The 57,671-nt window shown below is 64.2% G+C and carries 48 protein-coding genes, 1 tRNA gene, 1 other RNA gene and 1 pseudogene (1 of these 51 running past the window's edge); 31 read left to right on the top strand and 20 right to left on the bottom strand.

The features are described 5' to 3' along the window. Positions 1-151 precede the first annotated feature (151 nt). From NKH90_RS09825 to NKH90_RS09875, 11 genes and pseudogenes are all read right to left on the bottom strand, one after another. Positions 152-964, bottom strand: coding sequence for an enoyl-CoA hydratase family protein (locus NKH90_RS09825; RefSeq protein ID WP_023676833.1), 813 nt, complete (start codon positions 962-964; stop codon positions 152-154). Next, positions 961-1,431 carry a MarR family winged helix-turn-helix transcriptional regulator gene (locus NKH90_RS09830; protein WP_023676834.1) on the bottom strand — a complete coding sequence of 157 codons (471 nt, stop codon included), beginning with the start codon at positions 1,429-1,431 and terminating at the stop codon, positions 961-963. The genes NKH90_RS09825 and NKH90_RS09830 overlap by 4 nt, the downstream gene beginning before the upstream one ends. Beyond that, complete coding sequence (locus NKH90_RS09835; protein WP_352470008.1) at positions 1,425-2,198, bottom strand: SDR family NAD(P)-dependent oxidoreductase; 774 nt, start codon at positions 2,196-2,198, stop codon at positions 1,425-1,427. Before NKH90_RS09835 ends, NKH90_RS09830 begins: the two co-directional genes overlap by 7 nt. Further along, a complete protein-coding gene (locus NKH90_RS09840) occupies positions 2,195-4,489 on the bottom strand; it encodes a bifunctional salicylyl-CoA 5-hydroxylase/oxidoreductase (RefSeq protein ID WP_352681315.1) in 2,295 nt (764 codons plus the stop codon). The genes NKH90_RS09835 and NKH90_RS09840 overlap by 4 nt, the downstream gene beginning before the upstream one ends. Before the next feature lie 143 nt (positions 4,490-4,632). Continuing rightward, positions 4,633-5,232, bottom strand: a pseudogene (locus tag NKH90_RS09845) (VOC family protein). A gap of 80 nt (positions 5,233-5,312) precedes the next feature. After that, on the bottom strand, positions 5,313-6,143 hold the full coding sequence (locus tag NKH90_RS09850; protein WP_352819172.1) for an ATP-binding cassette domain-containing protein: 831 nt from the start codon (positions 6,141-6,143) through the stop codon (positions 5,313-5,315). Further along, positions 6,136-7,026 (bottom strand): ABC transporter ATP-binding protein, encoded by an 891-nt coding sequence (locus NKH90_RS09855; protein WP_352819174.1) that lies wholly within the window; start codon positions 7,024-7,026, stop codon positions 6,136-6,138. The genes NKH90_RS09850 and NKH90_RS09855 overlap by 8 nt, the downstream gene beginning before the upstream one ends. Continuing rightward, on the bottom strand, positions 7,023-7,871 hold the full coding sequence (locus NKH90_RS09860) for an ABC transporter permease (RefSeq protein WP_352681309.1): 849 nt from the start codon (positions 7,869-7,871) through the stop codon (positions 7,023-7,025). Before NKH90_RS09860 ends, NKH90_RS09855 begins: the two co-directional genes overlap by 4 nt. Beyond that, positions 7,864-8,871 (bottom strand): ABC transporter permease, encoded by a 1,008-nt coding sequence (locus tag NKH90_RS09865; protein ID WP_352819177.1) that lies wholly within the window; start codon positions 8,869-8,871, stop codon positions 7,864-7,866. The genes NKH90_RS09860 and NKH90_RS09865 overlap by 8 nt, the downstream gene beginning before the upstream one ends. A gap of 70 nt (positions 8,872-8,941) precedes the next feature. After that, a complete protein-coding gene (locus tag NKH90_RS09870) occupies positions 8,942-10,468 on the bottom strand; it encodes an ABC transporter substrate-binding protein (RefSeq protein WP_352819179.1) in 1,527 nt (508 codons plus the stop codon). Between the two features lie 107 nt (positions 10,469-10,575). Next, positions 10,576-12,150 carry a phytoene desaturase family protein gene (locus tag NKH90_RS09875; protein WP_352819181.1) on the bottom strand — a complete coding sequence of 525 codons (1,575 nt, stop codon included), beginning with the start codon at positions 12,148-12,150 and terminating at the stop codon, positions 10,576-10,578. A 117-nt stretch (positions 12,151-12,267) separates the two neighbouring features. On the opposite strand from NKH90_RS09875, the gene NKH90_RS09880 reads away from it, so the two are divergent. The 8 genes from NKH90_RS09880 (at position 12,268) to NKH90_RS09915 (ending at position 23,639) form a co-directional block, all read left to right on the top strand. Beyond that, positions 12,268-13,059 carry a cyclase family protein gene (locus tag NKH90_RS09880; RefSeq protein WP_352540480.1) on the top strand — a complete coding sequence of 264 codons (792 nt, stop codon included), beginning with the start codon at positions 12,268-12,270 and terminating at the stop codon, positions 13,057-13,059. A 131-nt stretch (positions 13,060-13,190) separates the two neighbouring features. Continuing rightward, a complete protein-coding gene (locus tag NKH90_RS09885) occupies positions 13,191-14,762 on the top strand; it encodes a phytoene desaturase family protein (RefSeq protein ID WP_352813730.1) in 1,572 nt (523 codons plus the stop codon). Then, the gene (locus NKH90_RS09890; RefSeq protein ID WP_352819183.1) at positions 14,762-15,241 is read left to right on the top strand and encodes a MarR family winged helix-turn-helix transcriptional regulator; all 480 of its coding nucleotides are present in this window, start codon (positions 14,762-14,764) and stop codon (positions 15,239-15,241) included. Before NKH90_RS09885 ends, NKH90_RS09890 begins: the two co-directional genes overlap by 1 nt. A gap of 42 nt (positions 15,242-15,283) precedes the next feature. Beyond that, positions 15,284-17,437 carry a thiamine pyrophosphate-dependent enzyme gene (locus NKH90_RS09895; RefSeq protein ID WP_352613854.1) on the top strand — a complete coding sequence of 718 codons (2,154 nt, stop codon included), beginning with the start codon at positions 15,284-15,286 and terminating at the stop codon, positions 17,435-17,437. Further along, positions 17,430-19,019: an indolepyruvate oxidoreductase subunit beta family protein gene (locus tag NKH90_RS09900; RefSeq protein WP_352819185.1), complete on the top strand. Its 1,590-nt coding sequence runs from the start codon at positions 17,430-17,432 to the stop codon at positions 19,017-19,019. Before NKH90_RS09895 ends, NKH90_RS09900 begins: the two co-directional genes overlap by 8 nt. Before the next feature lie 259 nt (positions 19,020-19,278). Beyond that, complete coding sequence (locus NKH90_RS09905; RefSeq protein WP_352819186.1) at positions 19,279-21,963, top strand: ATP-binding protein; 2,685 nt, start codon at positions 19,279-19,281, stop codon at positions 21,961-21,963. Between the two features lie 319 nt (positions 21,964-22,282). Then, positions 22,283-22,909: a hypothetical protein gene (locus NKH90_RS09910; protein WP_352819187.1), complete on the top strand. Its 627-nt coding sequence runs from the start codon at positions 22,283-22,285 to the stop codon at positions 22,907-22,909. A gap of 109 nt (positions 22,910-23,018) precedes the next feature. Next, positions 23,019-23,639 carry a LysE family translocator gene (locus NKH90_RS09915; RefSeq protein WP_352767109.1) on the top strand — a complete coding sequence of 207 codons (621 nt, stop codon included), beginning with the start codon at positions 23,019-23,021 and terminating at the stop codon, positions 23,637-23,639. A 35-nt stretch (positions 23,640-23,674) separates the two neighbouring features. Here the strand turns inward: NKH90_RS09915 and NKH90_RS09920 are convergent. After that, positions 23,675-23,750: transfer RNA gene (locus NKH90_RS09920), tRNA-Thr, on the bottom strand. A 341-nt stretch (positions 23,751-24,091) separates the two neighbouring features. Between NKH90_RS09920 and NKH90_RS09925 the strand changes: the two genes are divergently transcribed. After that, the gene (locus NKH90_RS09925) at positions 24,092-25,243 is read left to right on the top strand and encodes a hypothetical protein (RefSeq protein WP_352819193.1); all 1,152 of its coding nucleotides are present in this window, start codon (positions 24,092-24,094) and stop codon (positions 25,241-25,243) included. 99 nt (positions 25,244-25,342) lie between these two features. Here NKH90_RS09925 and NKH90_RS09930 read toward each other — a convergent pair whose 3' ends face one another. Continuing rightward, the gene (locus NKH90_RS09930; RefSeq protein ID WP_352819195.1) at positions 25,343-26,944 is read right to left on the bottom strand and encodes a cisplatin damage response ATP-dependent DNA ligase; all 1,602 of its coding nucleotides are present in this window, start codon (positions 26,942-26,944) and stop codon (positions 25,343-25,345) included. A gap of 70 nt (positions 26,945-27,014) precedes the next feature. Further along, the gene (locus NKH90_RS09935; RefSeq protein WP_352819197.1) at positions 27,015-28,025 is read right to left on the bottom strand and encodes a ligase-associated DNA damage response exonuclease; all 1,011 of its coding nucleotides are present in this window, start codon (positions 28,023-28,025) and stop codon (positions 27,015-27,017) included. Positions 28,026-28,132: 107 nt separating this feature from the next. Between NKH90_RS09935 and NKH90_RS09940 the strand changes: the two genes are divergently transcribed. After that, positions 28,133-29,077 carry a methyltransferase domain-containing protein gene (locus NKH90_RS09940; RefSeq protein WP_352819199.1) on the top strand — a complete coding sequence of 315 codons (945 nt, stop codon included), beginning with the start codon at positions 28,133-28,135 and terminating at the stop codon, positions 29,075-29,077. A gap of 55 nt (positions 29,078-29,132) precedes the next feature. Continuing rightward, positions 29,133-29,489, top strand: coding sequence for a hypothetical protein (locus NKH90_RS09945; protein WP_352770717.1), 357 nt, complete (start codon positions 29,133-29,135; stop codon positions 29,487-29,489). Positions 29,490-29,496: 7 nt separating this feature from the next. Here the strand turns inward: NKH90_RS09945 and NKH90_RS09950 are convergent, their stop codons facing one another. After that, the gene (locus NKH90_RS09950) at positions 29,497-30,360 is read right to left on the bottom strand and encodes a prephenate dehydratase (protein ID WP_023717847.1); all 864 of its coding nucleotides are present in this window, start codon (positions 30,358-30,360) and stop codon (positions 29,497-29,499) included. 33 nt (positions 30,361-30,393) lie between these two features. After that, positions 30,394-31,122, bottom strand: a complete 729-nt coding sequence (locus NKH90_RS09955; RefSeq protein ID WP_352819201.1) for a 3-deoxy-manno-octulosonate cytidylyltransferase — start codon at positions 31,120-31,122, stop codon at positions 30,394-30,396. Between the two features lie 192 nt (positions 31,123-31,314). Between NKH90_RS09955 and NKH90_RS09960 the strand changes: the two genes are divergently transcribed. The 7 genes from NKH90_RS09960 to NKH90_RS09990 all read left to right on the top strand — a co-directional run bounded on the left by NKH90_RS09960 (position 31,315) and on the right by NKH90_RS09990 (position 40,821). Beyond that, positions 31,315-31,968, top strand: a complete 654-nt coding sequence (locus NKH90_RS09960) for a c-type cytochrome (RefSeq protein ID WP_352540486.1) — start codon at positions 31,315-31,317, stop codon at positions 31,966-31,968. A 172-nt stretch (positions 31,969-32,140) separates the two neighbouring features. Next, positions 32,141-34,024, top strand: coding sequence for an extracellular solute-binding protein (locus tag NKH90_RS09965; RefSeq protein WP_352819203.1), 1,884 nt, complete (start codon positions 32,141-32,143; stop codon positions 34,022-34,024). Further along, entirely contained in the window at positions 34,024-35,892 is a 1,869-nt protein-coding gene (locus tag NKH90_RS09970; protein ID WP_352819205.1) for an extracellular solute-binding protein, read from the top strand. The genes NKH90_RS09965 and NKH90_RS09970 overlap by 1 nt, the downstream gene beginning before the upstream one ends. A gap of 30 nt (positions 35,893-35,922) precedes the next feature. After that, positions 35,923-37,017, top strand: a complete 1,095-nt coding sequence (locus NKH90_RS09975; protein ID WP_352448571.1) for a microcin C ABC transporter permease YejB — start codon at positions 35,923-35,925, stop codon at positions 37,015-37,017. After that, positions 37,017-38,156 (top strand): ABC transporter permease, encoded by a 1,140-nt coding sequence (locus NKH90_RS09980; RefSeq protein ID WP_352819207.1) that lies wholly within the window; start codon positions 37,017-37,019, stop codon positions 38,154-38,156. Before NKH90_RS09975 ends, NKH90_RS09980 begins: the two co-directional genes overlap by 1 nt. Next, positions 38,153-39,784 (top strand): ABC transporter ATP-binding protein, encoded by a 1,632-nt coding sequence (locus NKH90_RS09985; protein WP_352819209.1) that lies wholly within the window; start codon positions 38,153-38,155, stop codon positions 39,782-39,784. Before NKH90_RS09980 ends, NKH90_RS09985 begins: the two co-directional genes overlap by 4 nt. Before the next feature lie 95 nt (positions 39,785-39,879). Then, positions 39,880-40,821, top strand: a complete 942-nt coding sequence (locus NKH90_RS09990; protein ID WP_352470041.1) for a 2-hydroxyacid dehydrogenase — start codon at positions 39,880-39,882, stop codon at positions 40,819-40,821. Between the two features lie 17 nt (positions 40,822-40,838). Here the strand turns inward: NKH90_RS09990 and NKH90_RS09995 are convergent, their stop codons facing one another. The 3 genes from NKH90_RS09995 to NKH90_RS10005 are packed head-to-tail and all read right to left on the bottom strand — an operon-like array spanning position 40,839 to position 42,566. After that, complete coding sequence (locus tag NKH90_RS09995) at positions 40,839-41,141, bottom strand: Dabb family protein (protein WP_292662251.1); 303 nt, start codon at positions 41,139-41,141, stop codon at positions 40,839-40,841. 25 nt (positions 41,142-41,166) lie between these two features. After that, the gene (gene nudC, locus NKH90_RS10000; protein WP_352470042.1) at positions 41,167-42,108 is read right to left on the bottom strand and encodes an NAD(+) diphosphatase; all 942 of its coding nucleotides are present in this window, start codon (positions 42,106-42,108) and stop codon (positions 41,167-41,169) included. 38 nt (positions 42,109-42,146) lie between these two features. Next, entirely contained in the window at positions 42,147-42,566 is a 420-nt protein-coding gene (locus NKH90_RS10005; protein WP_023676868.1) for an HIT family protein, read from the bottom strand. A gap of 359 nt (positions 42,567-42,925) precedes the next feature. On the opposite strand from NKH90_RS10005, the gene ffs reads away from it, so the two are divergent. The 12 genes from ffs (at position 42,926) to NKH90_RS10065 (ending at position 55,938) form a co-directional block, all read left to right on the top strand. Beyond that, an RNA gene (gene ffs, locus NKH90_RS10010) (signal recognition particle sRNA small type) lies at positions 42,926-43,022 on the top strand. 104 nt (positions 43,023-43,126) lie between these two features. Then, positions 43,127-44,965, top strand: a complete 1,839-nt coding sequence (locus NKH90_RS10015) for a DNA polymerase III subunit gamma/tau (RefSeq protein ID WP_352470043.1) — start codon at positions 43,127-43,129, stop codon at positions 44,963-44,965. A 31-nt stretch (positions 44,966-44,996) separates the two neighbouring features. Beyond that, the gene (locus tag NKH90_RS10020) at positions 44,997-45,320 is read left to right on the top strand and encodes a YbaB/EbfC family nucleoid-associated protein (protein WP_352470044.1); all 324 of its coding nucleotides are present in this window, start codon (positions 44,997-44,999) and stop codon (positions 45,318-45,320) included. Between the two features lie 289 nt (positions 45,321-45,609). Then, a complete protein-coding gene (locus NKH90_RS10025) occupies positions 45,610-46,548 on the top strand; it encodes a cell wall hydrolase (RefSeq protein ID WP_352470045.1) in 939 nt (312 codons plus the stop codon). A gap of 241 nt (positions 46,549-46,789) precedes the next feature. Next, positions 46,790-47,395: a recombination mediator RecR gene (gene recR / locus NKH90_RS10030; protein WP_023676872.1), complete on the top strand. Its 606-nt coding sequence runs from the start codon at positions 46,790-46,792 to the stop codon at positions 47,393-47,395. A 178-nt stretch (positions 47,396-47,573) separates the two neighbouring features. Further along, positions 47,574-48,839, top strand: a complete 1,266-nt coding sequence (locus NKH90_RS10035; protein ID WP_352819213.1) for a lytic murein transglycosylase — start codon at positions 47,574-47,576, stop codon at positions 48,837-48,839. Between the two features lie 201 nt (positions 48,840-49,040). Further along, positions 49,041-50,684, top strand: coding sequence for an ABC transporter substrate-binding protein (locus tag NKH90_RS10040; protein WP_352770749.1), 1,644 nt, complete (start codon positions 49,041-49,043; stop codon positions 50,682-50,684). Between the two features lie 31 nt (positions 50,685-50,715). Then, positions 50,716-51,783, top strand: a complete 1,068-nt coding sequence (locus NKH90_RS10045) for an ABC transporter permease (protein ID WP_352448583.1) — start codon at positions 50,716-50,718, stop codon at positions 51,781-51,783. A 13-nt stretch (positions 51,784-51,796) separates the two neighbouring features. Next, positions 51,797-52,717, top strand: coding sequence for a nickel transporter permease (gene nikC, locus NKH90_RS10050; protein WP_352448584.1), 921 nt, complete (start codon positions 51,797-51,799; stop codon positions 52,715-52,717). Between the two features lie 10 nt (positions 52,718-52,727). Then, positions 52,728-53,561 carry an ABC transporter ATP-binding protein gene (locus tag NKH90_RS10055; protein WP_254816190.1) on the top strand — a complete coding sequence of 278 codons (834 nt, stop codon included), beginning with the start codon at positions 52,728-52,730 and terminating at the stop codon, positions 53,559-53,561. Further along, positions 53,558-54,307 carry an ABC transporter ATP-binding protein gene (locus tag NKH90_RS10060; protein ID WP_352542927.1) on the top strand — a complete coding sequence of 250 codons (750 nt, stop codon included), beginning with the start codon at positions 53,558-53,560 and terminating at the stop codon, positions 54,305-54,307. The genes NKH90_RS10055 and NKH90_RS10060 overlap by 4 nt, the downstream gene beginning before the upstream one ends. 353 nt (positions 54,308-54,660) lie before the next feature. Then, the gene (locus NKH90_RS10065) at positions 54,661-55,938 is read left to right on the top strand and encodes a 4-aminobutyrate--2-oxoglutarate transaminase (RefSeq protein ID WP_352819214.1); all 1,278 of its coding nucleotides are present in this window, start codon (positions 54,661-54,663) and stop codon (positions 55,936-55,938) included. Positions 55,939-55,947: 9 nt separating this feature from the next. Here NKH90_RS10065 and NKH90_RS10070 read toward each other — a convergent pair whose 3' ends face one another. Then, a complete protein-coding gene (locus NKH90_RS10070; RefSeq protein ID WP_352770755.1) occupies positions 55,948-57,201 on the bottom strand; it encodes an NAD(P)/FAD-dependent oxidoreductase in 1,254 nt (417 codons plus the stop codon). Positions 57,202-57,627: 426 nt separating this feature from the next. Between NKH90_RS10070 and NKH90_RS10075 the strand changes: the two genes are divergently transcribed. Further along, on the top strand, positions 57,628-57,671 hold the 5' portion of the coding sequence (locus NKH90_RS10075; protein WP_352819329.1) for an imelysin family protein. Its footprint extends 1,246 nt past the window's final position; 44 of the gene's 1,290 nt are visible here — the first part of the coding sequence; the start codon lies at positions 57,628-57,630; the stop codon falls past the right edge of the window.

Consider the following 57,671-nt stretch of genomic DNA (forward strand, 5'->3'; position numbering starts at 1 on the left):
ATCCCGAACCTCCCGGCGCAAAGCGCGCCAAACTGTTCGCGATGTCCTCGCACACCTGTTCGCGATGTCTCCGGTCCAAACACCCTCTTGAGGGGGAGATGGCCGGCAGGCCAGAGGGGGGTGCTGTCCCGCCAGCGTGGAAGCGATCATCTCAATTTCCCTCGAACACCGGCTTCTCCTTAGCCACGAAAGCCGTGTACGCCCGCTCGAAATCGCGGGTCTGCATGCAGATCGCCTGCGCCTGTGCTTCCGCTTCGATCGCCTGGTCGAGACCCATCGACCATTCCTGGTTCAGCTGCGTCTTGGTCATGCCATGGGCGAAGGTCGGGCCGGAAACGATGCGCGCGGCCATGTCGAGCGCGTCGGCCTCAAGCGTTGCGGTATCGACCAGCCGGTTGTAGAAGCCCCAGCGCTCGCCTTCCTCGGCACTCATCGTGCGGCCGGTATAGAGCAGCTCGGCGGCGCGGCCCTGGCCAATGATGCGCGGCAGGATCGCGCAGGCGCCCATGTCGCAGCCGGCAAGGCCTACGCGGGTGAACAGGAATGCTGTCTTGGCCTGGGGCGTGGCGATGCGGATATCGGAGGCCATGGCGATAATCGCGCCGGCGCCGACCGCCACGCCATCGACCGCCGCAATAATCGGCTTGCCGCAATTCAGCATCGCCTTGACGAAATCGCCCGTCATGCGGGTGAAGGCGAGCAGCGCCTTCATGTCCATCTTGACCAGTGGGCCGATGATTTCGTGGACATCGCCGCCCGAGCAGAAATTGCCGCCATTGGGCAGGACCACCACAGCATCGACATCATCGGCGTAGACAAGGTCGCGAAATATGTCGCGCAATTCGGCATAGCTGTCGAAGGTCAGCGGGTTCTTGCGCTCCGGTCGATCGAGCCGGATCTTTGCGATCTTGCCTTCGACCTGCCAGAGGAAATGCTTCGGCTTGCGGCCGGCCAGCTTCGTCATTCCCGTCCCTCCCAATTGCTGCGGAAGGAGGTCAGCATGCCGGTCAGCCGGCGCGCCTCATCCTCGCTCACATTGCCCAGCAACTCGCCGACCCATTTCTCATGCGCGGCGGCGATCACGGCGAAAATCTTCGATCCCTCTTCTGTCAGCCGCACCATCGAGGTGCGGCGGTCGCCATTGCGTCGGGCCCGCATCACCAACCCTTCCGAGACCAGCCGGTCGATGATGCCGGTGACATTGCCGTTGGACACCAGCAGGAAGCGCGAAAGATCGCTCATCAGCATGCCCTCCGGCGCGCGGTAGAGCGCGGCCATCACGTCGAAGCGTGGCAGCGTTGTGTTGAACTCTTGCCGCAGTCGTTCGCGCAGCTCGGCCTCGATGGTGCGCGAGGCGCGCAGCAGGCGTATCCACAGCCGCAGGCGGTCCTTGCCGGGTCCGGACGGGGCGGGCAGGGGACCGGCTACCATGTCTCACCTCCGGAGATCGAAATCGTCTGCCCGGTAATCGACCGGGCGGCGTCGCCACACAGATAAAGTACCGCGGCCGCAATTTCTTCCGGCTGGATGAAGCGGCCTTGCGGGTTGGTCGCGGCTAGGCTCGTCCGTGCCTGCTCGGACGAACGGCCGGTCGTTTGGACGATGCGTTGGACGGTGCTCTCCAGCATCTCGGTTTCGACAAACCCTGGGCACACGGCATTCACTGTTATGCCGGACTTGGCGGTCTCGACGGCGAGTGCCCGCATCAGGCCGACGACGCCATGCTTGGCGGCAACGTAAGCTGCGACATAGGGATAGCCTTTCAGTCCGGCGGTGGAAGCGACGAAGATGATACGGCCAGTCTTGCGCACTGCCATGCCGGCCAACGCCGGCTTCACCGTCAGGAACGCACCGGTCAAGTTGACGTCGAGCGTGCGCTGCCAGTCTGCCAGCGAGGTCCGCTGCGCCGGGGCACTGCCGGACATGCCGGCATTGGCAACGACGATGTCGAACGCTCCGCGTGCCGCTTCCGCGGCCTCGTAGAGCGACGCCATCGACGTCTCGTCGGTGACGTCGGCGGCAATGGCGAAGATGGACTTGTTCTCCGCGGCGACCTCGGCAAGCGGCTCCACGCGCCGGCCGCAGATGGTCACGTCAACGCCCGCGCCGGCCAGCGCCAGCGCGATCGCGCGGCCGACGCCGGAGCCGCCGCCGGTGACCAGCGCATGACGCCGCGAAATCGTCACCGCGGCACTCATACTTTCAACCCCGCTGCCGCTTCGCGTTCGGCCACCCGGTAGAGCTGGTCGCGGCCGGGCAGATAGGGATCCGGCCATTTGACGCCGCGATCGCCAAGCGTGACAGCTGCGTGCAGCGTCCAATACGGATCGGCAAGATGCGGCCTAGCCAGCGCGACGAGATCGGCGCGGCCCGCCATCAGGATCGAGTTGACGTGGTCCGGCTCATAGATATTGCCGACCGCCATCGTCGCCATGCCGACCTCGTTGCGGATGCGATCGGAAAACGGCGTCTGGAACATGCGGCCATAGACCGGTCTTGCCACGGCCGACGTCTGGCCGGCCGATACGTCGCAGATGTCTACGCCGGCCTCATGCAGCAGCCGCGCGATCTCTACGGCATCGGCCGGCGTCACGCCTTCGATGCCCAGCCAGTCATTGGCGGAGATGCGCATCGAGATCGGCTTCTCGGCCGGCCACGCGGCGCGCACCGCATGAAAGATTTCCAAGGGGTAGCGCATGCGGTTTTCCAGCGAGCCGCCATAGGAGTCGGTGCGCCGGTTGGTCAAGGGCGTGATGAAGGAGGACAGGAGATAGCCGTGCGCGGCGTGGATTTCGAGCATGTCGAAGCCGCAGCGCGCCGCCATCTCGGCCGAAGCGACAAACTGGCCGCGCACCATATCCATGTCGGCGCGGTCCATCGCCTTCGGCACCTGGTTTTCCCGCGACCACGGCACGGAAGACGCTGCCATGACGGGCCAATTGCCTGAGGGCAGCGGCACGTCGGTTCCCTGCCAGCCGAGCCTGGTCGACCCCTTTGCACCGGAATGGCCGATCTGGGCGCAGATCTTGGCCTCGGTTTCGGCATGGACGAACTCGACCAGCCGCTTCCAGGCGACCTCATGCTCGGGCGCATAGAAACCGGGGCAGCCAGGCGTGATGCGGCCCTCCGCGCTGACGCACGTCATCTCGATGTAGAGGAGACCGGCGCCGCCCTTGGCCCGTTCGGCGTAATGGGCGAAATGCCAATCGGTCGGACAGCCGTCGACCGCCTTGTACTGCGCCATCGGCGAGACGACGACGCGGTTCTGCAGCGCCATGCCGCGCAGCCGGAACGGCGCGAACATCGGCGCGCGACGCAGATTGTTGCCCCCGGCGCCGGCCTGGCGCTGGAACCACTCCTCGGCGCCGGCCAGCCATTCGGCATCGCGCAGCCGCAAATTTTCGTGACTGATGCGTTGCGAACGCGTCAGCAGCGAATAGTTGAACTGCACCGGATCGAGGCCGAGATAGCGCTCGACCTCCTCGAACCATTCGAGCGAATTGCGCGCCGCCGACTGCAGCTTCAGCACTTCGGTGCGGCGGGCGTCCTCATATTTGCTAAAGGCGGCCTCGAGGTCTGGCTCGGACTCGACATAGTCGGCCAGCGCCACCGCGCTTTCCAGCGCCAGCTTGGTGCCGGAACCGATCGAGAAATGCGCGCTCGCCGCCGCGTCGCCCATCAGCGCCAGGTTCTTGTAGGACCAGCGTTCGCACAAGACGCGCGGGAAATTGATCCACGCCGAGCCGCGGATATGATTGGCGTTGGTCATCAGCGCGTGGCCGCCGAGATGACGGGCAAAGATGCGCTCGCAGACGGCAATCGATTCCTGCTGCGACATCGCGCCGAAGCCGAAGCGCTGCCAGGTCTGCTCGCTGCATTCGACGATGAAGGTCGCGGTATCGCTGTCGAACTGGTAGGCATGCGCCCACACCCAGCCATGCTCGGTCTTTTCGAAGATGAAGGTGAAGGCGTCGTCGAATTTCTGGTGGGTGCCGAGCCAGACGAACTTGCATCTACGAATGTCGATATCGGGCTTGAACACGTCGACGAAGGTGCTCCGCGCTTTCGAGTTCAACCCGTCGGCGGCGACAACCAGGTCGTGCGTCTCCATATATGGCTTGGGATCGGCGATGTCGGTTTCGAAGACCAGCTTGACGCCGAGTTCGCGCGCGCGCCGCTGCAGCAATGTGAGCAGCCGCTTGCGGCCAATGCCGCAAAAGCCGTGACCGGTCGAGACCGTGCGCACGCCGTCATGGATGACGGCGATATCGTCCCAATAGGCGAAATGCTTGCGGATCCAGACGGCGCTGACCGGGTCGTTTTTGGTCAGGTTCTCCAGCGTTTCGGCCGACAGCACGACGCCCCAGCCAAACGTGTCATCGGCACGGTTGCGCTCGAACACCGTGACCTCATGCGCGGCATCCCTGAGCTTCAGCGAGATTGCAAAGTAGAGCCCGGCTGGTCCGCCGCCGAGAACCGCAACTTTCATCGTGCGATCTCCTCTTCGCTTCTGTTTGTCGAGTTTACGCCTGAGGCGGATTAATTCAAGCTTGAAGTTTCAGGATTGAAACAATCCGCCCCAGAAACCCAGCTTGCCGGCAGTCGGCTTGCGCAGGCCAGGGACGCCCCGGGCTATTTTTCCGGGTTCTTCGGGCTCCACAGCACTGTCTCCGCATCTTTTTCATAGGCCATGCCATTGGGATAGCTGATCGCTTCCAACTGCAAGCCTCAGGGCGCCTGGAAGTAGAGGATGGTTTGGCCGGCGGCCGGGCCTTCGGTAACCGGCAGCGGCCCCATCCGCGTCTTGACGCCCTTGCCGTCAAGATAGGCGTTTGCGGCGGCGATGTCGTCGACATAGAAGGCGATATGGAAGCCGCCTATGTCGCTGTTGCGAGGCGTCAAGTCCTTCTGGTCCGGCGCGGTGTATTTGAACAGCTCGATGTTCGACCCGTGTCCGCAGCGGACCAGGGTGATCTCCTCAATCACCGCCTTGGGATCGACGCCCAGCAGATCCTGCATGAATGTGCCCTTGTCGTCGGCGAACGGGCCGAACGACATCGCCTTCTTGCAGCCAACCACCTCGGTGAAGAAATCGACCGCCTGCTCCATGTCGGGGACGGTGACGCCGGTGTGGTCGTGGCCTCGCATGCCGGGTATCGAATCAGCCGAGGCTGCTCCCATCGAGCCGACTAGAGCGGCCGCAAGCATCGTGTTTCTGATTGCGTATTTCATTCCAGTTCTCCTCCGTTTCGCGAGCTGACTTGTCGGCGCACGTCCGAGGCCCGCTCTTCGGCGTGCGAATAGGAATGTGTTCATGCCAGCGCCTTTGCGGCGGGAAGCAGCCAGGCGTCATCGATCTCGGGCAGCGGAATGGCGGCGAGCAGGTCGCGCGTGTAAGCCTGCTGCGGCTGCTCGAACAAAGTATCCGTCGCACTGGCTTCGACGATCGCGCCTTCGCGCATGACGATCACTTGCCGGCAGAGCCGCCGGATCACCGACAGGTCATGGCTGATGAAGGCAACGGTCAGGCCCATCTCCGCTGCAAGCTTTTCCAGCAGCGTCAGGATCTGCGCCTGGGTCGACACGTCGAGGCCGGAGACGATCTCGTCGGCCAGCACGAATTTCGGCGACAGCGCCAGCGCTCGGGCAATGCCGACGCGCTGGCGCTGGCCGCCCGACAATTCATGACGATAGCGGCTGGCGAAGCCTTGCGGCAGGCCGACGCGCTGCAACGCCTCCGCGACACGATCCCTGAGATTGTCGCCAAGCCCGTTCTGCTTGAGCGGTGCTGCGATGATGCTGAAGATGGTGCGGCGCGGGTTGAGCGACGACATCGGATCCTGGAAGATCATCTGCAGATTGCGGCGCAGCGGCCGGAGCTCGGCCTCAGGCAGGTGTGTGATGTCGCGGCCGTCGAAGATGACCTTGCCGGCGCTCGGCTCCAGAAGCCGCACTAAGGCGCGGCCAAGCGTCGATTTGCCGGAGCCGGATTCGCCGACGATGCCGGTCACCGATCCCTTTGGCAGGTCGAAATCCAGCCATTTCAGGATCTCGGCCAAGGGCGCGCGGCCGATCAGCGGCTTGCGCGTCATGTCGGGCAGCGCGACCTTCAGCCCACGCACGGAAAACAGCGGCTCAGCCATGCGGGCGCCTCCAGGCCTGATCGGCGGCGGCGATCTCCGAAGCAAGCCCGGCCAGCACCGCCTCGTCCACCGGCTTCAGCGAGGCGAAGGGGTCCGTGTAGCGTGGCGTCGCGGCCATCAGAGCTCGTGTGTAGGGGTGCTGCGGGGCGGCGAAGAGAGCGGCCGTTTCGGCCTCCTCGACCACCTTGCCGGCATAGAGCACCGACACCTTCTGGCTGATCTTGGCGACGACGCCGAGATCATGGGTGACGAACAGGATTGCCGTGCCGTGCTCGCGCTGCAGCTGCGCGATCAGCCGCAGGATCTGCTTCTGCACGGTCACGTCGAGCGCCGTGGTCGGCTCGTCGGCGACGATCAGCCTTGGTTCGGCCGCAAACGCCGCGGCGATCAGCACGCGCTGGCGCATGCCGCCGGACAGCTCGTGCGGATAGCATTTGAGGACACGCTCGGGGTCGCGGATCTGCACCTCGTCCAGCAATTGGCGAATGCGTGTATCGGCCTTCTCACCGCTCCAGCCGAGGATGCGCACCAGCCGGTCGGTCATCTGCGGGCCGATTCGCCGTGACGGGTTGAGCGCGGTCAGCGGGTCTTGCGGGATCAGCGCGGTGCGCGCGCCGATCAGCGTGCGCCTTGCCTTTGGCTGCAGCTTGCCGAGGTCCTCGCCCTCGAGCAACATATCGCCTTCGACGATGCGCACGCTCGAGGGCAGCACGCCAAGCACCGCCTTGCCGATCATCGTCTTGCCGGCGCCGCTCTCGCCGACCAGCGCGCGCACCTCGCCGGGCTCGACGGCGAGCGACACCGAGCGCAGCACGCGCGAGCCATTAGGCAGCACCGCGCTAAGGCTGCGTATGTCAAGGCAGGGTTTCGCCAGCGCGTTCATCGCAGCACCGGATCGAAACGTGCCCTGAGACCTTCGCCGAACTGGCTGAACGACAGCACCGTCAGGATCAGCGTGACCAGCGGGAACACCAGCACCCACCAGGCCTGATGGATCGACAGACGGCCCTCGGCGATGATGCCGCCCCAGGTTGGGTCGTCGGTCGAGATCGACAGATTGACGAAGGACAGGATCGCCTCGACGATGACGGCAATGCCCATCTCCAGCGACAGCAGCGCGACGATCGACGGCACCACATTGGGCAGCACTTCGCGCAGCATGATGCCGATGCGGCCGTAGCCGGCGATGCGGGCGTTCTCGACATAGTCCATGCGCGACTGGCCCAACGTCTCGGCGCGGATCACCCGGCAGAAGCGCGTCCAGTCGATGACGGCGATGGCGATGATGACCGAGCTCAAGCCGGTGCCGAGCACGGCGACCAGAAGGATGGCAAACAGCACAGGCGGAAACGCCATCCAGACATCGACGATACGCGAGATGATGCGGTCGGCCCAGCCGCCGAAATAGCCGGCGATCAGGCCGAGCGTCGAGCCGACCAGGCAGGCGGCAAGGGCTGCCGCGAAGGCGACGATGAAGGCGATGCGGGCACCGAAAATCAGCCGTGACAGAAGATCGCGGCCGAGGCTGTCGGTGCCGAGCCAGTAGCCGGGCTCAGCACCGCTCAGCCAGAACGGCGGCAGCCGCTCCAGCATCAAATCCTGCGCCAGTGGGTCCTGCGGCGCGACCAACGGCGCAAAAATCGCGGCCAGCAGCGCAATCAGCAGCCAGCCCCCGGCCAGCCACAGGCGTGCCCGCGAGCCATGTCTTGAAATGCGGGCCTCATCCATGGCGCAGCCTCGGATTAAGCAGCGCATACATCATGTCCACGCTGAGGTTGATCAGCACGAACAACAGCGCGAAGACCAGCACGATGCCCTGGATCAGCGGCAGGTCGCGGTTGATGACGGCATCGATCGCCATGTTGCCGAGACCCTCATAGGAAAACAGTCGTTCGACGATGACCGTGCCGCCGATGAGGAAGGTGAACTGCACGCCGACCAGCGTCAGCGTCGGCAGGGCCGCGTTCTTGAGCGCCTCGCGCAGGATGACCTGCGTTTCCGAAAAGCCCTTTACCCGCGCCAGCACGACGTAGTCGAGGTCGAGCACTTCCTTCAGCGACTGTTTCAGCAGCTGCGAGATGATCGCGGCCAGTGGCAGCGCCAGCGCAATCGCCGGCATCAGCATGTGTGCCAGCAGGTCCCTGGTCAGGTCGAAGCGCAGCCGTACGATGCTTTCGAACAGATAGAATTGCGTGGCGAAGGGCAGGTCGAGCTGCGGCGAGACCCGGCCAGAAATGTCGAAGATGGGCACCAGCACGCCAAACAGCAGGATCAGCACCAGGCCCCACAGGAAATCGGGAATCGAGAGTGCCGCACCGCTGGCAATGTCGATGCCGGCTTCGACCGCGGTGCCGCGTTCGCGCGCGCCGAGGATCGCCGTCGTGCCGCCGATCGCCAGTGCCATTACAAGCGCGACGATGGCGAGTTCCAGCGTCGCCGGGAGGCGATTGAAGACCAGCCCAAGCACGTCCTGCCGCAGTGAGATCGACGTGCCGAAATCGCCCCTGACGACACCGGCCAGCCAGATGAAGAATTGCTGGACGATGGTCTTGTCCAGCCCGTAAAGCGCGCGCAACCGCGCGATGTCGGCATCGGTCGCGCCGGGCGGCAGCATCATCGCGATCGGGTCGCCCGGCGCGACACGGATGACGATGAAGACGACGATCGCCACGCCGAACAGCGTGATCGCCATGGTCAGAAGACGGATCAGGAATCTTTGCAGCAGCATGGTCGCCTGTATGCCTGGCGGAAAAGGCGCGCCGTGGTTGCAGACGGCGCGCGTTAGTCCTGGGCTGATCTCAGGCCGGGCTCATCAGCGCCGGCAACAGCGCGCCGGACACATGCTGCACCACATTGACGCCCTTGGCATGCACGATCGGCTGCGCATACTGGATCAGCGGCAGCACATAGGCCTGTTCGGCGATATATTTGTCGACGGCCTTCCAGCCGGCAATGCGCTTGGCCTCGTCCTTCTCGCCCCATAGCGGGTTGATCATGTCGATCAGGTCCTGGCTGTCCCACACCGAATGCGGGCTCGGGCCATACATGGCAAAGCCGGTCGACGTGGTGGGATCGCCGATGGCATTGCCCCAATTGTAGAAGGCCGCCGGCGCCAGCTTGTCGGCGGCGCGCAGCTCGTAGTGCTTGGCGATCTCGTAGACCTCGATCGTCGCCTCGATGCCGACCTTGCGCCACATGCCGACGATCGCCTGGATCATCTCGTAATCCTTGGGCTTGAAGCCCTTCGTCGTCTGTATCGTGAACTTGACCGGCTTTTCCGGCGAATAGCCGGAGGCGGCCAGCAGTTCCTTGGCCTTGTCCGGATTGTGCTCCACCTTGATCGACGCATCGTAGGCCGCGTATTCCGGCGTCTCCAGCGTATCGATGGGCTGGCCGTAACCGCGCAGCAGCCGGTCGACCAAAAGCTTTTTGTCGACCGCCATCACCGCCGCCTGGCGCACGTTCTTGTCCAGCATCACGTCGATGTCGTTGAAGAAGATCATGCCGATGTCGGAAACGTTCTTGCATGAGCCGGCAAGTCCATCCTTGGCGATCAGGCGGTCATATTCCTCATAGGGGACCTCGAGGGTCACCTGCGAGGAACCGGACTCGATCTCGGCGACGCGGCTCGCCGCATCGGTAACGAACTTGATGGTTACGTTCTCGAAGGCCGGCTTGCTGCCCCAGTAGTTCGGGTTGGCCTTGAGCCGCAGGAAGGCGTTGCGCTCGAATTTGTCGACCATGTAGGGCCCGGTGCCGATCGGGGCTTTCTCAAAACCCTCGGCGCCGACCTTTTCGTAATAGGCCTTCGGCATGATGTAGCCGGTCAGGAACGACATCCACTTGAAATACACCGGGTCGAATTGCACGACGTCGCCGGTGATCTTGTCGCCGTCGATCTTGAAGTTGTTGACGTTCTTCCAGACGAACTGGATCGGGTTGCCGGTTTTTTCATCGCCCGCCCGCTGCAGCGACCAGACCACGTCTTCGGCCGTGAATGGCGAGCCGTCATGCCAGGTGACGCCCTCGCGCACCGTCATCATGATCTTGCTGCGACCCTCGTTCCAGCCCCATTCGGTGAGCAGGCCGGGCGCGAAAGAAAGATCCGGCTTCTGCGGGATGAACTGGTCGAACACCGACTGGTACACACCCTGGATGGTCGGGTTGACCGCTGAAGGCCCGGTGGTCGGGTCCCAGGACGGCAAATTGACATTGTAAGCGATGGTCAGTTCGCCGGCAGCCCTGGCGATTTGCGGCAGGCCGAGCGCCGTGGCGCCAAGTGCGGCCGCGCCATATCCGAGCAATTCTCGTCTGTTGATTGTCATGGTCGTTCCCCTGTTGCTTTTATGCGCGGTGTCGTTGTCAATCGGTGGGTTCAGGCTCCTTGGGCAACCGCGCCTTGTCCTCCTTCACCCTAGATGAAAAATGGAGCCTACCTCCCGCCAAGTTGTTGCGCGAGCATGAAGCCCGACGCCGCCCCGGTGCCGGCGCCGGGCCATGTTGCCGCCCCGGTCAGGTGCAGATTGCCGACCGGCGTGTTCCAGCCAGCGTAACCGCGCGCCGGCCGGAACAGGAAATTCTGCGCCAGATGATGGCTGCCGCAGATCTGGTCGCCGCCGACAAGGTTCGGGTTCTCGCGTTCGAGGTCGATGGGCGAGAACACGGCGCGGCCGAGGATCTTCCGACGAAGGCCGGGCGCATAGCGCTCGATAATGTCGAGGACGCGCTCGGCGTAGTGCTCCCTAGCCTCGTCCCAGTGAGCCACCGCGATCGTGCCCGCCGCATCGCCTGCAATCTCGGCTGGCAGCATGCGCACCTGCACCCAAAGTACGTGCTTGCCGTCCGGCGCGCGCGAGGGATCGACGGCCGTCGGCTGGCCGACGACCAGCACCGGTTCGTCCGGCAGCACCCCTGACATCGCCTGCTGATAGGTCCAGGACATGGCATCGAGCGACGGCGACAGATGCACATAGGCGAACTGCCGAAGCTCGGCACCGGCGCGCCAGTCCGGCAGGTCGTCGAGCGCCAGATGGATCATCAACGTCCCCGGCGCGTGGCGGAATTTTTTCACGGCCGTGTCGAAGCCGGTGTCGCCGGATCCGTTAGGCAACAGTTTCCCGGTCAGCGCCTTGGGCGCGACACCGGCGATGACGGCCTTGGTGGCGGTGTGGGTCTCGCCGGAAGTGAGCCGCACGCCGGTCGCTTTGCCGGCCGAAACCGTGATCTCGGCGACATCAGCCCCAGTGACGATCTTGCCGCCGGCGGCCGTGAGCATGCCCGACAAAGCGCGGATAATCGTGTCGGCGCCGCCTCTGCCGAGCACCATGCCGAAGCACTGGTTGGCCATGGATTCGAGGTAAGGGAACACCGCGCCGCCGGCGATGTCAGGCGCGAAATCGAGATGCATGCCCCAGGTGGCCAGCGTCGCCCTGACATGCGGTGACTCGAAAGTATCCTCGAGCCAGGCGCGGGGTGACGAAAGCAGCAACCGACCTGTATCGAGCGCGCCGGCAAAACCCTTCTTGCGCCAGAGGTTCCAGGCGGTGCCGGCGAGCGCACGGCCGCTCATCGGCGAGCCCAGCAGCCGGAACAGATGCTCGGCCTCCGCCGGGAATGCCGCAACCAGACGGCGCCATGTCTGTGCGTCGGCGTCGGAAAAAGCGGCCATGCGCGAGGCGGTCACTTCCAGGTCGCTGCTGACGCCGAACCAGCGACCGTCGGGGAAGGCGCTGGCAAAACAGTCGGCCACCGGCACGAATTCCAGCCCGTGGGTTTTCAATTCATTTGCATATTTCTTGTGAAAGGCCGGGCCGGCGAACAGGCTGAGATTCATCGCGCCGAAATCGTGCCGGAAGCCCGGAAGCGTCAATTCGCGCGTCTGAACGGCGCCGCCGATCGTTGCATTACGCTCGAAAACTGCGGTTTTCCAGCCTTTGAGCGCCAGATGCGCGGCGCATGCCAGACTGTTGTGGCCTGCCCCGACAAATATGGCGTCGAACTCGCTCACGCCCCGTCCCATTTCCTTTATGCTTAAAGATAATTGCAGATGCATATGTTTTCGTCTAGTAGGATATTAAGGGCCGCGAGAGCCTTCAGCACCATCGAGAAAGAGGGAACAGAGACCATGGACACACAACAACTTTTAGGCGAAGTCGCCGGCCAGCTGCTTTCAGGCGCCATTCAGGTGGTCGACCTGACGGCGCCGCTCGGGCCCGACACACCGCTGATCAAGCTGCCGCCGGAACTGGCGGTCGACACGCCGAAGATCGAGATCCACGCCATCTCCGCCTATGACAAGAACGGTCCGTGGTGGGCGTGGAACTGGCTCAAGCTCGGGGAGCATTCGGGCACGCATTTCGACGCGCCCAACCACTGGATCACCGGCAAGGATTATCCGGACGGCGCCACCGACACCATTCCGGCGCAGAACTTCGTCGGACCCGTCAACGTCATCGACTGTTCCAAGCAAGCGGCAGCCGATCACGATTTCCTGCTCACCGTCGATCACATCAAGGCATGGGAAGCCGAACATGGCGCTATCAACCCCGGCGAGTGGGTGGTGATGCGCACCGACTGGTATAAGCGCAACGGCTCGGAAGCCGAGTTCCTCAACGCCAATGAGACCGGACCGCACACGCCTGGCCCGACCGCCGAAGCCATCCAGTATCTGATTAGCAAGGACATCAAGGGCTGGGGCAGCGAGACGATCGGCACGGATGCTGGAAAAGCAGGGGGAATGGAGCCGCCGTTCCCGGCGCATAGCCTGATGCACAAGGCTAACCGCTACGGTCTCGCCAGCCTTTGCAACCTCGACCGGCTGCCGCCGAAAGGCGCGATCCTGATCGCGGCGCCGCTCAAGATCGAGCACGGCACCGGCAGCCCGATCCGCGCGTTGGCGTTGGTGCCAAGGCAATAGGGTAGCTGCGGTCTTCGGGAGAAGATCATGTGCGGAAGTGGCACTGTGGTGACGGAGTGGGAGCGGCAGCCTTGCAAAGCTGCGGCTCTACGGCGCCGTAGAGCGCCAATCTCTGCTAGGAGCACGCATCGATGAGCGCTCCCGATCACATCGTCGTCGGCAGCGGCATCAACGCGCTGGTCTGCTCGGCGATGCTTGGCGGCAAGGGGGCGAAGGTGCTGGTGCTCGAGCGCAACGACCGCATCGGCGGCTGCATGCGCACCGAAGAAATCACCGCGCCCGGCTTCATCCACGACGTGATGGCGACGACCTTTGTCCTGTTCATCACCTCGCCGGCCTATGCGGCGCTGGGCAAGGATCTGGCGCGGCACGGCCTGGAGTTTTGCAACACCTCCACGCCGACCGGTGTGCTGCGCCCGGACGGCAGCCATGCCGTCCTGCGCACCGATCGTACCGCCAATGTAGCGGCGATCAATGCGCTTGCCGCGGGCGACGGCGACCGGCACGCAAACGATGTCGGCGAGATCGAGCGCAACGCCGGTCTGCTGTTCGGACTGCTCGGTGGCAGCCTGTGGTCCTACCCGACGGCCAGGCTGCTGGCGGGTGAAGCCTGGCGGCGCGGCCCGCGTGGCCTTGCCGCCTTTCTCGGCAGCGCGCTGGTGCCGGCGCGCGGTTGGCTGGAAAGCACCTATCAGTCGGAAACCATGCGCGCGCTGTGGGCGCCCTGGGTGCTGCATGCCGGCCTCGGGCCTGAGGACGCGTTCTCCGGCCAGATCGCCAAGGTCATCGCCTTCGCGCTTGAGGCGGCCGGCGCGCCGATCGTCAAGGGCGGTGCCAGGAATCTGCTGGCCGCCTTCGAGGCCCTGATCAGGGAACGTGGCGGCGAAATCCGCACCGGCGCCGACGTCGCGGCTATTGTCCAAAGCGGAGGCCGCGCCGCCGGCGTGCGGCTGGCTTCGGGCGAAACGATCAACGTGAACAAGAGCGTCATCTGCTCGGTCACGCCGACCCAGCTCTACGAGCGGCTGCTCGGCGACGCGGCGCCGAAAGCAGACGTCGAGGCAGCGCAAAAATACCGCTACGGCAAGGGCAATTTCCAGATCCACTATGCCTTGGACAAGCCGCCGGCATGGCGCGGCGAGGGCCTGGACAAGGTCGCGCTGCTGCATCTGACGCCGGGGCTCGACGGCGTCTCGAAGGCCTGCAACGAAGCCGTGCGCGGCATGCTGCCGGAGGTGCCGACCATGTGCATCGGCCAGCCGCACGCGCTCGACCCATCGCGCTGCCCGGACGGCAAGGCGGTCCTGTGGCTGCAACTGCCCGAGGCGCCACGGCATATCAAGGGCGATGCCGCCGGCAAACTGCAAACACCGGCAGACGGTCGCTGGACCGAGGCGCTGCGCGAAGCCTATGCCGACCGTGCCGAAGCGATCCTTGCCAGCCATATCGATGGGTTCAAGGACAGCGTCATCGCACGCCGCGCCTGTTCGCCGGCCGACCTGGAAGCGATGAACATCAATCTGGTCGGCGGCGACCCCTATGGCGGTTCCTCGGCTATCGACCAGTCGTTTCTGTGGCGGCCGTTCAAGACGAGCCGCAATCACGCCACCGGGGTCAGGGGTCTCTACCACATCGGTGCCTCGACCCATCCGGGTGCTGGCTTGGGCGGCGGCTCCGGCTTTCTCCTGGCGGGGAGGCTGTGATGGAACAGAAGGTTGAAAAGCGCCAGCGCATCTCGACTTTGGGCCAGATCGGCCTGCAGCAATTCGCGCCCTATCTGATGAACCGTATCATGGGCCGCTACAACGCCACCTTGCGTGACAATTTCCGCAAGCAGGGTCTGACCATTCCGCAGGTGCGCACGCTGGCTGTGTTGTCGGTCACCGATGGCGTCACCGTCAACGATCTCTCGGTCTATACCGTCATCGAGCAGTCGACCTTGAGCCGCACGCTCGACACGCTGGAGGCGCAAGGGTTTGTGCGGCGCGAGCAGGGGGTCACCGACAGCCGTATCCGCCATGTGTTCCTGACCGACGATGGCCGCGCCGAGTTCGCGCGCGCCTGGCCGGCCATGCACGACGCTTTCGAGGCAATGTTCGACGATGTCGACGATGCCGAATACGCGGCGCTGATCGCGACATTGCAGAAGATGCTGAAGAACATTCGCAAGCACGACATCTGATCTTACGCGCCGCCATCGGGGCGGTAACGGAAGGAGCCCAAAATGGCCGAACGGTCTTTTGCCAAGGAAGTCGAAAAGCTCAGGCTCGGCGCCGGCGAGGAGTTTTCCGGCGAAGGCATTCTCGCCATCACCAAGGCGCTGCTGCAATGCGGCGTAGGCTATGTCGGCGGCTATCAGGGCGCGCCGATCAGCCATTTGATGGACGTGCTGGCCGACGCGCAGGATATCCTGGGCGAGCTCGGCGTGCATTTCGAGGCGAGCGCCTCGGAGGCGACCGCCACCGCTATGCTTGCGGCATCCGTGCATTATCCTATCCGCGGCGCGGCGACCTTCAAGTCGACGGTCGGCACCAATGTCGCCTCCGACGCGCTCGCCAATCTCGCTTCCGGCGGCGTCACCGGCGGTGCATTGATTATCGTCGGCGAGGATTACGGCGAAGGCTCCTCGATCATGCAGGAGCGCAGCCACGCCTTTGCCATGAAGAGCCAGGTCTGGCTGCTCGACCCGCGACCGAACCTGCCGTCGATCGTCAAGGCGGTGGAGGACGGCTTCGAGCTGTCCGAGGTTTCCAACACGCCGGTCATGCTGCAGGTCCGTATTCGCTGCTGCCATGTCCACGGCCATTTCATCGCCAAGGACAACAAGCGCCCGGCAATGACTGTGGCCGATGCGCTCGAGGCGCCGCGCCGCGACACCGGCCGCATCGTGCTGCCGCCCGCGTCGTTCCTGCACGAGAAGGAAAAGGTGCAGAAACGCTGGCCGGCGGCGGTGGATTTCATCCGCACCAACAAGATCAACGAGTTCTTCGGCCCGGAGCACGGCTCGGTCGGCATCGTCATGCAGGGCGGCATGTACAATTCGGTCATCCGGGCGCTGCAGCGGCTCGGCCTCGCCGACACTTATGGCGATACCGACGTGCCGCTCTATGTGCTCAACGCCGTCTATCCCTTGGTCGACGACGAATTCCTGTCCTTCTGCGAAGGCAAGGACGCCGTCCTCGTCGTCGAGGAAGGCCAGCCCAACTACATCGAGCAGGCCTTTGCCGCGATGCTGCACAAGGCCGGCCGCGGCACCAGGCTCGTCGGCAAGGAGCATCTGCCGATGGCCGGCGAATATACCGGCCAGGTGATGCTCGACGGCATCGGATCGTTCCTGCGCGCCACCATCCCGCATCTGCTGCCAAGCGAGGTCCGCGCGCCGAACAAGATCGGCGACGGGCTCGACACCGCCGACCTGATCAACGTCGTCCCGGGCCGGCCGCCCGGCTTCTGCGTCGGCTGCCCGGAGCGGCCGATCTTCGCCGCCACCAAGCTGGTCGAGCAGGAGCTGGGCAAGCACCACATCGCCTCCGACATTGGCTGCCATCTGTTCTCGATCATGCCGCCTTTCGAGCTAGGTGCCACTACCATGGGCTACGGGCTGGGGCCGGCCTCGGCTTCGGCGTTCAATTCGCCCGATGCCAAGCGCCGCTCGATCTCCTTCGTCGGCGACGGCGGCTTCTGGCACAACGGCCTGACCTCCTCGGTCGGCAATGCCGTGTTCAACAAGAATGACGGCGTCATCGTCATCGTCGACAATTTCTATTCGGCCGCGACCGGAGGGCAGGACATCCTGTCGTCCCGCGCCGGCAACAAGACCAAGTCGACCAAGCACCCGATCACCGAGGCGGTGAAGGGCATGGGCGTCAAATGGCTGCGCCACATCGACCGCACCTACGACGTAACCAGAATGCAAGACACGCTGCGCGAGGCGCTGACGACGGACGAGAAGGGCCCGAAAGTCATTGTCGCGTCGTCCGAATGCATGCTCAACCGGCAGCGCCGCGAAAAGCCGCTGGTCGACAAGGCGATCAAGGGCGGGACGCGCATAGTCAAGCCGAAATTCGGTGTCGACGAAGATATCTGCACCGGCGACCATGCCTGCATGCGGCTGTCCGGCTGTCCGTCGCTTTCGGTGAAGTCGCTCGACGATCCGTTGCGCGACGATCCGGTGGCGCATATCGACCAAAGCTGCGTCGGTTGCGGCAATTGCGGCGAGGTCGCCGATGCGGCGGTGCTCTGCCCGTCCTTCTACCGCGCCGATGTCGTCCACAATCCGAGCCGCTGGGACCGTTTCCTTGAAGCCGCGCGTCGCGCCATGATCGGTCTCTTGCAGCGGCGCCGTGAAAACCGGCGCCTGACATTCGCCGATGCTTGACGCCGTGCCCTCATCGCGCTCGAAAGCCGGCGCCCCCGAAGACGAGCGCGTCATCAAGCTTGCCGTGCTGGCGGTCGGCGGCCAGGGCGGCGGCGTGCTGGCCGACTGGATCACCGACGTCGCCGAGCGCAACGGCTACGTCGCGCAATCGACCTCGGTCGCCGGCGTCGCCCAGCGCACCGGCGCCACCATCTATTATGTCGAAATGTGCCGCGACACCGGCCGCCTGCCGGTCTTCGCGCTGTCGCCGTCGCAGGGCGACGTCGACATCCTGATTGCGGCCGAACTGATGGAGGCCGGCCGCGCCATCATCCGCGGCTTCGTCACGCCCGAGCGCACGACGCTGATCGCCTCGTCGCACCGCATCGCCGCGGTCTCGGAGAAGATCGAGCCCGGCGACGGCCGCGCCTCGTCCTCGAAGGTGCATGCCACGGCGGAAGCCGCGGCCAAGCGCTTCATCGCCTTCGATATGGAGAGGATCGCCGCCGACAATGGCTCGATGATCTCGGCCAGCCTGCTCGGCGCGCTGGCCGGCTCCGACGCCTTGCCGTTTACACGCGAGAGCTACGAGCAGGCGATCGGCGCCGGCGGCCGCGGCGTCAAGGCCAGCCTAGCCGCCTTCGGCGCCGCCTACGATCGGGCGCGCGGCATCGCGAGTGCGCCTTCGGGCGACAAGACTGCAGGGCCGGCGGCCGCCGAAACCGGCTTAGCCGCGACGACAAAAGTCAGCGGTCCGGAAAGCCTGTTAAAAGGCTGGCAATCGCTGGCCGCCCGGGTCGATGCTTTGCCGGCTCCGGTCCGCGACATGGCGCTTCGCGGCCTGAAAAAAGTGGTTGACTATCAGGACGTTGCTTATGGCGGCGAGTATCTCGATAGGCTCGACCGGGCCGTCGCTCTGGACAATGCCGAACACGCCTACGCGCTGTCGATCGCCGCCGCCAAGCATCTGGCCAACGCCATGTGCTACGACGACATGATCCGCGTCGCCGACCTGAAGACGCGCTCGAGCCGCGACCGACGCGTACGCCGCGAGGTCGGCGTCAGGGACGGCTCGGTCCTGCAGGTGACCGAATATTTCCATCCGCGCATCGAGGAATTCTGCGGCACGCTGCCGGCCGGGCTCGGCAGCTACATCGAAAGCCGGCCGAAGCTCGCCGCCTTCCTCGACCGCCGCATCAACCGCGGCCGCCACATCCGCACCGACAGTTTCGCCGGCTTCGCCGCTTTGTGGTTCATCGCCGGCTTGCGCCGCTGGCGTCGCCGGCTGCTGCGCCACAAGGCCGAGACCGCGCATATCGAGCGCTGGTATGCGCTGGCGCTGGGCCAAGTCGGCCAGGACTACGCGCTTGGCACGGAGATCCTCAACTGCCGCCGGCTGATCAAGGGCTACAGCGACACCCACGCCCGCGCCCAGTCGAAATTCGACCGGGTGCTGTCGGCGCTCGACCAGCTCAAGGGCCGCCCGGACGCCGCAGACTGGATCCGGCGCCTGCGCGAAGCGGCGCTGAAGGACGAGAAGGGCGACATGCTCGACGGCGCGCTGAAGACTGTGGCGTCGCTGGGCGACAATCCGGTGAAGTGAGCGGCCTTTTTCGAGGCTCGGGGCAGTGGTTGCTTCGCAGAACTACAGTCCGCTTCGCCTGGGCTGTCAACGCCCGCCGTGGCGGGGTCTGCCTGTTCTGTGGCCTTCGTGCCTACGGCAGCGGCAAACATATCTGCTCCAGGACAAATGACGCCCGGTTCCGAGCGGCTATTTGCCAAACATTCCCGGCCATGTGAAACGACTGTGTTGCACTCATTGCCTGCTGTTGTACCTTCAATATTCTGGAGGCGCGGGCTTGATGCTGCTTGAGCGAGAGGACCCACTTGGAGCTTTGTTGGCCGCGGCCGAGAGAGCTGCTGCCGGACATGGCGGGACCGTGCTGGTGCACGGCGAGGCGGGCCTGGGCAAGACCTCTCTGCTGCGCGAATTCGCGGAAAACGCCGACCGGGACTGCCGGGTGCTGTGGGGCTGGTGCGAGGCGCTCTTCACGCCGCGCCCATTGGGCCCTCTCCAGGACATGGCGCACTTGCTCGACCCGCGCGTGGCGGCGCTGCTTGAGGAGACCGCTGCGCCGGAGCGGCTTTTCCCGGCATTGCTGAATGCGCTGCAGCGCGCCAAGGGCACGACCGTGCTCATCTTCGAGGACATGCATTGGGCGGACAATGCGACGCTCGACCTCGTAAGATATCTCGGGCGCCGCGTCTCCCTGCTCCGCACCATGCTGGTGCTGAGCATGCGCAGAGAGGATTTGAACGCCGATCACCCGCTGACCCACGTGCTCGGCGATCTTCCCGCCGCCTCGGTACGCCGCGTGACGCTTAGACCGCTGTCTCCCCAGGCGGTGACAATGCTGGCCGAACAGGCCGGCCGCTCCGCCGATGGGCTTTATCGCATTACCGAGGGCAATCCCTTCTTCGTTACCGAGCTCCTGTCCAGCAGCGAGACCGAATCGGCGCGTGTGCCCGATTCCATACGCGACGCGGTGTGGTCGCGCCTGTCGCGCCTGACGCCTGGAGAGCGCGACGTCCTGGAGGTCATGAGCATCATGCCGGGCAGCGTTGAGCCGTGGCTGATCCGGGCCCTTCTCGGGGCCGAGGCCGAAGTGCTCGTCGATCGATGTGTCGTGCGCGGATTGCTGCGGCGGGACGACCAGGGCGCGCTGACATTTCGTCACGAGCTTGCCAGGGAAGCGACGCTCGACCGGCTCTCCCCCTCTGTGCAACGCTCGCTCCATGCGAAGGTCGAAGCGGCACTCTCGGAAGTTCCGGCCTCGCAGGCAAGCGCTCTGCTTTCGCGCCGCGTGCACCACGCCGGCGGCGCCGACAATGGCGAACGCGTGCTCGAACTTGCGCCGCTCGCCGCCAGCCAAGCCGCGCGCCTGGGGGCGCATCGGGAGGCGGCCTCGCATCTGGCGACCGCACTCAGATATGTCGACCAGGCCCCGCCGGAGCTGGCCGCGCAGCTCCATGAGGACTGGGCATACGAGGCCGGGTTGGCGCTGCTTGTCTATGACGCCATCATCGAGGCCCGGCATCGCGCCATCGCTATCTGGCGGCAGCTGGGCCGGATCGACAAGGTAGGCCTTAATCTACGCTGGCTGTCGCGGCTGCACTGGCGGCGCGGCGAAGGCCCGCAGGCGGAGGAATATGCGGACCAGGCCGTGCGTGAGGTGGAGAGCCTGCCGCCCGGTCCCGAGGTGGCAATGGCCTACAGCACGCGCTCGCAGCTCCACATGCTGCACTATCGTTTCGATGAGGCGATCGAATGGGGCGAGCGCGCGATCAGTCTGGCCGATCGGCTGGGCGAGGTCGAGACGCGTGTTCACGCCCTCAACAATGTCGGAACCGCGCTCATGTTTGCCAACCGCCCCGGCGGCGTTGAGCGGCTGGAGGAAAGCCTTGCCCTGGCGCTCGAGCACGGGCTCCACGACCATGCGGCGCGGGCCTATACGAACTTTGCGGAATGCGCGGTGGTGGCCAAGGACTTCGAGCTGGCGGAGCGGCTGCTGGCCGAAGGCATCGCATTCTGCACCAGGCACGACCTCGATTCGGCGGCGCAATACCTGCTCGGCCGGCAGGCGCAGCTTTGCATGGAACAGGGCCGGTTTCGCGAGGCCGCAACCATCGCTCAGGGCGTCATGAATGTGGAACGCCTGCCGATGGTGATGCACTTGCCGGCGCTCACCGTGCTTGGCACGGTCCGCGTAAGGCTGGGCGAGACCGACGGCGTCGACCTTTTGCAGCGCGCGCTTGTGGAGGGCCAGACGACCGGCGAGCCGCAGCGTATCGTCCCGGTTCGCCTGGCGCTGGCGGAGGCGGCCTGGCTTGCCGAGGATGTCGGCGCCAGCCACGCGCAGCTTACCGAGCTGGCGGCCATGAACCTCGACAATTTCCGCCCCCGGGACCTTGGCGAATTGTCGGTCTGGTGGCGTCGATGCGGAATGCCCGGGTCGCTGCCGGCGCAATCGGCGCCGATTCCCTCGCCCTGGTCCGCCGAGCTTCTCGGCGATCCGCAGGCCGCCGCGGCGGAGTGGACGCGTTTGTCGCTGCCCTATGAGGCAGCGCTTTCCCTCATGCAGGTTCGTGGGGCGGATGCGGGGGCGGCGCTCGCTCGCGCCGTGGCGATGCTCGACCAGATCGACGCGCCCGCGGCCGCGGCGCTCGCGCGCAAGCTTGCGCAGCGTCAGGGCCTGTCAGGCCTGCTGCCGAAGGTGCAGCGCGGACCCTATGCGGCAGCTCGCCGCCATCCACTCGGCCTGACACGGCACGAGCAGAAGGTGCTCGCCCTGATCGCCCAGGGCATCAGCAACAAGGAGGTCGCGCGACATCTGTCGCGCTCGCCCCGCACGATCGAGCATCACGTCTCCTCGCTGCTCGGCAAGCTCAATGCCGCAAACCGCATGGAAATCCTCCTGCGCCTGCGCGGCGAGCCGTGGCTGCTGACGGGCACCCATCCGCTGGAACCGCACCAGACTGGATCATGATTCCAGCCGATTCTGTCGAGATGGAACAGGCTCTGGGTAGTTCCCGCAGCAAAATTTCCGCGAAAACTGGGAAATCGACCGCCTAAAAATGGGTGGCGGTACCGATTTGCACGCCCGCCGCTCCGCGTAGGCTTCTGCTCGCAGCGTGGATGGACCTCCCAACACCACGACGCCTTCACGATCCGGGGGAGAAGGCGGGCAACGGCGGCGGAACGGGGGCCGCCGCCGGCGTCCTTCGCTGGGGCGGATCGTACCAGGAGCAGGGGTGATGTCGGCAAGCGAAAAAGCGGATGCCCAGCGGCGCTGGCCAGGACAACGATTGGCACAAGCGGTCGCGGTGCGGCTTTCAGGACCCGGAGGCTGTTATATTGCCGGCAATATGCTGGGCCTCGGCATGGCCATGTTCATGCAGATTCGGCTGGCGCTAACCGAGGCGAGCAGCACTTTCGCCGCGCCTCCAATTTTCGGCCACGACCTCGCCGGCGGCTGGAACTCACTGGCGCTGCTGGTGGCGAGCGCCATCTTCTTGCGCAGCGGTGAGGAGTATCATCGCGCCCTCAGCAACGGACATCTCGACCAGTCGGCAATACAGCGCGCAGATTTTCTGTCCGGCACAGGGTCATTGGTGCTCGGGTCAAGTCTGCTGCTCGTCGGCAATCCAATCCTGGTCGTGACATCGGGGTTGCTCCATGCCGTGGGCAAGTTCGGCAGCGCCTTCAGGCTCGGCGCGCATGGCGCGGTGCTCTTCGGCCTCAAAATGCCGGAGCTCTTCCGCCTTTCGGTACTGCTCAGCCGCTTTCCGGCAATTATCGTCACCGCGACCGAAGTCGCCCGCGTCATTGCTGACGCTCGCACCGATCAGATCCAGGCTATCGCAATCCCTGCGACGCTTCTCGTCTGTTACCTGCTTTGGGCACGCGGGGATATTCTTCTATTTGGAAAGTAAATCTGAAAACATCTAAGCATTTTCGCGTCGCATGGTGAGAAACAGGGAGTGGGAGCGCGACGGTGATTCTTCTCTAATCTGTAACCGGCGCAGCAAACGGGAGACTGGCATGTCAAGTTCGCTTATTCTGTCGACGGCGATGCTGCAATTCCTGGCGGCATATACGGTGATCATGATCACGCCAGGCCCTATTGGCCTCGCGACCGGCAGCCTTGCCTCCTTGCACGGCTTTGGCAGGACGATCCCGCTGGTGGCCGGGATCGGCGCCGGCACCGCCGTGCTGGCGGTCCTGGTGGCGTTTGGCGCCGTTCATCTTTCCGGGTCGCTGTCGGTGCCGGCGGTCAAGATCGCCGGTGCGGCCGTCCTTGGCTGGATGGCCCTGCGCATCGCCAGAACGGCGCCGCCGGCCATCGGCGAAGCGCCTCGGCAGGCCGGATTGTTTGCCGGAGGGTTTCTCATCAGCATTCTCTCGCCTGAAACCGCCACTTTCTTCGCCGTCGCCTTCATGGGGCTGATGCTGCCGATCCGGACCTCGAACGAGATGCTGATGGTCGCGGCCATCGTCGCCATCATCGACATAGGCTGGTACGGATTCCTGGCCGTAGCGCTTTCGCGTCCGCTCGTGCGCGCTGCCGCGGTGCGGCATCATCGCGTCATCTGTCGGGCGGCGGGGATCGTGCTGGCAATGCTCGCCCTCGTCTCGGCGGCGTCAGCTTTTCCACTCGGCTGAGCGCTGGTTGAAGCAGGCGCGCGGGATAGGCCGTTTGGTGCCGCTTAGGTGACTCGAACACCTGACCCCATCATTACGAATGATGTGCTCTACCAACTGAGCTAAAGCGGCCCGGGAAGCCGAGCTTCCAAGATGGGCTGCGTGATAGACGCAACCGGCCGCGAATTCAAGATGGCAGTCGCGATTTCAGGACGAGGCAATTGGTGCCGCCTCCGGCCGGGCGCAAGGGCAGCCGCCGCGCGGATCTGCCGTTGGCCGCGTGATGCCGTCCCGTCCGCCACGTTGGCCGTGACGGGAAAATCAGCGAAAAATGTTGATTCCTTTACCGAAAACCGCCGAAATGAGCTTTGTGCCCCTCGGCAAGGCAGAATGCGGCCGCTCGCTTGTTGATTGATTGGTCGCCTGCGGCTAACGATCATGGCAATGTGAGTGAAATTGCAGAGGGAATTCGCTTGGACGCGATCGAAAAAGCGATCCGCAATGCCTTCGAGAAAGGCAATGCCGACGACCGGGCGTTTCGCGAGCGGGTCTATCGATCGGCTTTCGCGGCACTCGACCGTGCCCTGCAGGCCAATCCAAACGTCACGGTGGAAGTCGCCATCAAGCGGCGCAAGGCGGTCCAGGCGAAGATCACCGAAATCGAATCGGAATTCCTGCCGGCGGTTGCCGACGTCGCCGCGCCGACCGACAGTTTGGAGGCAGCACCGGAGGTGGAGCCCCCGGCCGAAGCTGAAGCCGCGCCGTCGCCCGATGTCGTCGTTGACGGTCCGGCGCAGCCGCCCGAATCCGATGCCCCCCGGTCGCGCGTCCTGCCGGTCGTTCCCGACATCATGCCCGATGCGCCTGTTGCCGAGGCGCCGGTGATCGACATGGGGGCCTCGGTTCCGACCGAAGCCGACGTCGAAACCGACGAGGCGGAAGTGACGCCCGACCGCGACGACCGGCGGGCGAGGCGGCGGCGCCTGCCTTTGACCGCGATCTTCTTCGGTGTGACGCTGCTCGCAGCCGCCGGCATCGGCCTTTATTTCGCCAACCAGACCGGCGTCTTCAAATCGGCGACCGAGCTCGACACAGCGCCACCGGAAGCGCCGCCAACGGTCGATGGCGAAGATTTCACGCCGGACGACACCGCTTCGCCGCCGAAGCAGGGCGAGCAGGACGAGGCGCGCGACTGGATCAACGTCTTTTCGCCGGGTGACCCGACGCAGGTCAATGCACCGTCGGACACCAAGGCCGACGTCATCCAGGACGAAAGCGGTTCCTTCCTGCGCATCCGCTCGGGGGCATCCGGCTCGGCCATCAGCTTCGACGTCGGACAAGGCGTGCTGGAAAAACTGGCCGGTAAGCATGCCACATTCGACATCATCGCGCGCTCCGAGGAGGGCCAGGAGACGCAGATTTCCGTCGATTGCAATTTCGGCGAACTCGGCGACTGCGGCCGCAAGCGCTATGCCGTCGGTCGCGAGCGCAATGAATATCTGTTCGACGTGCGCTTTCCCAACAAGCGTCCGGGCGCTGCCGGCACCATCGCCATTAATTCCGACTTCGACAAGCAGGGCAAGTCGGTCGACATCTACGAGATCCGCGTTTCTGTCGTTCCCTAAAGCACGTCGCGTTCCGGCCTCATGCGACGCGCTTCAGGTTCTTGTTTTGATGCATGTCGTTACCGCAAAACCGCTGCACTCTTTTTTGCGCGACATGCATTAACTATCGAGCAGCGCCTGCAGCGTCTCGATGCGGTCGGCTTCGGCCGCCGGCTTGTCCCAGCGCAGCCGCGAAATGCGCGGAAAGCGCATGGCGACGCCGGATTTGTGCCGCGTCGAGCGGTTGAGCCCTTCGAATGCTACCTCAAGCACCAGCCCGTTCCTGCGGTCGGCACGCACCGAGCGGACCGGGCCAAAGCGCTCGATCGTATTGTCGCGGACATATTTGTCGATCTGCCTCAGTTCCTCGTCGGTGAAGCCGAAATAGGCTTTTCCCACCGGCACCAGCTCCTCCGATCCTTCCGGCCCGGACCAGACGCCGAATGTGTAGTCGGAATAGAAGCTCGAGCGCTTGCCATGGCCACGCTGGGCATACATCAGCACCGCGTCGACCGTGTGCGGATCGCGCTTCCATTTGAACCACGGGCCCTTCGGCCGACCGGCCACATAGGGCGAATCCCAGCGCTTCAGCATGACGCCTTCGATGACCGGATGCAGCGGCTTGCGGCGCAATTCCTCGAGTGCCTGCCAGTTGGTGAATTCGACCAGCGGCGACAGATCGAAGCGGCTCGGATCGAGCGTCCTGACGAAGGCCTCGAGACGGCCGCGCCGTTCGCGGAAGGGAAGTCCGCGCAAATCCTCGTCACCAATCTGCAGCGCATCGTAGCACCGCATGAAGGCGGGGTATTGCTGCTGGATCTTGGGCGACACGCTCTTGCGGTTCAGCCGTTGCTGCAGGTCCGAGAACGTGCCCGTCGCCTGCCTGGGGTCTCCGACCAGAAGCTCGCCGTCGAGGGCGCCTGAAAAATCCATCGCCTCGGCAAGATCCGGAAAGGCGCCGGAGACGTCGTCACCGGTGCGCGAATAGAGCCGGCGAATGCCGCCTTCGCAAGCCGCCTGGACGCGGATGCCGTCCCATTTCCATTCGGCCGCGTAGTCGGCCGGGTCGAGCCTTTCGAGGTCGCCGTCGCCGACGGCATTCGACAGCATCACCGGCCTGAACAGCGCCAGCGCCGTTTTCCTGGGTTTTTCCGCTTTACCCTCCAGCCAGGCGAACAGCCCGATATAGGGCGGCGTCAGCCCGTGCCAGAGTTCCTCGATCTCGGCGATATCGACCTTGCCGAAATCGGCCAGTGCCTGCTTGGCAAGCCGCGCCGAGACGCCGATGCGCAGGCCGCCGGTGACCAGCTTTATGATGGCAAAGCGCGCCGACGTGCTGGCGCTGTCGAGCAGCCGGGCCAGCACTTGCGGCCCGTCGGAGCGGCTCGCCGCCTGCAGCTTGGCCACCACCTCGGCCAGCGTGGGCGCGTGGTTCGCAATATCGAGAGGCGATTGCGGCCAGACCAGCGACACGGTCTCGGCCAGGTCGCCGACATAGTCGTAGGAATAGCCGAACAGCACCGGATCCATGCGCTCGATCACCAGCGTGCGCAGCATTGCCGGCTTGACCGCGGCGATGGAAAGATCGCCAGTAATGGCCGCCAGCGCCAGCCCGCGGTCCGGATCCTCGACGCTGCGGAAATAGTCGGTCAACAGCGTCAGCTTGCCGTTGCGCGACGGCGTCAGCACCAGCCGGTCGAGAAGCTCGGCGAAGCGGTTCATGAGCGGAGCGCCAATGGGAAAGGCTTGCGACAGAGCGCCGTACCGGCGATTGCTGGATCCAAAAACACCATCAATCGCCCTCGTCCTCATAACCAACCAGATGCAGCGGCCTGGCGGCGATGCCTTCGAGTTCGCACCAGCGCACCAGCGCCTCCTCGCGGCCATGCGTTACCCAGATTTCTTCGGCGCCGGTCTCCTTGATCGTCGCCGTCAGCTCGTCCCAGTCGGAGTGATCGGAGATGATCAGCGGCAGCTCGACGCCGCCCTGCTTGGCGCGCTGGCGGATGCGCATCCAGCCTGAGGCGAAGCACGACATCGGATCGGGAAAACGCCGCGCCCAGCGATCGGCGAAGGCGGATGGCGGGCCGACGACGATGGCGCCGGCAAATTCGCTTTTTTGGTCGGTCTCGACGGTCGCCGGTTCCAATGTGCCGAGATCGATGCCCTGGCTCTGGTAATATCCGCTGAGCTTGGCCAGCGCGCCGTGGATGTAGATCGGCTTTTCGTAGCCGGCATCGCGCAGCAGCCGCATGACGCGCTGCGCCTTGCCCAGCGCATAAGCGCCGACCAGATGCGTTCGCTCGGGAAACTGCTCGGTCGATTTCAGCAACCGGGCGATCTCTTCGCTATCGGGCGGATGCCGAAACACCGGCAGGCCGAACGTCGCCTCGGTGATGAAGACGTCGCATTTGAGCGGCTCGAACGGCTCGCAGGTCGCGTCCTTCTGGCGTTTATAGTCGCCGGACGCGACGATGCACGTGCCCTGGTGCGCGACCTTGATCTGCGCCGAGCCAAGCACATGGCCAGCCGGGTGAAAGCTGACGGTGACGCCGCCAAGCGCAATCGTCTCGCCGAGCACGGCGGCTTGCGTCGTTCCGGCAAAACTGTCGCCGTGGCGCAGCCCCATGATGTCGAGCGTCTGCTGCGTCGCCATCACCGAGCGGTGGCCGGAGCGGGCATGGTCGGAATGGCCATGTGTGATCAGCGCCCGGTTGACCGGCCGCACCGGGTCGATGAAGAAATCGCTGGGCGGGCAATACAGCCCTTCCGGCCGGGGATGAAGCAGGTCGCTGGCGCGCATGGCCCCAAGATAGGCGCTAATTCCGGCGCGGGAAGCCTGTTGTAAGTCACTGCTGACTCCAGCATAGAGCGCAAGCCGGCTGCAAACACCCGGCGGAACCCGATCGCATGAAACCGCTCCAGACCTCGTCCGGCGATTTGACCGCCGACCGCCGCGCCGACTATGCCGAAATGCTCTATGCATCCGGCGATCATGCGGCAGCGGCGGAATTGCTGCTCGGCGCGCTCGAACTGGCGCCGCAATGGCCAGCCGGCTGGTTCCGCCTCGGCGAGATGCAGGAAGCGGCGGGCGCGCGCGATCGTGCCGCGCAGGCCTGGACGACGGCACTGCGGCTGGACCCGGCGGACAGGCTTGGCGCGGTGCTCAAGCTGCAATTGATCGGTATGGCGGCGGCGGCACAGGCGCCGCCCAGCGCCTTCGTCGAGACGCTGTACGACCACTATGCCGGGAGTTTCGAGGGTGAACTGGTCGACACGCTCGGCTACCGTCTGCCCGAATGCCTCGACCGCGCCATCCGGGCAGCACGGCCGGGCCGGTTTTCGCTGGTGCTCGATCTCGGCTGCGGCACCGGCCTCATGGGCCAGAAGCTGCGGCCGATCGCCGACCGGCTGGAGGGTTACGACATCTCGGCCGGCATGCTGAGGCAGGCGATCGCCAAAGGCGTCTACGATCTGCTCGTCAAGACGGATCTGCAGGACTTTTGCTATTCTGGCCCGAAAGCCGATCTGGTGACGGCGGCCGATGTGTTCATCTATGTCGGCGCACTCGAAAAGGTGGTGAACAAGATTGCCGGAATGCTTGCCGGCGGCGGTCTGTTTGCGTTCTCCGTCGAGACGCTCCCGGGCGGAGAATCGTCTGACAGCGCCGGCTTCGCCCTGCAGCCGTCGCGCCGCTACGCGCATTCGCAAGGCTATGTAGAGCGGGTTCTGGATGCCGACGGCTTTTCGATCCTGTCGCTGCAGGCAACGATCATCCGGCAGGATCGCCGCCAACCGGTCGAAGGGCTGGCCGTAGTGGCAAGCTCGCTTTCCGGCAGCGTAAAATCTGGCTAAGACTTCTGCCGCTGCGCATGAGAAGCCGCAGCTGCGAAAGACAAGGAGCACGTTCATGCGCTGGAACATGACGGTCTTGGCATCTTGCCTGGCGATGGCCGGCTGCGTCGGCAATTCGATGTCCGAACGGCAGGACGAAAACGTCCAGTCCTCGCTGCTATATGACAAGGTGCCTTGCGATCAATTGCTGGCGCAACGAAACGGCCTGGCGCAGCAATATCATCTGCCGGTGGACGCCAAGCCGTCGTTCTCCAACCCGGCGACGGGCTTTGGCCCGTTCACGCCGGACATGCGCTCGAAAGCCAAGCGCGAAGCCGACCAGGCAAGCGGCAAGATCGACGCCATGAACCGGTCGATCAGCCGGCGCGAATGCGGCAAGCCGGCCAAACGGAACAAGCTCGGCCTGACCTGACCGGATCTTAATCCGCCACCTTCCACTGCTCGCGCGAGGCGCTGGCGGGATAGACGCCGAGGATGCGCATTTCGCGCGAGAAAAAGCGCAACTCGTCAAGTGCCAGCTTCACCAGCGGATCGTCGGGATGGCCCTCTATGTCGGCGTAGAACAGCGTCGCCGTAAACGCGCCGAGCTGGTAGCTTTCCAGCTTGGTCATGTTGATGCCGTTGGTGGCGAAGCCGCCCATCGCCTTGTAGAGCGCCGCCGGCACATTGCGGACGCGGAAGATGAAGGTCGTCATCATCCTGGCGTCGGCCGAGGGACGTTCAGCCCATTGCTTGTTCTTGGTCAGCACGACGAAGCGGGTGACGTTGCTGTCGGTGTCCTCGACATTCTCCTCGATGATGTCGAGCCCGTAGAGCGTTGAGGCCAGCGCCGGCGCCAGCGCCGCCATGGTGCGGTCCTTCATCGCGGCGACCATCTTGGCGGCGCCCGCGGTGTCGCCGGCCACCGTCGCCTTCCAGCCGTTCTTGCGGATGTATTTGCGGCATTGGCCGAGCGCGTGGATGTGGCTGTGCACGGTCCTGATCTCGTCGCGCCTGACGCCGGGCAGCACCATCAGCTGGAAGTGGATCGGCAGAAAGTATTCGCCGATGATGTGCAGCTTCGATTCCGGCAAGAGGTGATGGATGTCGGCGACGCGGCCGGCAATGGTGTTCTCGATCGGGATCATGGCCAGATCGGCCTTGCCGGTCTCGACGGCGTTGAAGGCGTCCTCGAAGGTCGGGCACGGCAACGGCTCCATTGACGGGAACATGTTGCGGCAGGCGGTGTCGGAATTGGCGCCCGGCTCGCCCTGGAAGGATATTTTGTTGGTCTTTTCAGGCATGCGCGGAGTCTCGGGAATTGGCGGAAGAATTTCTTAGTTGGAAAGGTGCGCCCTGGCGCGTTCGAGATCGTCCGGTGTATCGACGCCAAGCGGCACCGACTGCACGATCTCCGCATCGATGCGCATGCCGGCCTCCAGCGCCCGCAACTGCTCCAGCCGCTCGCGGCGCTCCAGCGGCGACGGCCTTAGCGCAACGAAGCGTTCGAGCGCGGCGCGGCGATAGGCATAGAGGCCGATATGATGGTAGAGCGGGCCTTCGCCCCAAGGGGCGGTGGCGCGGGTGAAATAGAGCGCCCTGAGCCGCGTCGTCGAGAGTGGCGAGCCGACCAGCTTGACGACGTTCGGATTGGTCTTTTCCTCGTCGCGTACGATCTCGACGCAGAGCGTGGCGATATCCACCGCTGCGTTCTCGAAAGGCTTCAGCGCGGCGCCGATAACAAGGGGGTCGATGGTCGGCAGATCGCCCTGCACATTGACGATGGTCTCGACGCTGTTGCCAGGGTCGAGGATGGTCAGCGCTTCGAAGATGCGGTCGGAACCGGTTTCGTGGTCCGCCCGCGTCATCACCGCCTCGAAACCATGCGCGTGCACCGCCTCCGCAACGCCTTGCGTGTCGGTGGCGACGACGACCCGGCCGAGCCCCGCCTCGGCAGCACGGCGGGCGACGTGGACGATCATCGGAGTGCCGGCAATGTCGGCCAGCGGCTTGCCCGGCAGGCGCGTCGAGGCCATGCGGGCCGGGATCAGGATGAGCGTGGACATGAGGCGGGCAGGGGCTCGAAAAAGAGGGGGACAAAAGTGGCAAAAGGTCTCACTGGCAGCGCCCTTATAGGTGTTGCAACGCCGGAGCAAAAGACCTAGTTTCCGCGCGATTTGACCGCCTCGCAGGGTGGTTCACGATACCGACGGACGGAGTGGACGGATCGGTCCGCCGGAAAAGGGAGCCTGGGGCGTATGGATTCCAACGAAGTCAACAAGCTGCTCGCCGGCTTTCTCGGCACGGTGTTCATCGTCTTTTCCGTTGGCATCGTGTCCGACGCGCTGTTTGCCTCGCCGGCGCCGGAAAAGCCCGGCTTCGCCATCGAGGCGACCGAGCCCGCCGAAGGCGGCCCGGCCGCTCCCGCCGCGGCCGTGAAGCCGATCGCCGAGCTGCTGACCACTGCCAACGCCGAAGCGGGCGCCGCCATCTTCAAGAAATGCCAGGCTTGCCACTCCGGCGAAAAGGGTGGCCCCAACAAGGTTGGGCCCGATCTCTGGGACATCGTCGACCGTCCGGTCGCCGAGCATGAGGGCTTTGCCTATTCGGCCGGCATGAAGGAGTTCTCCAAGGGCGGCAGCGAGAAGTGGACCTACGACAATCTCAACCACTTCATCACCTCGCCGAAGAAGTTCGTGAAGGGCACGGCGATGGGCTTCGCCGGCCTGCCCAAGGATGAGGACCGCGCCAACGTCATCGCCTATCTGCGCACGCTGTCGGACAATCCGAAGCCGCTGCCGGCGCCCGGCGCCTCGGCCGAAAACGCCCCCGCCAAGCCGGCCGAAGGTGCAGCCCCTGCCAAGCCGGCAGAAGGCGCGGCGCCAGCCGCCCCGGCGGCACCCGCAAAATAACAAAACTGTAATGACATTATCCTTGAAAAAGCCGGGTTCAGCCCGGCTTTTTCGTTAGGAAAAACGCATATGCGACGACAAAGCCGCTCGGTTGCGGTTTTCAGCGCCGCCAAATGATCTAGATTGGGCCAGACGCTATCGTGACGGCGCTATATCGCGAAGAGGAGAACGCATGACGGTTGGCCGAGCGCGGACGCTTCTGAAATCAGTGCTGATGCTGGCTGCTTTTGCCGGCGGCCTGCAGGCGGCCTTCGCGGACGAATGGCGCACGACCTCGTCGCTGATCGGCGAATCCAAATACGGCGACAATTTCCAGCACTACGACTACGTCAATCCGGATGCGCCGAAGGGTGGCACGCTGAATTCGGTGGTGCTCGGCACGTTCGACAGCTTCAATCCCTACATCGTGCAGGGTTCGCCGGCCGCCGGCTTCGCGGCCTTCGGCGGCGGCCTGCTCTACGACACGCTGATGGAGCAGGCGACCGACGAGGGCAGCACCAGCCACCCGCTGATCGCCGATGCCTACAAATATCCGGCCGACTATTCCTCGGCGACCTACCGGCTCGACCCGCGGGCCAAATGGCATGACGGGCAGCCGATCACCACCGAGGACGTGATCTGGTCGTTCCAGGTGCTGAAGGCCAACAGCCCGATGTACAGCCGCTATTTCGAAAACGTCACCGACGCCGTCGCGGTGTCCGACCGCGAGGTCGAATTCCACTTCAGCCATAGGGGCAACCGGGAGCTGCCCAAGATCATCGGCGATCTCGTTGTGCTGCCCAAGCACTGGTGGGAAGGCACCGACGCTAACGGCAAGAAACGCGACGTCACCAAATCGACATTGGAGCCGCCGCTGGGGTCGGCCGCCTACAAGATCGCCAGCTTCAAGCCGGGTTCGGAAATCGTCTGGCAGCGTGTGCCCGACTACTGGGGCGCCAAACTGCCGGTAAAGATCGGTCGCGAGAATTTCGACAGGCAGCATTTCAGCTACTTTCTCGACGACAATGCCGCCTGGCAGGCCTTTACCAAGGGCGGCCTTGAAGACATCAAGCAGGAAAATAGTTCGAGGCGCTGGAACACATTCTATGATTTTCCGGCGGTCAAGGCCGGCGACGTCATCAAGAAGGAATTCAAGACCGCATCGCCCGAACCGATGCAGGCCTTCATGCTCAACACCAGGCGCCCGCTGTTTAGGGATCGTCTGGTACGCGCCGCGCTGATGTATCCGCTCGACTTCGAGACGATGAACCGGACCCTGTTTTTCGGCTCCAACACCCGCACCAGCAGCTATTTCCAGGGCACTGAACTGGCGTCGAGCGGCCTGCCGCAAGGCAAGGAACTGGAAATCCTCGAGCAGTACCGCGACAAGCTGCCGCCTGAAGTCTTCACCCAGGAATTCAAGCTGCCGGTCTACGACACCCCGCAGGCGGAGCGCAAATATCTGAAGACCGCGGTCGATCTGTTCGCCAAGGCGGGCTGGGTGATCAAGGGCGGCAAGATGGTCAACGCCAAGACTGGCGAACCATTCAAATTCGAAATCCTCGGCTGGAACGACACCGACCAGGTCATCGCCAGCCCGTATATCGCCAATCTGCGCAAAATCGGCGTCGACGCCACACTGCGCCTGAGCGACCAGACCCAGTACATCAACCGCGTCAAGCATTTCGATTACGACGTCATCATAGGGCAACTTGGCCAGTCGGACTCTCCCGGCAACGAACAGCGCGACTTCTGGAGCTCCAAGGCTGCCGATACGCCCGCGTCGCGCAATTACGCCGGCATCAAGAATCCGGTCGTCGATGCGCTGGTCGACCGCATAATCTTTGCCACCGACCGCGACGATCTGGTTGCCGCCACCCATGCGCTCGACCGGGTGCTGCTGTGGAACTACTATGTCGTGCCGCAATATTACCGTGCCGTGGTCTGGCTCGCCTACTGGAACAAGTTCGGTATGCCGGAGAAGCAGCCCGCCTATAGCGGCGTCGACCAGAATTCCTGGTGGATCGATCCGGTCAAGGAAAAGGCGCTGGCGGCCAAATACAAGAGTGGCAATTGATGGCGGTGCTGCCCCGTCGCGACTTCCTCGCCCTGGGCGGTGCCGCCGCGGCCGCGGCGCTGCTGCCCGGCCGGGCTTTCGCCACGATCCCGACCGGCGTGAAACTGCACGGCCTGTCGGCCTTCGGCGATCTCAAATATCCTCCGGATTTCGCGCATTTCGACTATGTCAATCCGGACGCTCCCAAGGGCGGCCGGATGAATTTCGCCCCGCCGAACTCCACCCTCAATCAGAGCTTCCTGACTTTCAACACGCTGAACTCGCTGGTGTTGAAAGGGGATTCGCCGCCGCGCACCGAGCTCTGCTTCGATTCCCTGATGGCAAGGGCAGTCGATGAGCCGGATGCGGTCTACGGCCTGCTTGCCGAATCCGTTACCTTGTCGCAGGACCGCAACGGCTTCCGCTTCAGCCTGCGGCCACAAGCGCGCTTTCATGACGGCTCGCCGCTGACGGCTGAGGACGTTGTCTTCGCATTGAACCTCTACAAAGACCGAGGACACCCGAACCTTTCCCAAGCGCTGCGGCATATGACGGATGCGGCCGCAATCGATCCGCTTACAGTCAGCCTTACCTTCAACGGCCAGCAGTCCGCGCAGAATATCCTCGCCATCGTCGTAATGCCGATCGTGTCCAAAGTTTTCTACACGGCCAATGATTTCGACGCCTCGACGATGACCCCACCGCTCAGTTCCGGACCGTACAGAGTGGGGCGGGTGGTGGCCGGGCAGACCATCGAATATGAACGCGTCGCCGACTATTGGGGCCGCGATCTGGCCGTGAACCGCGGCAGCTACAATTTCGACCGTATCCGTATCGATTTCTACCTTGATCGCCAGGCAGCCTTTGAAGGGTTCAAGAAAGGGGATACGCATTTTCGCGAGGAGTTCACCGCGCGGGTATGGGCGACCGGCTACGACTTTCCAGCGCTGAAGGATGGCAGGGTCGTCAAACGCGAATTTCCCGGCGAGAAAACGCCATCCATGCAGGCTGTCGCACTCAATCAGCGCCGTCCGCAGTTCCGCGACATTCGCGTGAGACAGGCAATCGCCTATTGCTTCGACTTCGAATGGACCAGGCGGGTTCTGTTTTTCGACTCCTACGAGCGTTCGCAATCGAACTTCGAGCGGTCGGATTACAAGGCCAAGGGCCTACCCTCACCCCAGGAATTGAAACTGCTGGAGCCGTTTCGAGCCGAGTTGCCGCCGGAGACCTTCGGCGATCCGGTGATGCAACCCGTCTCTGACGGTTCGGGCCACGACCGCAAGCTGCTGCGCGAGGCTTCGAGACTGCTTGCCGAAGCCGGCTGGAAGCGAACGGGCAATTTCCTCGTCAATGAAAAGGGCGACCGGCTGCGGGTGGAAATGCTGGCCGAGGACGATGGCCTCGTTCGCATCTTCCTTCCGTGGTCCGAGAATATGAAGGCGATCGGCATCGACGCTTCGGTCCGCCAAGTCGATTCGGCGCAGTTTGAAGCGCGGCAGAGCAATTTCGACTTCGACTTCAACATGCTCGCATGGTCGATCGGAGCGACGCCAACCGCCGATGGTTTGGAGATCCTCTATGCTTCCCGGATGGCGAAAACGCCGGGGATGCGCAACTATCCGGGCACGGAAAGCAAAGCCATCGACGCGCTGATCGAGGCAGCCGGCAAGGCGCAGAGCCGGATCGAACTCGTCACAGCGCTCAACGCGCTCGATCGGGTCTTGCGCGCGCGGCTAGACTGGATTCCAACATATCATCTGGCGAATCACCGGGCAGCCTTATGGGACATGTTCGGCTTTCCCGCTCAAAAGCCGGATTACGACTTTCCGGTCGAGACGCTGTGGTGGTTCGACAAAGACAAGGCGGCAAAAATTGGCAAAGCCTGAGATTTTCGCACAAGCGAGGCAGAGAGCCTGATGGGCGCCTACATACTGCGCCGCATCCTTTTGATGATCCCGACCCTGTTCGGCATCATGGCGGTGTCATTTGCCGTCATCCAGTTTGCTCCAGGCGGGCCGGTCGAGCAGGTCATCGCCAGGCTGACCAACCAGGGCGGCAGCGATCGCCTCGGCGGCGGCGGCGGTGATGCCGGCGGCGCCAATGTCGATGTCGCCGGCGACGTCGGCTCGAAATACCGCGGCGCGCAAGGGCTCGATCCGGAATTCATCAAGAAGCTGGAGAAGCAGTTCGGCTTCGACAAGCCGCCGCTCGAGCGCTTCGGCATGATGCTGTGGAACTATCTCCGCTTCGATTTCGGCGACAGCTATTTCCGCGACATATCGGTGCTCGACCTGATCCTGGAAAAGATGCCGGTGTCGATCTCGATCGGGCTGTGGATCACGCTTTTGTCCTACCTGATCTCGATCCCGCTCGGCATCCGCAAGGCGGTCAAGGACGGCTCCACTTTCGACGTCTGGACCAGCGGCGTCGTCATCGTCGGCTACGCGATTCCGGGCTTCCTGTTCGGCATCTTGCTGATGGTGCTGTTTGCCGGCGGCTCGTTCTGGGACTGGTTTCCGCTGCGCGGCATCACCTCCGACAATTGGGACCAGCTGTCTTGGCCGCAGCGGATCGTCGACTATTTCTGGCATATGACCCTGCCGCTGACCGCGCTGGTGCTGTCGGCCTTCGCCACGACGACGCTTTTGACCAAGAATTCCTTCCTCGAGGAAATCCGCAAGCAATATGTGGTCACCGCCCGCGCCAAGGGCCTGTCGGAGCGGCAGGTGCTTTATGGCCACGTCTTCCGCAACGCCATGCTGATCGTCATCGCCGGTTTTCCCGGTGCCTTCATCTCGGCATTCTTCACCGGCTCGCTGCTGATCGAGAACATCTTTTCGCTCGACGGCCTCGGCCTGCTTGGTTTCAACTCGGTGGTGCAGCGCGACTATCCGGTGGTCTTCGCCAATCTCTACATCTTCTCGCTGCTTGGCCTGTTCGTCGGGCTGCTGTCCGATCTGATCTATACCTGGGTCGATCCGCGCATCGACTTCGAGCGGAGAGACGTCTGATGGCGCAGGTGACAGCCGAAACGGCGCCGCCTCGAATCGCGCGGCCCTTTCTGTCGCCGCTCAACCAGCGGCGCCTGCAGAACTTCAAGTGCAACCGGCGCGGCTACTGGTCGTTGTGGATTTTCCTGTTCCTGTTCGTGCTGTCGCTGGTTTCGGAATTGGTCGCCAACGACAAGCCGATCATCGCCTCCTACAAGGGTGAGATCCTGTTTCCGGTCCTGGTCGCCTATCCCGAGGAGAAGTTCGGCGGCTTCTATGCGGTCACCGACTACCGCGACCCGGTGATCCAGGACGAGATCAACGCCAATGGCTGGATGGTCTGGCCGCCGGTGCGCTACTCCTACCAGACCGTCAACAACGCTATTCCCGAAGCAGCACCGACCAAGCCGTCCTGGCTCTACGACAAGAAGACGCGCTGCAACCAGTATCCGAAAGGCGAGGCAGACCCCAATTGCAACGTCGGCAACTGGAACTGGCTGGGCACCGATGACCAGGCCCGCGACGTGCTGGCGCGCGTCATCTACGGCTTCAGGATCTCGGTGCTGTTTGGCCTGATCCTGACTGCCGGCTCGGCGCTGATCGGCGTGGCGGCCGGCGCTCTGCAGGGCTATTTCGGCGGCTGGACCGACCTCCTGTTCCAGCGTTTCATCGAGATCTGGTCGGCCATCCCGGTGCTGTACCTGCTCTTGATCGTCGCCGCCATCCTGCCGCCTGGCTTCTTCATCCTGCTCGGATTGATGCTGCTGTTCTCCTGGGTGGCACTGGTTGGCGTGGTGCGGGCCGAGTTCCTGCGCGCCCGTAACTTCGAATATGTCAATGCGGCGCGCGCGCTCGGCGTGTCCAACGTCACCATCATGTTCCGGCATCTGCTGCCCAACGCCATGGTGGCGACGCTGACCTTCCTGCCCTTCCTGCTCAGCGGCTCGATCTCGACGCTGACCTCGCTCGACTATCTCGGCTTCGGCCTGCCGCCCGGCGCCGCGTCGCTGGGTGAGCTGTTGAAGCAGGCGCAGCGCAACCTCAACGCCCCTTGGCTCGGCATTTCCGGCTTCGTCGTCATCTCGCTGATGCTGTCGCTGCTGGTCTTCGTCGGCGAGGCCACGCGCGACGCCTTCGATCCGCGCAAGACGTTCAGATGAGCGACACCCCGCTGCTTTCGGTCCAGGATCTCAGCGTCGCCTTCACGCAAGCCGGCGACCAGTCGATGGCCGTCGACCATATTTCCTTCGACCTTGCCAAGGGCGAGACGGTGGCGCTGGTCGGCGAATCCGGCTCCGGCAAGTCGGTCACCGCGCTGTCGGTTCTGAAGCTGCTGCCCTATCCGACCGCCAGCCACCCGTCGGGAAAGATCCTGTTCCTCGGCGCCGACCTGCTTGCCGCCGACGAGAGAGACCTGCGCCGCGTGCGCGGCAACAAGATCACCATGATCTTCCAGGAGCCGATGACCTCGCTCAACCCGCTGCATACGATCGAGCAGCAGATCGTCGAGGTATTGAAGCTGCATCAGGGCCTGGGCGATCGCAAAGCCAAGGCGCGCACGCTGGAACTTCTGCACGAGGTCGGCATCCGCGAGCCGGAGAAGCGGCTTGACGCCTATCCGCACCAGCTTTCCGGCGGCCAGCGCCAGCGCGTCATGATCGCCATGTCGCTGGCCAACGAGCCTGAACTTTTGATCGCCGACGAGCCGACGACGGCGCTCGACGTCACCGTCCAGGCGCAGATCCTCGAGCTGCTCGCCGGCCTGAAAAGCCGCAAGAACATGTCGATGCTGTTCATCACCCACGACCTCGGCATCGTCAGGAAGATCGCCGACCGGGTCTGCGTGATGACCAAGGGCAAGATCGTCGAGACCGGCCCGACCAACGAGATATTCGCCAATCCGCAGCACGCCTACACGCGGCATCTGCTTGCCGCCGAGCCGAAAGGCAAGCCGCCGGCGGCCAACCAGGCCGCCAAGCCGGTGATGGTCGGCAAGGACGTCAAGGTCTGGTTTCCGATCAAGAAGGGCTTCTTCCGGCGCACCGTCGACAATGTGAAGGCGGTCGACGGCATCGACGTCACCGTGCGGGCCGGTCAGACGCTTGGCGTCGTCGGCGAATCCGGCTCAGGCAAGACGACGCTCGGCCTGGCACTGGCCAGGATGATCTCGTCGACCGGGACCATCCAGTTCAACGGACGCGGCATCGATCAGCTGTCCTTCAACGAAATGCGGCCGTTGCGGCGCGAGTTGCAGATCGTCTTCCAGGATCCGTTCGGTTCGCTCAGTCCACGCATGTCGGTCGTCGAGATCATCGAGGAAGGGTTGAAGATCCATGAGCCGAAGCTGTCGCCTGATGCGCGCGACGAGCGTGTCGTCGACGTGCTGAAGGAAGTCGGCCTCGATCCGGCGACGCGCAACCGCTATCCGCACGAATTCTCCGGCGGCCAGCGCCAGCGCGTCGCCATCGCGCGCGCCATGGTGCTCAACCCGCGTTTCGTCATGCTGGACGAGCCGACCTCGGCGCTCGACATGAGCGTGCAGGCGCAGGTCGTCGACCTCTTGCGCAGCCTGCAGGCCAAGCACGACCTCGCCTACCTCTTCATCAGCCACGATCTGAGGGTCATCCGCGCGCTCGCCAACGAAGTCATCGTCATGCGCAACGGCAGGATCGTCGAGGCCGGTCCTTCCGAACAGATTTTCGGCAAACCGCGGACCGACTATACAAAGGCGTTGATCTCGGCCGCCTTCAAGATCGAAACGGCGCCGGTCGGCATCGTCAGCGAGTAGATTTTCGCCAGAGATCATGCACAAAATCAAAACGCAGCCGCGCCTTGCGCGTCGGGACGCGAACGCTGTTGGTAAAAAGGGAAAAACAATCCGCAATGGAAAAAGGCCGCATCCTGCTTGCCCTCACCGGTATTCATCCGCTGCGCTGGCGCGAACTGCTGTCGGCGGAGCGCGAGGTGGTGCTCGAGCCGAACGGCGCCGGCGATCCCTCGATTACCTATGCTGTGGTGTGGAAACAGCGGCCGAACCTGTTGTCGTCGCTGCCCAATCTGCGCGCCATCTTCTCGATCGGCGCCGGCGTCGACCACATCTTCGCCGATCCCACCTTGCCCGACGTACCGGTCGTCAAGGTGGTGGCCGACAACCTGACCCAGTACATGACCGAATACGTCGTCTGGCGGGTGCTCGACCACCATCGCCAGGGCATGCTCTACCGCGCCCAGCAGCAGAAGAAGATCTGGCATGAACCGCAGCAGCGGCCGGCCAGCGACATCTCGGTCGGCATTATGGGGCTCGGCACGCTTGGCCGCGCGGCGGCATCGGTGTTGTTGTCGCTCGGCTTTCCCGTCAATGGCTGGTCGCGCAGCGACCGGCCGATGCAAGGTGTCTCGACTTACGCGGGCGAGGCAGGCCTGATCCCGTTCCTCAACGCCACCGATATCCTGGTGGTGCTGCTGCCGCTGACGCCGCAGACGCACGGTATCATCAACCACGGCGTGCTGAAGGAGCTGCGCAAGCGCAACGGCCTCGGCGGCTCGGTGCTGATCAATGCCGGGCGCGGCAGGCTGCAGAAGGACGCCGACATTTTGCGCGCGCTGGACGACGGCACGCTGAAGGAAGCCAGCCTCGACGTGTTCGAGGTCGAGCCGTTGCCGAAGACCAGCCCGCTATGGAGCCATCCGAAAGTGTTCGTGACGCCGCATGCGGCGGCAACTTCCGATCCGGTCCACCTGGCGCCGATCATGCTGCGCCAGATGGACGCCTTCGAGCGCGGCGAACCGCTGGAAAATGTGGTAGACCGCAACGCCGGGTATTAGAGCGCCGCTTTCCAGTCTCAGCCCCAGCCGAGCGGCACGTAGTCGATCTCCATAAACGCCGCGACCTCGGGGATCCAGCGGTCGCGGACGAAGGCGACGTGGTCGGGATGGTCGTTATAGCCGGAATAGGCCCGCTGATCGGCAAACTCCATCGAGAAGCCGAAGCGGTAGTCGTTCTTGGGACTGACCTGCCGCAACTGCTCGAAATGCGTGACGCCCTTTATCGCCGTGAGAATCCTCTTGGCGTCGGCGAGGAACCGTTTTTCCTCGAGCGAATGCGGCGGGTGTTTCAGCGTGAACACGACGGTGTGACGGATCATTTTCTGCTCCTGCGATGTCTTCGTCTCACGCGCTGTCGGCCCAGGCGCGGATGAGGTTATAGGCGATCGCGCCTTTCGGCGGCGTCACCAGGCCGCCCGGATGTTCCCTGGCCAGCATCGACAGCACCTCGTCGCGAAAGAACCAGCGGCAATCTTCCAGCTCGTTGAGGTCGGGCTGGATATCGTCATTGAGCGGTTCGCCGAAGCAGCCGATCATCAGCGAATAGGGGAACGGCCAGGGCTGGCTGGCGTGGTAGACGACGCGGCCGAGCCTGATGCCGGCTTCCTCCAGCGTTTCGCGGCGCACCGCCGCCTCGATCGTCTCGCCCGGCTCGATGAAACCGGCGAGCGCCGAATACATGCCGGGCCCGAAATGCCGGCCGCGGCCGAGCAGGCATTTTTCGCGTGTTGCCGTCAGCATGATCGCCACCGGGTCGGTGCGCGGAAAGTGCTCCGTACCGCAGGCCAGACAATGCCGCTTGTAACCGCCCGCCCGCATCTCGGCTTCGGTGCCGCATTTGCTGCAGAAGCGATGGCTGGCATGCCAGGCGAGCAGCGCCGCCCCTTGCGCCAGCGCGCCGGCGGCCGCTTCGTCGATCAGCCCCTGCATATAGACCGAGCGATAGTCGATCGCCTTGATCGTCTCGGGAAGCTGCTCGGGCTCGACCCCGGCCGGCACCGCCAGCACCGGGCCGCTTTCGGAAAAACCGAGCAGGACGCCGTTTTCGAGCGATGCTTCGAGCGGCCGGCATTCGGCCACGCCGAACCAGGGGTCGAATGCGCCTTGCGCAAGCTTCAGATAGAGCCGGCCGCCACGCATCAGCAAAAGCCGCGCCGAGGGATCGGCGAGTGCCTTTTCGACGGAATCGTCGGCGCGGTTTTCGGACTGCCGGTCGATAATGTTGCCGGCGAAGCCGACGAACTGGCTCGGCTCGCGCAAGGGCGCGTCAAACAGGCGAAAGCTCATGCAGACTCGGGAAGGTTCAAGGTGGACACGGGAGAGGCTTATAGCGCTGCCTTGATCTTTTCCGCAAACTTGCGAAGGTCGGAGCGCTGATAGGGCTCGCGCAGGCCGTGCCCCCACACCGGGCCGGGCCAGCCGGGATCGCCTTCCGAGCGCGCAATGACGTGTACATGCAGCTGGCGCACGATGTTGCCGAGTGCGCCGGTGTTGATCTTGGTGCAGCCGGTCACCCGCTTCAGCGCCAGCGCCACCATGTTGGTCTCGAAGGTCAGCATCGCCTGGTCCAGCGGCGTCATGTCGTGGATTTCCTCGATGCCCGGCCGCTGCGGCACCAGCAGCAGCCATGGCCAGCGGCGGTCGTTCATGACGCGCAATTCGCACAGGCCGAGCCACATCAGCTGTTCGCTGTCGGCTTCCAGCTGGGCGTCAAGCGTGAATCCGGCCTTGAGGCCCGGCAGCATCGGCGTTTCCCTCACTTTTTGACGTTTTTTGAACTCCATCGACGCTAGAGCGGCTTCCCAGGGGCCGCAAGGGGCAGCAAGCAACATTGGCCGTCGCGGCGCTGATTGTGCGCGAAGAAGTGAGGGCCCGGGCAAATTGCATCAGGTTGGCGCTGCCCCGCCGAGGTCGACGATTTTGATCGCGGCCACATTTTGTTCTTGCTTTGTGCCGGCAGCTATGCTAGTAATCTCGCTATGGTGATTATTCGCACCAACGACCCGCCCGCCAAGGCGGGTTTTTGGTTTCAGCTTTCGCCGTCGCTCAAGGCCCCTATCATCCGCACTTGCATTTCATCGCCGGATTGCCGATATGGAGGCTGGGAGGTTGGTGGTGGACGGTCCACTCGCCAACCGGGTCAGGTCCGGAAGGAAGCAGCCCTAACGAGCCCGGAACGGGTCATTGTTCCAGCCTCCCGCCTCTTCGCCTTTTGCCCCGACATTGACGGCGCCAAGCCGTGCGGGCGAAACTATGCGCAGGAATCGGCCGCCTCCAGTGGCAGCCCTTGGAGCTTAACGGGCGAATGAGCGAAGCCGGAAACGAGGCCGGGAAATTGGACAAGCCTGCCGCCTACCGCGTGCTGGCGCGCAAATACCGACCGTCGAATTTCTCCGAACTGATCGGCCAGGAGCCGATGGTCCGCACGTTGACCAATGCCTTTGCCACCGGCCGCATCGCCCAGGCCTGGATGCTGACCGGCGTGCGTGGCGTCGGCAAGACGACGACCGCGCGCATACTCGCGCGGGCCCTGAACTACAAAACATCGACAGTCGACCAGCCGTCCGTCGACCTTGCCGTGCTCGGCGAGCATTGCCAGGCGATCATGGAGGGCCGGCATGTCGACGTCATCGAGATGGACGCCGCCTCGCATACCGGCATCGACGACATCAGGGACATCATCGAGCGTGTGCGCTACGCCCCGGTGTCGGCGCGCTACAAGGTCTACATCATCGACGAAGTGCACATGCTTTCCAACCAGGCCTTCAACGGCCTGCTGAAGACGCTGGAAGAGCCGCCGCCGCACGTCAAGTTCATCTTCGCCACCACCGAAATCCGCAAGGTGCCGATCACCGTCCTGTCGCGCTGCCAGCGTTTCGACCTCAGGCGCATCGATGCGGCAATGATCAAGGCCGACCTTGCCAGGATAGCCGGTCTGGAGGGCATCGAAGTCGAAGACGATGCGCTGGCGATGATCGCGCGCGCGGCCGAAGGCTCGATGCGCGATGCGCAGTCGATCCTCGACCAGGCGATCGCCCATGGCGGCGGCGCGGTCAGCGCCGAAGCGGTGCGTGCCATGCTCGGCCTTGCCGACCGTGCCCGCATCGTCGACCTGTTCGAACATGTCATGAAGGGAGACGTCGCCGCCGCACTTGCCGAATTCCGTGCCCAGTACGATACCGGCGCCGATCCTGCCGCGGTGCTGACCGACCTTGCCGAGTTCAACCATCTGGTCACCCGTCTGCGTTTCGTGCCGGCTGCCATCGACGACGCCTCGCTGTCCGAGGACGAGCGCCGGCGCGGCGCCGATTTCGCCAGCACGCTGTCGGTCAAGGTGCTGTCGCGGACGTGGCAGATCCTCTTGAAAGGTATTCCCGAGGTGCAGACCTCCAACCGCCCGGTCAGCGCCGCCGAGATGGTGCTGATCCGGCTGGCCCATGCCGCCGACCTGCCGACGCTGGACGAGGCGCTGAAATCGCTGGAGAACGGCGTTTCCCTGCCGGGTGCCGCGCCGCGCGCGAATGGCACGCCGGCAAGCCCCGGCCCCGCAAACCATGCGCCTGCAGGCGGTGGTGCCGGCGCCGTGGCGCAGGCGCGGATGCCGACGTCCAATGGCGGCGCCCAGACAATGCGCCTGGTCGAGACGATGCGCCTGGTCGAGGCCGAGCCCGTGCCGACCAACTTCGTTGCTCCGCCGGAGCCGGCGGTCGAGGCGCCGCCGGTGCCGGTGAAATCGCTGGCCGACATTGTCGCCCTTGCCGACGCCCAGCGCGACATGGCCTTCAAGGTGCTGGTGAAGCGTTGCGTGCGCCTGGTGCGCATCGAGCCCGGTCGTATCGACGTCAGCCTGACCGACGATGCGCCGAAGATGTTGCTCAATGATTTGACCGCCAAGCTGCGCGCCTGGACCGGCCGCAACTGGCTGGTGTCGCTGTCGAAGGACGAGGGCGGCCAGACCTTGGCCGAGATGGAATCGACAAAGCGCGAAAACGCCTTCCTCGATGCCAAGAGCGACCCGACGGTCGCCGCCATCCTGGCGCGCTTTCCCGGTGCCAAGATCATCGACGTGCGCATTCCCGATGCGCCGGAAGCCGACGAGGCCGAAGTGCCGGTCGAGCCGCCGGCCGACGACGACGAAACCTGAACAACCTGGACCAGCTGCAAAGGACAGTGCGATGAAAGACCTTCTCGGCATGATGGGCAAGGCAAAGGAAATGCAGGCCAAGTTCCAGGCCATGCAGGATGAGATCGCCACGCTGGAAGCCACCGGGCAGGCCGGCGGCGGCCTGGTCAGCGTGACGCTGACCGGCAAATTCGAGATGAAGTCGCTGAAGATCGACCCGGCGCTGTTCAAGGAAGACGAGGTCGAGATTCTCGAGGACCTGCTTCTCGCTGCCCACAACGACGCCAGGACCAAGGTCGAGCAGATCATGCAGGAGAAGACCAGGGCGCTGACCGCGGGCCTACCGATCCCGCCGGGAATGAAACTGCCGTTCTAAGGCTAGTGCATGTCGCGCAAAAGTGTGCAGCGGTTTTGCGATAACGACATGCATCAAAACAAGAACCTAAAGCGCGTCGCATGAGGCCGGTCGAACGCGACGCGCTAGTCAATCGGTATGCCGTTACAGTGGCCGAAGAGTGCAGCGGCCCAGTGCTCGCTCTACCGCCAACTGTGTCTATTGGGCAACTCCCCACACTTAATAACGCTTTAGCCATCTTTTTGCCTGAAAGTGTCTCATTCTTGCCGCAACCAGGGGCGGGCTGGCAGCAGAATTGAGGGGACACCTGTTGATCTCTACCCGATGGAAGACGCCGTTGCGGCTCGGCGTCGTTATCTCGCCGCTGTTTTTGGCCGCTTGCAGTCAGACCGCCTCGCACGGCATGTCCAGCCTGACCGATGCCATTACGCCGAGTTTCCTGAGCTCGCGCTCCTACAATTCCACGCCGAAGGAGAAGGAATGCCTGGAGCGGGCGATGTTCTTCGAGTCCAACCGCTCCAGCCGTGACGGCATGATTGCGGTCGGCACCGTGGTGATGAACCGGCTGCGGTCCGGCAATCACGGCAACACCATCTGCCAGGTCGTCGGCGAGCGCGGGCAGTTCGCGCCGGGCGTCATGACACGGCCGATGAATTCGAAGGCGATGCCCGACGTCGAGGAAGCCGCCGAGGCGGTGCTCAAGGGCGAGCGCAAAGCCAAGCTGAAGAACACCATGTATTTCCACACCGCCGGCCTGCGCTTCCCCTACAAGAACATGCATTACACCATGGTCGCCGGCGGCAATGCCTTCTATGAAAAGCGCGGCCGCAACTGGCAGCCGCTGCCGGACGAACCGGTGGTCGCCATGGCCCAGGCCAAGCCGCAAGCGCCTGCCGCTCAGGCCATACTTGTCGCCTCGGCGGAGCCGGCTCGCGAGGTCAAGCCGACATTTGCCAAGGCAACCTATGTTACCGCCGCCGCATCGCTGCCGGCAAAGCAGACAAGGGTGACCGCCGGAATGGCGACCCCGGAGAAGGCGACGGCGGAGAAGCCGATGCTTGTGGCGCTGCAGGAACCAATGCAGGAGCCGGATGCGGCCCGTTTTGGCGGAACCGCGAGCGAGCGGCCTGTCACCTCCTTCCAGGCCGCGCCGGCAGAGCCGACAATGTCGTTCGAGGCGACGCCCGAGAACACCGACGCCATCGGCGCGATGATCGCCGGCCAGACCCGGCCACTGGAAGAAAACTGAGGCGGCAGCACTGGCCGCGACGTCGGCCTTCCCTTCTCCCCTTGTGGGAGAAGGTGGCCTCGCGGAGCGAGGTCGGATGAGGGGTGCTCCAGCTTGGCATCGACGGCGCTCCGGCCAACACCCCTCAACCGTCTTGGCGCTGCGCGCCAATCCACCTTCTCCCACAAGGGGAGAAGGGAAGAGCGGAGCCCCTGGCCGCTCAACTGTTCCAAAGCGCGCGGAAAAATCCTAAACCGGTGCGATGTCGAAGCGAATCGCCGGTCCCGAGATCGAACGCCTGATCCAGCTGCTGGCCAAGGTGCCGGGGCTCGGTCCGCGTTCGGCACGCCGTGCCGCGCTCCACCTCATCAAGAAGAAGGAACAGCTGCTGGCGCCGCTCGCCGCCGCCATGGGCGAGGCGGTCGACAAGGTGCGCATCTGCTCGACCTGCGGCAATGTCGATACCTCGGATCCATGCATGATCTGCACCGACCCCCGCCGCGACCCCACTACGCTCATCGTCGTCGAGGACGTGGCCGACCTTTGGGCGCTGGAGCGGGCGACAGCCATGAACGTGCGTTACCATGTGCTCGGCGGTACGCTGTCGCCGCTCGACGGCATTGGTCCTGATGAGCTAAACATCCGTTCGCTGGTCGATCGCGTCGCCGGTGGCGAAGTCAAGGAAGTGATCCTCGCCGTCAACGCCACTGTCGAGGGCCAGACCACCGCGCACTACCTCACCGACCAGCTTTCCGGCTTCGACATCAAGGTGACGCGCCTGGCGCACGGTGTTCCGGTCGGCGGCGAACTCGATTATCTCGACGAAGGTACGCTGGCCGCAGCACTGAAGTCGCGGACAGTGTTTTGAGGCGAGTTGCGGGGAGAGTGCTTCCGAGATGATTGCGTTCCGTCGCGCCCCCCTCTGTCCTGCCGGACATCTCCCCCTCAAGGGGGGAGATCGGCAGCCTCGACATCCCCGCCAAGCTTGCGACGTTGAAGATTGGCGAACACAGACGCGACAGCCAATCTCCCCCCTAGAGGGGGAGATGTCCGGCAGGACAGAGGGGGGCGCGACAGGACGCCGACTTCGCAGGCTGGCCGTCGCGTTTTTTCTCGCCTTCCTCCTCGCCACCCCCGCCTCCGCCGCAAAGATCGACGACCAGTTCCGCGCCTGGCTCAGCAACGACCTCTGGCCCGAAGCCAATGCCAAAGGCATCTCCAGGAAAACCTTCGATGCCGCCTTCGAAGGCGTCAAGCCGAACCTGAAGCTGCCCGACCTGGTGAAGCCGGGCGAGAAGGCGACGACGCCGCAGAAGCAGCATCAGGCCGAATTCGGTTCGCCGGGCGCCTATTTCGCTGAAAAGATAGTCCGAGCGGTGACCGCCGGCGGCCGCACCCGCGAGGCGACCAACGCCAGGACGCTTGCCGCGATCGAGAAACGCTACGGCGTGCCTGGCGAAGTGCTGCTGGCGATCTGGGGCCGCGAGAGCGGCTTCGGTGCGGCGAAGATGCCTTATGACGCCTTCGAGGTGCTGGGCACCAAGGCGTTCATGTCGACCAAGAAGGAATTCTTCCGCACCGAGCTCTTGGCTGCGCTCGAGATCGTCGAGCGCGGGCTTGCCCCGGTCGGCGTGATGAAATCGTCTTGGGCAGGCGCGCTTGGCCAGCCGCAGTTCATGCCGACATCGTTCCTCAAGCATGCCGTCGATTTCGACGGCGACGGCCGCACCGACATCTGGAATTCGACGCCCGATATACTGGCATCGATCGCCAATTATCTCGTCCATTATGGCTGGGTCAGGGGCCGCGGCTGGGGCTTCGAGGTGACTGTGCCGGACAGCGTCCCGTGCTCGCTCGAAGGTCCGGACCAGGGCAAGAAGATTTCCCAATGGGCTGATATGGGCATCAGGCGTGTGTCGGGTAAACCGTTCCCGGCGAGCGAACTGAAAGCCGAGGGCTTTCTTTTGATGCCGGCCGGGCGTAGCGGCCCGGCCTTCATCGTCACCCCCAATTTCTATGTGCTGAAGCAGTATAACACCAGCGATCTCTATGCCCTGTTCATCGGCCATGGCGCCGATCGCATCGCCCATGGCGACAGCAATTTCTCGGGCAATTGGGGCGCGGTCGGCGGGCTCTACCGCTCCGACATCGCCGCCCTGCAGCGGGCGCTGGAAGCTAAGGGCTACGATGTCGGCAGCGCCGACGGCCTGCCTGGCTTCAAGACGCGCCGCTCGATCGGCAAATGGCAGGCCAGCAACGGCCGTTCCGCTACCTGCTTTCCCGACGCCGACCTGGTTACCGCGCTGAAATAGCCGGATTTTCGCACCGCCGGTCTGGCCCAATCGACCGTTCTGCAAATGCTCGTTGCCGCGCTCGAAACCGCCGGATATGGTGAACCGGAACCGCACAAAAAATTGCCAAGACAACGGTCCGGGGATCACCGTTCGACGCGGCAAGAAATGCCACAACCCTGAGCCGGGAACTCAGGTCAACAAAAACAGGGAACAGTTAAAATGATGATGGAAAAGTTTGCTCTACGCTCCCGCTTCTTGCTCGCGGGCGCGGCTATGTCCGCGCTGCTTCTGGCCGGTGCGCCTGCCTTCGCGGTCACGCCCGCCGACACGCTGGTCGAGGGTTTCGCCATCGACGACATCATCACCATGGATCCGGGCGAAGCATTCGAATTGTCGACCGCAGAGGTCACCGGCAACACCTATGATCTTCTGGTACGCCTCGACCTCAGCGACACATCCAAGGTCAAAGGCGATCTCGCCGAAAGCTGGAGCGTCTCCGACGACGGCCTGACCTACACGTTCAAGCTCAAGCCCGGCCTCAAGTTCGCCTCCGGCAATCCGATCACGGCGGCCGACGTCGCCTATTCGTTCGAGCGCGCCATCAAGCTCGACAAGAGCCCGGCCTTTATTATCGGCCAGTTCGGTATCGATGGCGGCAACGTCACCGAGAAGGCCAAGGCCGTTGATGACACCACGTTCCAGTTCACGGTCGACAAGGCCTATGCGCCGAGCTTCGTGCTGAACTGCCTGTCGGCGACGGTCGCCTCGGTCGTCGACGCCAAGCTGGTCAAGGAGCATGTCGCGGCGGTCACGCCGAGCGCCGACTACAAATGGGACAATGATTTCGGCAATGCCTGGCTAAAGACCGGCTATGCCGGCTCCGGTGCCTTCAAACTGCGCGAATGGCGCGCCAACGAGGCCGTCGTGCTGGAGCGCAACGACAATTACTACGGCGAGAAGGCCAAGCTTGCCCGCGTCATCTATCGCAACATGAAGGAAAGCTCTGGCCAGCGCCTGGCGCTGGAGGCCGGCGACATCGACGTTGCCCGCAATCTCGAACCGAACGACCTCGATGCGATCGCCAAGAATGCCGACCTCACCACCACCAGCGCGCCGAAGGGCACGGTCTATTACATCAGCCTCAACCAGAAGAACGCCAACCTCGCCAAGCCCGAGGTTCGCCAGGCCTTCAAATATCTGGTCGACTACGACGCGTTGAGCTCGACCATCCTCAAGGGCATCGGCGAGATCCATCAGACCTTCCTGCCGAAAGGCGTGCTTGGCGAGCTGGACGAGAATCCGTTCAAGCTCGACGTCGCCAAGGCCAAGGAACTGCTCGCCAAGGCCGGCCTCGCCGACGGCTTCAGCGTCACCATGGACGTGCGTACCGGGCAGCCGACGACGGGCATGGCGGAATCGATCCAGCAGACGCTGGGACAGGCCGGCATCAAGCTGGAGATCATCCCCGGCGACGGCAAGCAGACACTGACCAAATACCGCGCCCGCAACCACGACATCTATATCGGCCAGTGGGGCCAGGATTATTTCGATCCGAACTCCAACGCCCAGACCTTCGCCAGCAACCCCGACAATTCGGATGAAGGCAAGACCAAGACGCTGGCCTGGCGCAACGCCTGGGACATTCCGGACTTGACCAAGCAGACCGAAGCCGCCCTGCTCGAGAAGGACGCGGCCAAGCGCGCCGCAATGTACCAGGATCTCGAGAAGAAGATTCTCGATACCAGCCCCTTCGTCATCATCCACCAGCAGCTGGAAGTGGCCGGCCTGCGCAAGAACCTCAAGGGCTTTGCGCTCGGCCCGAGCTTCGACACCAACTTCGTCGGCCCCGTCTCGAAAGAGTGATGCCGGGGAGTGACGCCGGCGGACGCGCCGTATGAGCGTAGTTGAAAGCGAAGTGACGGCAGGGCGCGGTGGCGCCCGCGCCGTTGCCGTGGCCTCATCGATCGCCCGGTTCCTGGTCATCGCGATAACGACCTATCTCGGTCTGCTCGCGGTGACCTTCTTCATCGGCCGCGTGATCCCGATCGACCCGGTGCTGGCGGTGCTCGGCGACCGGGCGCCGGCCAACGTCGTCGAGCGAACGCGCCGCGAGATGGGCCTCGACCTGCCGCTGGTCGAGCAGTTCTACATCTATGTCAAACATGCCCTGAACGGTGATTTCGGCACCTCGGTGCTGACCACCAATCCGGTGATGACCGATATCCGCCGCGCCTTTCCGGCGACGCTCGAACTGGCGACGTTAGGAACATTGATCGGTTCGGTGATCGGCGTGCCGCTTGGCGTGCTGGCCGCCGTGCGGCGCGGCAGCGTCATCGACCAGATCGTGCGCATCATCGGCCTTGTCGGTTATTCCGTGCCGATCTTCTGGCTGGGGCTGCTGGCGCTGGTGCTGTTCTACGCCAAGCTGCAATGGGTCGCCTTTCCCGGCCGGCTCGACGTCGTCTACGAATACACCTTCACGCCGATTACCGGCTTTTACCTGCTGGATGCGCTCTGGCAGCGGCAGTGGGACGTATTTGCCGATGCCTTCCGCCACATCATCCTGCCGGCCTCGCTACTCGGCTATTTCTCGCTCGCCTACATCAGCCGCATGACGCGCTCGTTCATGCTGAACGAACTCACCCAGGAATATATCGTCGCAGCGCGCGCCAAGGGCCTGTCGGAAACGCGCATCATCTGGGGTCACGCGCTGCGCAACGCCGCGGTGCCGATGGTCACGGTGATCGCTCTGTCCTATGCCGGGCTGCTCGAAGGCTCGGTGCTGACCGAGACAGTGTTTTCGTGGCCGGGCATCGGCCTCTACATCACCAACTCGCTGCAGAACGCCGACATGAATGCCGTGCTTGGCGGCACGATCATCATCGGCTCGGTCTTCATCGCCATCAATCTCTTCTCCGACCTGCTCTACCGGCTGCTCGACCCAAGGACCAAGGCAGGATGAGGACCAAGACAGGATGAGCACGGAAGCGATTCAAACCCGCCGCGACTGGCTGCTCAGCGAGCGGCCGGCGTCGCGCGTCCAGGCGAGGCTCGGCCGCGCCTATGTGGCGTGGCGGCGCTTTTCCGCCAACCGGCTGGCGTTTGCCGGCCTGCTCATCATCGTCGCCCTGCTGGTGGTCGCGGCATTCGCCGATGTGCTGGCGCCCTATTCACCGACATTCGGCGACCTCAAGGGCTCGCGGCTCCTGGCGCCGAGTGCGGCGCACTGGTTCGGCACCGACGATCTCGGCCGCGATATCTATTCGCGCATCATCTTCGGCTCGCGCTGGACACTGTACGTCGTCATTCTGGTTGCCATCATCGCCGCGCCCATCGGCTTGCTGGTCGGCACCGTCGCCGGTTACGCCGGCGGCTGGACCGATGCGATCCTGATGCGCATCACCGACATCTTTCTCGCCTTTCCGAAGCTGATCCTGGCGCTGGCCTTTGTCGCCGCGCTCGGCCCCGGCATCGAAAATGCCGTGCTTGCCATCGCCATCACCTCGTGGCCGCCCTATGCCCGCATTGCCCGCGCCGAAACGCTGACGGTGCGCAATTCCGATTACATCAAGGCGGTGCAATTGATGGGCGCCTCGCCGTTTCGCATCGTGCTTCGCCACATCATGCCGCTCTGCATCTCCTCGCTGATCATCAGGGTGACGCTCGACATGGCCGGCATCATCCTGACCGCGGCCGGCCTCGGCTTCCTCGGCCTCGGCGCGCAGCCGCCGCTGCCCGAATGGGGCGCGATGATCGCGTCGGGCCGCCGCTTCGTGCTCGACCAGTGGTGGGTGGCGGGTGCTCCGGGCTTTGCCATCCTCATCGTCAGCCTCGGCTTCAACCTGCTCGGCGACGGACTGCGCGACGCGCTCGATCCCCGAAGCGGTGACCAATGAGTGGCGACCAATGAGCACGCTTCTCGAAGTCGACGACCTGCGCGTTACCTTCCCGACGCGCACCGGCCTGATCGAGGCGGTGCGCGGCGTTTCCTTCTCGCTCGGCCGCGAGCGGCTCGGCATCGTCGGTGAGAGCGGTTCGGGCAAGTCGCAGACCGGCCGCGCCATCATGGGCGTCACCCCGCCGCAGGCCGAGGTGACCGCGAAGACGCTCGCTTTTGACGGCATCGACCTGCTGGCCGCCTCGCCGCGCGAGCGCCGCGCGCTGCGCGGCAAGCGTATCGCCATGATCCTGCAGGATCCGAAATATTCGCTCGACCCGGTGATGAGCATCGGCCGCCAGATCGTCGAGACGCTGCGCACGCATGAGAAGGTCTCCAAGGCCGAAGCCCGCGACCGCGCGCTGGCCATGCTGGAGGCTGTGCAGATCCGCGATCCGGCCCGTGTCTTCGACCTGCATCCGCACGAGGTTTCCGGCGGCATGGGCCAGCGCGCCATGATCGCCATGATGCTGATCGCCGGGCCAGAAATGATGATCGCCGACGAGCCGACCTCGGCACTCGACGTCACTGTCCAGCTCGACGTGCTCGGCATCCTCGACCGGCTGGTCAGCGAGCGCGGCATGGGGCTGATCTTCATCTCGCACGATCTGCGCCTGGTCTCGTCCTTCTGTGATCGTGTCATCGTCATGTATGCCGGCAAGGTGGTCGAACAGCTCAAAGCCTCGGAGCTCGGCCGCGCCCAGCATCCCTATACGCGCGGCCTGCTCAACTGCATGCCCAAGATCGGCGCCGACCGTCACCCGCTGCCGGTGCTCGACCGCAAGCCGGAGTGGGCAGCATGACGGCAGCCCTTTCCGTCGACAGGCTGGAGGTGGTCTTCGACCGCTTCCGCGCGTTGAAAGGCGTCAGCCTCGAGGTCGAATCCGGTGAATCCTTCGGCCTGGTCGGCGAGTCCGGCTCCGGCAAGTCGACGTTGCTCAGGGCAATCGCCGGCCTGGCGCCGGCCGCATCAGGCACCATCGCGGTCAACGGCAAAACGCTCGGCGCGCGTCGCGACAAGGCGTTTTACCGCGAGGTGCAGATGGTCTTCCAGGACCCGTACGGTTCGCTGCACCCGCGCCAGACCGTCGACCGCCTGCTGCAGGAGCCGCTCGCCATTCACGGCTTCGCCGACGGCGAAAAGCGCATCCAGCGGGCACTCGACGAGGTCGGCCTCGGCACCGGGTTCCGTTTTCGCTATTCGCATCAATTGTCCGGCGGTCAGCGCCAGCGCGTGGCGATCGCCCGCGCCCTGATTCTGGAACCGTCGATCCTGCTGCTCGACGAGCCGACCTCGGCGCTCGACGCTTCGGTGCAGGCGGAGGTGCTGAACCTGCTGGAAGAGATCAGGCGCCGCCGCAAGCTGACCTTCCTGATGGTCAGCCACGACCTAGCCATCATCACCCACATGTGCGAACGGCTGATGGTGATGCAGAACGGCGAGGCGATGGAGAATCTGACCGCGGACGATCTTGTCGAACGCCGTGTCACCAAGGATTATACGCGCAATTTGCTGAGGGCCAGCGAGGGATTTGTGCGGACGGCGTGAGTAGGCTTGCTTTCAATTCCCCGCGTCGTGTTCTTTCGCGCCCCCTCTGGCCTGCCGGCCATCTCCCCCACGGGTGGGGAGATTGGCCGTCACCACTGATTTCGCCAATCGCCAACGTTATAGAAGGAACGCTGCCGACGAAGCTGCCAATCTCCCTCCTTGTGGGGGAGATGTCCGGCAGGACAGAGGGGGGCGCGAAGGAACGGGACTTGGCAACTTTGTGTCAGGTCGCCCGCCGGACCGCAGGCCCAATCGCCCGCCGCCAGTGCCAACTTGAGGAAAACCTGAAATAAGCCCAGAAGAGTCTCAACAGCCATCAAACGAGAGCGGGCGCCGGCCCGGTGAGGGATACGATGACAAATTCAGCCATTTCCGAACGCAAGAGCCAGTCGATTTCGCGCGGCGTCGGCATGACCACTCAGATCTATGCCGATCGCGCCGAAAACTCGGAGATCTGGGATGTGGAAGGCCGCCGCTACATCGACTTCTCGTCCGGCATCGCCGTCGTCAACACCGGCCACCGTCACCCCAGGGTGATCGAAGCGGTCAAGGCGCAGCTCGACCGCTTCACCCATACCTGCTACCAGGTCGTGCCCTATGAGAGCTATATCCGGCTGGCCGAACGGCTGAACGGCATGCTGCCCGGCAAGTTCGACAAGAAGACGATTTTTGTCACGACCGGCGCCGAGGCGGTCGAAAACGCTATCAAGATTGCCCGTAACGCCACCGGCCGGCCGGCGGTCATCGCTTTTTCCGGCGGCTTTCACGGCCGCACCTTCATGGGCATGGCACTGACCGGCAAGGTCGTGCCCTACAAGGTCGGCTTCGGCGCCATGCCGGCGGATGTCTTCCATGCGCCGTTCCCGGTTGCGCTGCACGGCGTGTCGGTCGCCGATTCGCTGGCTGCGCTCGACCGGCTGTTCAAGGCCGACGTCGATCCGGCCCGCGTTGCCGCCATCATCGTCGAGCCGGTGCAGGGCGAGGGCGGCTTCTACGAGGCGCCGCGCGATTTCATGACCGCATTGCGCAAGATCTGCGATCAGCATGGCATGCTGCTGATCGCCGACGAGGTGCAGACCGGCTTTGCCCGCACCGGCAAGATGTTCGCCATGGACCACCACGAGGTGGCGGCCGACATCACCACCATGGCCAAGAGCCTAGCCGGCGGCTTCCCCTTGGCGGCGGTCACCGGGCGGGCCGAGGTCATGGATGCCCCGAACCCCGGCGGACTCGGCGGCACCTATGGCGGCAGCCCGATCGGCGTCGCCGCGGCGCATGCCGTGCTCGACGTCATCGACGAGGAGAAGCTCTGCGACCGGGCCAACACGCTGGGCAACCGTCTGAAGCAGCGCCTGCAAGCGATCCGCGACGAAGCCCCGGAGATCGTCGATATCAGAGGCCCCGGCTTCATGAACGCGGTCGAGTTCAACGATGTGGCGAAGGGCCTGCCGTCTCCGGAACTCGCCAATGCGGTCCGGCTGAAGGCGCTCGACAAGGGCCTGATCCTGCTGACCTGCGGCGTCTACGGCAACGTCATCCGCTTCCTCGCGCCGATCACCATCCAGGATGGCGTCATGAACGAGGCGCTCGACATTCTGGAAAGTTCGATGCGCGAGGCCCGCGCCGCCTGAGCGATACGATTATTCTGCAGCGCGGACAGGCTCTCCTTCCTGGAAGGCGGCGAGCGCCGCCTTCAGCCCGTCGGGCCCGGTCGCGACAATCTGCGGCGACGGCGAAAAGCCGGCGCCGAGCATCTTGCGGCCAAGCATGTGGTCGCCCGGCCGGTTGACCGATTCGATGCCGAGCAGCCGGCTTCCGGCATAGTGGTAGATGGAGAATTTGTTCTCGGCCACGTCGCCCAGCACGACATGGCTGTCGCCACCCGCAATCAGGCCGACCATCTGCAGCTTCATGTCGCCGATATCGGACCAGAACCACGGCACCGCCGAGTAATTGTCGGTGTGGCCGGCGATGGTGCGTGCGGCGAGCCGCGCCTGGTCAGTGGCGTTCTGTACCGATTCCAGCCGCACGTCGCCGCCGGTGAACCAGTGCCGGTAAGACGCCGCGTCGCCGATGGCGAGGATTTCCGGCACCGACGTGCGCATCTGCTGGTCGACGCGGATGCCGTTGGCGATGGCAATGCCGGCGGCTTCGGCCAGTTCGACATTCGGCACGACCCCGATACCGATGACGACCATCTGCGCCGGCAATGTCTCGCCGGATGAGGTGATTGCAGCCGAAACACGGCCGTTCTCGTCCTCCAGCCGTTCGATGGTGGTGCCGGTAAGGATGCGCACACCGGTGGCCTCCAGCCGCTGGCGCACATGGCCGGCGATGACCGGTGCCACGGCGCGGCCGAGCAGCCGGTCGACCGCCTCGACCACCGTAACCTTGCGGCCTGCCGCGGTGAGCGTCGCGGCAATCTCCAGGCCGATGAAGCCGCCGCCGAGGATGACGACCTCCTCGCTTTGCGCGCTCAATTCGCGGATCAGGCGGGCATCGCCGAGCGAGCGCAGCGACACAACGCCGGAAAGCTCCGAACCCGGCAGCGGCAGCAGGCGCGGCCGCGCGCCGGTGGCGAGGATCAGCCGGTCAAACGGCAACACACCGCCGCCCGATATCTCCAGCCTGCGGCCGCCTACGTCGATCCGCTCGACCCGGATGCCTGGCCGGAAGTCGATGGCGCTGCCGGTATAAAAAGCCTCGCCGCGCAACGGCTGCGGCTTTGCTTGCTGATCCTTGATGAAGGTCTTCGACAGCGGCGGCTTGTGGTAGGGCAATTCGTTTTCGTCGCCGACCAGGATCACCGGGCCGTCATAGCCTTCTTCGCGCAGGCTGGCGGCCGCTTGCACGCCCGCATGACCCGCACCGACAATGACGACCCCGTTTTTCATAACAGCCCGATTCCTCATCCAAATCTAGGACGTCTCGCCAGGTGGCGATTGTCCGGCGCCGCCGCAAGAGCGCCGATCCGGGTCGCACCCGGAACGGCCGCCTGTCAACTGCGTCATGCGCCGGCATTCCTCATACGTCGGTGTTAAAGTTGACAGTTCTAGTTTAGAATAATTCTAAACTGTTGTTTCAATTGAATTTTTTCTATGCCACCAGTTGACATCCGGCGTCTTCGCCGTTTTATGGAAGCTCGCGCGTCAGCGCACCCCTTTGATGTCTGGGCCTTGAACCCTTTCGATTGGAGGCATTTCGGTGTCTTTCTTCCGCGAACCGCGCGATGGCGCGACCCTTCTTTGCCCGCTGGCAGCTGCCCGCCGTGGCGCCGGCATTTCATTGATTCCCGAGGAGAGACAATCATGAGAACGATGATGACCGCGCGGTATGGCGGCAGGCTTGCGGCGATCGGCGCCAC

The sequence above is a fragment of the Mesorhizobium sp. M0898 genome, from assembly GCF_040319695.1.
Classification (GTDB): domain Bacteria; phylum Pseudomonadota; class Alphaproteobacteria; order Rhizobiales; family Rhizobiaceae; genus Mesorhizobium.

Bases quoted from the DNA above. Each gene is read 5' to 3' on its own strand.
- NKH90_RS09935 (WP_352819197.1), bottom strand. From the start codon at position 28,025: ATGCGCGCCAGCGACCTGCTTCATCCCCGGCCGGAAGGGCTGTATTGC.
- NKH90_RS09955 (WP_352819201.1), bottom strand. From the start codon at position 31,122: ATGTCCACGCTCATCCTGATCCCGGCCCGCATGGCCTCGACGCGCCTG.
- NKH90_RS09945 (WP_352770717.1), top strand. From the start codon at position 29,133: ATGCGCTGGAACATGACGGTCTTGGCATCTTGCCTGGCGATGGCCGGC.
- NKH90_RS10065 (WP_352819214.1), top strand. From the start codon at position 54,661: ATGACAAATTCAGCCATTTCCGAACGCAAGAGCCAGTCGATTTCGCGC.
- NKH90_RS09865 (WP_352819177.1), bottom strand. From the start codon at position 8,871: ATGCTGCTGCAAAGATTCCTGATCCGTCTTCTGACCATGGCGATCACG.
- NKH90_RS09975 (WP_352448571.1), top strand. From the start codon at position 35,923: ATGGGCGCCTACATACTGCGCCGCATCCTTTTGATGATCCCGACCCTG.
- NKH90_RS10005 (WP_023676868.1), bottom strand. From the start codon at position 42,566: ATGCTGCCGGGCCTCAAGGCCGGATTCACGCTTGACGCCCAGCTGGAA.
- NKH90_RS09860 (WP_352681309.1), bottom strand. From the start codon at position 7,871: ATGGATGAGGCCCGCATTTCAAGACATGGCTCGCGGGCACGCCTGTGG.
- NKH90_RS09995 (WP_292662251.1), bottom strand. From the start codon at position 41,141: ATGATCCGTCACACCGTCGTGTTCACGCTGAAACACCCGCCGCATTCG.
- NKH90_RS09960 (WP_352540486.1), top strand. From the start codon at position 31,315: ATGGATTCCAACGAAGTCAACAAGCTGCTCGCCGGCTTTCTCGGCACG.
- NKH90_RS09855 (WP_352819174.1), bottom strand. From the start codon at position 7,026: ATGAACGCGCTGGCGAAACCCTGCCTTGACATACGCAGCCTTAGCGCG.
- nudC (WP_352470042.1), bottom strand. From the start codon at position 42,108: ATGAGCTTTCGCCTGTTTGACGCGCCCTTGCGCGAGCCGAGCCAGTTC.
- NKH90_RS09900 (WP_352819185.1), top strand. From the start codon at position 17,430: ATGCTTGACGCCGTGCCCTCATCGCGCTCGAAAGCCGGCGCCCCCGAA.
- NKH90_RS09980 (WP_352819207.1), top strand. From the start codon at position 37,017: ATGGCGCAGGTGACAGCCGAAACGGCGCCGCCTCGAATCGCGCGGCCC.
- NKH90_RS09940 (WP_352819199.1), top strand. From the start codon at position 28,133: ATGAAACCGCTCCAGACCTCGTCCGGCGATTTGACCGCCGACCGCCGC.
- NKH90_RS09915 (WP_352767109.1), top strand. From the start codon at position 23,019: ATGTCAAGTTCGCTTATTCTGTCGACGGCGATGCTGCAATTCCTGGCG.
- NKH90_RS10060 (WP_352542927.1), top strand. From the start codon at position 53,558: ATGACGGCAGCCCTTTCCGTCGACAGGCTGGAGGTGGTCTTCGACCGC.
- NKH90_RS09840 (WP_352681315.1), bottom strand. From the start codon at position 4,489: ATGAAAGTTGCGGTTCTCGGCGGCGGACCAGCCGGGCTCTACTTTGCA.
- NKH90_RS09950 (WP_023717847.1), bottom strand. From the start codon at position 30,360: ATGCCTGAAAAGACCAACAAAATATCCTTCCAGGGCGAGCCGGGCGCC.
- NKH90_RS10015 (WP_352470043.1), top strand. From the start codon at position 43,127: ATGAGCGAAGCCGGAAACGAGGCCGGGAAATTGGACAAGCCTGCCGCC.
- NKH90_RS09835 (WP_352470008.1), bottom strand. From the start codon at position 2,198: ATGAGTGCCGCGGTGACGATTTCGCGGCGTCATGCGCTGGTCACCGGC.
- NKH90_RS09870 (WP_352819179.1), bottom strand. From the start codon at position 10,468: ATGACAATCAACAGACGAGAATTGCTCGGATATGGCGCGGCCGCACTT.
- NKH90_RS09880 (WP_352540480.1), top strand. From the start codon at position 12,268: ATGGACACACAACAACTTTTAGGCGAAGTCGCCGGCCAGCTGCTTTCA.
- NKH90_RS10055 (WP_254816190.1), top strand. From the start codon at position 52,728: ATGAGCACGCTTCTCGAAGTCGACGACCTGCGCGTTACCTTCCCGACG.
- nikC (WP_352448584.1), top strand. From the start codon at position 51,797: ATGAGCACGGAAGCGATTCAAACCCGCCGCGACTGGCTGCTCAGCGAG.
- NKH90_RS09895 (WP_352613854.1), top strand. From the start codon at position 15,284: ATGGCCGAACGGTCTTTTGCCAAGGAAGTCGAAAAGCTCAGGCTCGGC.
- NKH90_RS09825 (WP_023676833.1), bottom strand. From the start codon at position 964: ATGACGAAGCTGGCCGGCCGCAAGCCGAAGCATTTCCTCTGGCAGGTC.
- NKH90_RS10035 (WP_352819213.1), top strand. From the start codon at position 47,574: ATGTCCGGCAGGACAGAGGGGGGCGCGACAGGACGCCGACTTCGCAGG.
- NKH90_RS09930 (WP_352819195.1), bottom strand. From the start codon at position 26,944: ATGAACCGCTTCGCCGAGCTTCTCGACCGGCTGGTGCTGACGCCGTCG.
- NKH90_RS09905 (WP_352819186.1), top strand. From the start codon at position 19,279: ATGCTGCTTGAGCGAGAGGACCCACTTGGAGCTTTGTTGGCCGCGGCC.
- NKH90_RS10020 (WP_352470044.1), top strand. From the start codon at position 44,997: ATGAAAGACCTTCTCGGCATGATGGGCAAGGCAAAGGAAATGCAGGCC.
- NKH90_RS09850 (WP_352819172.1), bottom strand. From the start codon at position 6,143: ATGGCTGAGCCGCTGTTTTCCGTGCGTGGGCTGAAGGTCGCGCTGCCC.
- NKH90_RS09885 (WP_352813730.1), top strand. From the start codon at position 13,191: ATGAGCGCTCCCGATCACATCGTCGTCGGCAGCGGCATCAACGCGCTG.
- NKH90_RS09985 (WP_352819209.1), top strand. From the start codon at position 38,153: ATGAGCGACACCCCGCTGCTTTCGGTCCAGGATCTCAGCGTCGCCTTC.
- NKH90_RS09830 (WP_023676834.1), bottom strand. From the start codon at position 1,431: ATGGTAGCCGGTCCCCTGCCCGCCCCGTCCGGACCCGGCAAGGACCGC.
- NKH90_RS09990 (WP_352470041.1), top strand. From the start codon at position 39,880: ATGGAAAAAGGCCGCATCCTGCTTGCCCTCACCGGTATTCATCCGCTG.
- NKH90_RS10045 (WP_352448583.1), top strand. From the start codon at position 50,716: ATGAGCGTAGTTGAAAGCGAAGTGACGGCAGGGCGCGGTGGCGCCCGC.
- NKH90_RS09965 (WP_352819203.1), top strand. From the start codon at position 32,141: ATGACGGTTGGCCGAGCGCGGACGCTTCTGAAATCAGTGCTGATGCTG.
- NKH90_RS09890 (WP_352819183.1), top strand. From the start codon at position 14,762: ATGGAACAGAAGGTTGAAAAGCGCCAGCGCATCTCGACTTTGGGCCAG.
- NKH90_RS09970 (WP_352819205.1), top strand. From the start codon at position 34,024: ATGGCGGTGCTGCCCCGTCGCGACTTCCTCGCCCTGGGCGGTGCCGCC.
- recR (WP_023676872.1), top strand. From the start codon at position 46,790: ATGTCGAAGCGAATCGCCGGTCCCGAGATCGAACGCCTGATCCAGCTG.
- NKH90_RS10040 (WP_352770749.1), top strand. From the start codon at position 49,041: ATGATGATGGAAAAGTTTGCTCTACGCTCCCGCTTCTTGCTCGCGGGC.
- NKH90_RS10070 (WP_352770755.1), bottom strand. From the start codon at position 57,201: ATGAAAAACGGGGTCGTCATTGTCGGTGCGGGTCATGCGGGCGTGCAA.